Annotated in this window: 47 protein-coding genes and 3 tRNA genes (1 of these 50 only partly in view); 23 read left to right on the plus strand and 27 right to left on the minus strand. The window is 69.3% G+C overall.

All coding sequences use genetic code 11. From position 1 onward, the window contains the following. Positions 1-40: 40 nt before the first annotated feature. A complete protein-coding gene (locus ACFVRO_RS01265; protein WP_386948390.1) occupies positions 41-703 on the plus strand; it encodes a TMEM175 family protein in 663 nt (220 codons plus the stop codon). A gap of 87 nt (positions 704-790) precedes the next feature. Then, positions 791-1,282 (plus strand): inorganic diphosphatase, encoded by a 492-nt coding sequence (locus ACFVRO_RS01270; RefSeq protein ID WP_060926386.1) that lies wholly within the window; start codon positions 791-793, stop codon positions 1,280-1,282. Between the two features lie 95 nt (positions 1,283-1,377). Here the strand turns inward: ACFVRO_RS01270 and ACFVRO_RS01275 are convergent, their stop codons facing one another. Further along, positions 1,378-2,733 carry a M23 family metallopeptidase gene (locus ACFVRO_RS01275; protein WP_386948392.1) on the minus strand — a complete coding sequence of 452 codons (1,356 nt, stop codon included), beginning with the start codon at positions 2,731-2,733 and terminating at the stop codon, positions 1,378-1,380. A 229-nt stretch (positions 2,734-2,962) separates the two neighbouring features. On the opposite strand from ACFVRO_RS01275, the gene ACFVRO_RS01280 reads away from it, so the two are divergent. The 3 genes from ACFVRO_RS01280 to ACFVRO_RS01290 all read left to right on the plus strand — a co-directional run bounded on the left by ACFVRO_RS01280 (position 2,963) and on the right by ACFVRO_RS01290 (position 3,279). Next, positions 2,963-3,035 (plus strand) — tRNA-Glu (locus tag ACFVRO_RS01280). A 28-nt stretch (positions 3,036-3,063) separates the two neighbouring features. Next, positions 3,064-3,137: transfer RNA gene (locus ACFVRO_RS01285), tRNA-Asp, on the plus strand. A 69-nt stretch (positions 3,138-3,206) separates the two neighbouring features. Then, positions 3,207-3,279, plus strand: a tRNA-Phe gene (locus ACFVRO_RS01290). 272 nt (positions 3,280-3,551) lie between these two features. Here ACFVRO_RS01290 and ACFVRO_RS01295 read toward each other — a convergent pair. From ACFVRO_RS01295 to pdhA, 5 genes are all read right to left on the minus strand, one after another. Then, positions 3,552-4,901, minus strand: a complete 1,350-nt coding sequence (locus tag ACFVRO_RS01295; protein ID WP_386948394.1) for a M23 family metallopeptidase — start codon at positions 4,899-4,901, stop codon at positions 3,552-3,554. A 171-nt stretch (positions 4,902-5,072) separates the two neighbouring features. Beyond that, complete coding sequence (locus tag ACFVRO_RS01300; RefSeq protein ID WP_386948397.1) at positions 5,073-5,495, minus strand: GNAT family N-acetyltransferase; 423 nt, start codon at positions 5,493-5,495, stop codon at positions 5,073-5,075. 30 nt (positions 5,496-5,525) lie between these two features. Then, on the minus strand, positions 5,526-6,809 hold the full coding sequence (locus ACFVRO_RS01305; RefSeq protein ID WP_386948398.1) for a dihydrolipoamide acetyltransferase family protein: 1,284 nt from the start codon (positions 6,807-6,809) through the stop codon (positions 5,526-5,528). A 20-nt stretch (positions 6,810-6,829) separates the two neighbouring features. Next, the gene (locus ACFVRO_RS01310) at positions 6,830-7,822 is read right to left on the minus strand and encodes an alpha-ketoacid dehydrogenase subunit beta (protein ID WP_386948400.1); all 993 of its coding nucleotides are present in this window, start codon (positions 7,820-7,822) and stop codon (positions 6,830-6,832) included. Further along, the gene (pdhA, locus tag ACFVRO_RS01315; RefSeq protein ID WP_386948402.1) at positions 7,819-8,889 is read right to left on the minus strand and encodes a pyruvate dehydrogenase (acetyl-transferring) E1 component subunit alpha; all 1,071 of its coding nucleotides are present in this window, start codon (positions 8,887-8,889) and stop codon (positions 7,819-7,821) included. The genes ACFVRO_RS01310 and pdhA overlap by 4 nt, the downstream gene beginning before the upstream one ends. Before the next feature lie 156 nt (positions 8,890-9,045). On the opposite strand from pdhA, the gene ACFVRO_RS01320 reads away from it, so the two are divergent. Further along, positions 9,046-9,642 carry a TetR/AcrR family transcriptional regulator gene (locus ACFVRO_RS01320; RefSeq protein WP_386948405.1) on the plus strand — a complete coding sequence of 199 codons (597 nt, stop codon included), beginning with the start codon at positions 9,046-9,048 and terminating at the stop codon, positions 9,640-9,642. A 7-nt stretch (positions 9,643-9,649) separates the two neighbouring features. Here ACFVRO_RS01320 and ACFVRO_RS01325 read toward each other — a convergent pair whose 3' ends face one another. Beyond that, positions 9,650-10,171: a GNAT family N-acetyltransferase gene (locus tag ACFVRO_RS01325; protein ID WP_386948408.1), complete on the minus strand. Its 522-nt coding sequence runs from the start codon at positions 10,169-10,171 to the stop codon at positions 9,650-9,652. 120 nt (positions 10,172-10,291) lie between these two features. Between ACFVRO_RS01325 and ACFVRO_RS01330 the strand changes: the two genes are divergently transcribed. Both ACFVRO_RS01330 and ACFVRO_RS01335 read left to right on the plus strand, forming a co-directional pair. Next, positions 10,292-10,744 (plus strand): GNAT family N-acetyltransferase, encoded by a 453-nt coding sequence (locus tag ACFVRO_RS01330; RefSeq protein WP_386948411.1) that lies wholly within the window; start codon positions 10,292-10,294, stop codon positions 10,742-10,744. 58 nt (positions 10,745-10,802) lie between these two features. Further along, entirely contained in the window at positions 10,803-11,720 is a 918-nt protein-coding gene (locus tag ACFVRO_RS01335) for an AEC family transporter (RefSeq protein WP_386948414.1), read from the plus strand. Here the strand turns inward: ACFVRO_RS01335 and ACFVRO_RS01340 are convergent. Then, positions 11,624-12,409, minus strand: a complete 786-nt coding sequence (locus ACFVRO_RS01340; RefSeq protein ID WP_386948417.1) for a DUF2071 domain-containing protein — start codon at positions 12,407-12,409, stop codon at positions 11,624-11,626. The two genes, ACFVRO_RS01335 and ACFVRO_RS01340, sit on opposite strands and share 97 nt — an antisense overlap. Next, positions 12,406-12,744: a metalloregulator ArsR/SmtB family transcription factor gene (locus tag ACFVRO_RS01345; protein ID WP_386948420.1), complete on the minus strand. Its 339-nt coding sequence runs from the start codon at positions 12,742-12,744 to the stop codon at positions 12,406-12,408. Before ACFVRO_RS01345 ends, ACFVRO_RS01340 begins: the two co-directional genes overlap by 4 nt. A gap of 69 nt (positions 12,745-12,813) precedes the next feature. On the opposite strand from ACFVRO_RS01345, the gene ACFVRO_RS01350 reads away from it, so the two are divergent. Together ACFVRO_RS01350 and ACFVRO_RS01355 are read left to right on the plus strand one after the other, a co-directional pair. Beyond that, a complete protein-coding gene (locus tag ACFVRO_RS01350) occupies positions 12,814-13,335 on the plus strand; it encodes a hypothetical protein (protein WP_386948423.1) in 522 nt (173 codons plus the stop codon). A 245-nt stretch (positions 13,336-13,580) separates the two neighbouring features. Then, entirely contained in the window at positions 13,581-15,035 is a 1,455-nt protein-coding gene (locus tag ACFVRO_RS01355) for a cell division initiation protein (protein ID WP_386948425.1), read from the plus strand. A 120-nt stretch (positions 15,036-15,155) separates the two neighbouring features. Here ACFVRO_RS01355 and ACFVRO_RS01360 read toward each other — a convergent pair whose 3' ends face one another. From ACFVRO_RS01360 to ACFVRO_RS01385, 6 genes are all read right to left on the minus strand, one after another. Beyond that, positions 15,156-15,752: a DUF998 domain-containing protein gene (locus tag ACFVRO_RS01360; protein WP_386948428.1), complete on the minus strand. Its 597-nt coding sequence runs from the start codon at positions 15,750-15,752 to the stop codon at positions 15,156-15,158. Next, positions 15,749-16,186, minus strand: coding sequence for a MarR family winged helix-turn-helix transcriptional regulator (locus ACFVRO_RS01365; protein WP_386948431.1), 438 nt, complete (start codon positions 16,184-16,186; stop codon positions 15,749-15,751). Before ACFVRO_RS01365 ends, ACFVRO_RS01360 begins: the two co-directional genes overlap by 4 nt. 101 nt (positions 16,187-16,287) lie before the next feature. After that, entirely contained in the window at positions 16,288-17,409 is a 1,122-nt protein-coding gene (locus ACFVRO_RS01370) for a fatty acid desaturase family protein (RefSeq protein WP_386951575.1), read from the minus strand. 106 nt (positions 17,410-17,515) lie between these two features. Continuing rightward, positions 17,516-17,800: a hypothetical protein gene (locus ACFVRO_RS01375; RefSeq protein WP_386948433.1), complete on the minus strand. Its 285-nt coding sequence runs from the start codon at positions 17,798-17,800 to the stop codon at positions 17,516-17,518. A 233-nt stretch (positions 17,801-18,033) separates the two neighbouring features. Beyond that, on the minus strand, positions 18,034-19,002 hold the full coding sequence (locus ACFVRO_RS01380; protein ID WP_386948436.1) for an intradiol ring-cleavage dioxygenase: 969 nt from the start codon (positions 19,000-19,002) through the stop codon (positions 18,034-18,036). A 90-nt stretch (positions 19,003-19,092) separates the two neighbouring features. After that, on the minus strand, positions 19,093-20,259 hold the full coding sequence (locus tag ACFVRO_RS01385; RefSeq protein ID WP_386948439.1) for a low temperature requirement protein A: 1,167 nt from the start codon (positions 20,257-20,259) through the stop codon (positions 19,093-19,095). A gap of 314 nt (positions 20,260-20,573) precedes the next feature. Here ACFVRO_RS01385 and ACFVRO_RS01390 point away from each other — a divergent pair, with 314 nt between their 5' ends. Genes ACFVRO_RS01390 through ACFVRO_RS01405 form a run of 4 tightly spaced genes read left to right on the plus strand, consistent with a single transcriptional unit; the run spans position 20,574 to position 25,423 of the window. After that, the gene (locus ACFVRO_RS01390; RefSeq protein WP_386948442.1) at positions 20,574-22,106 is read left to right on the plus strand and encodes a sugar transferase; all 1,533 of its coding nucleotides are present in this window, start codon (positions 20,574-20,576) and stop codon (positions 22,104-22,106) included. A gap of 5 nt (positions 22,107-22,111) precedes the next feature. After that, the gene (locus tag ACFVRO_RS01395; RefSeq protein WP_386948445.1) at positions 22,112-23,278 is read left to right on the plus strand and encodes a DUF1972 domain-containing protein; all 1,167 of its coding nucleotides are present in this window, start codon (positions 22,112-22,114) and stop codon (positions 23,276-23,278) included. Beyond that, positions 23,272-24,405, plus strand: coding sequence for a glycosyltransferase (locus ACFVRO_RS01400; RefSeq protein WP_386948448.1), 1,134 nt, complete (start codon positions 23,272-23,274; stop codon positions 24,403-24,405). The genes ACFVRO_RS01395 and ACFVRO_RS01400 overlap by 7 nt, the downstream gene beginning before the upstream one ends. 4 nt (positions 24,406-24,409) lie before the next feature. Beyond that, entirely contained in the window at positions 24,410-25,423 is a 1,014-nt protein-coding gene (locus ACFVRO_RS01405; protein ID WP_386948450.1) for an acyltransferase family protein, read from the plus strand. 21 nt (positions 25,424-25,444) lie between these two features. On the opposite strand, the gene ACFVRO_RS01410 is transcribed toward ACFVRO_RS01405, so the two are convergent. Further along, positions 25,445-28,645, minus strand: a complete 3,201-nt coding sequence (locus ACFVRO_RS01410) for a right-handed parallel beta-helix repeat-containing protein (RefSeq protein WP_386948453.1) — start codon at positions 28,643-28,645, stop codon at positions 25,445-25,447. A gap of 79 nt (positions 28,646-28,724) precedes the next feature. Then, positions 28,725-30,098 carry a polysaccharide biosynthesis tyrosine autokinase gene (locus tag ACFVRO_RS01415; protein WP_386948456.1) on the minus strand — a complete coding sequence of 458 codons (1,374 nt, stop codon included), beginning with the start codon at positions 30,096-30,098 and terminating at the stop codon, positions 28,725-28,727. Positions 30,099-30,357: 259 nt separating this feature from the next. Between ACFVRO_RS01415 and ACFVRO_RS01420 the strand changes: the two genes are divergently transcribed. The 3 genes from ACFVRO_RS01420 to ACFVRO_RS01430 are packed head-to-tail and all read left to right on the plus strand — an operon-like array spanning position 30,358 to position 34,108. Continuing rightward, a complete protein-coding gene (locus ACFVRO_RS01420) occupies positions 30,358-31,434 on the plus strand; it encodes a polysaccharide pyruvyl transferase family protein (RefSeq protein WP_386948459.1) in 1,077 nt (358 codons plus the stop codon). Beyond that, positions 31,431-32,642: a Coenzyme F420 hydrogenase/dehydrogenase, beta subunit C-terminal domain gene (locus tag ACFVRO_RS01425; RefSeq protein ID WP_386948462.1), complete on the plus strand. Its 1,212-nt coding sequence runs from the start codon at positions 31,431-31,433 to the stop codon at positions 32,640-32,642. Before ACFVRO_RS01420 ends, ACFVRO_RS01425 begins: the two co-directional genes overlap by 4 nt. Further along, positions 32,642-34,108, plus strand: coding sequence for a lipopolysaccharide biosynthesis protein (locus tag ACFVRO_RS01430; RefSeq protein ID WP_105673938.1), 1,467 nt, complete (start codon positions 32,642-32,644; stop codon positions 34,106-34,108). Before ACFVRO_RS01425 ends, ACFVRO_RS01430 begins: the two co-directional genes overlap by 1 nt. On the opposite strand, the gene ACFVRO_RS01435 is transcribed toward ACFVRO_RS01430, so the two are convergent. From ACFVRO_RS01435 to ACFVRO_RS01465, 7 genes are all read right to left on the minus strand, one after another. Beyond that, positions 34,036-35,334: a hypothetical protein gene (locus tag ACFVRO_RS01435; RefSeq protein ID WP_386948464.1), complete on the minus strand. Its 1,299-nt coding sequence runs from the start codon at positions 35,332-35,334 to the stop codon at positions 34,036-34,038. The two genes, ACFVRO_RS01430 and ACFVRO_RS01435, sit on opposite strands and share 73 nt — an antisense overlap. Before the next feature lie 60 nt (positions 35,335-35,394). Then, positions 35,395-40,071, minus strand: coding sequence for a PKD domain-containing protein (locus ACFVRO_RS01440; protein ID WP_386948466.1), 4,677 nt, complete (start codon positions 40,069-40,071; stop codon positions 35,395-35,397). A 331-nt stretch (positions 40,072-40,402) separates the two neighbouring features. Then, positions 40,403-45,073 carry a PKD domain-containing protein gene (locus ACFVRO_RS01445; RefSeq protein WP_386948467.1) on the minus strand — a complete coding sequence of 1,557 codons (4,671 nt, stop codon included), beginning with the start codon at positions 45,071-45,073 and terminating at the stop codon, positions 40,403-40,405. After that, positions 45,073-45,693, minus strand: a complete 621-nt coding sequence (locus ACFVRO_RS01450; RefSeq protein WP_386948470.1) for a hypothetical protein — start codon at positions 45,691-45,693, stop codon at positions 45,073-45,075. The genes ACFVRO_RS01445 and ACFVRO_RS01450 overlap by 1 nt, the downstream gene beginning before the upstream one ends. An 80-nt stretch (positions 45,694-45,773) precedes the next feature. After that, a complete protein-coding gene (locus tag ACFVRO_RS01455; RefSeq protein ID WP_386948472.1) occupies positions 45,774-46,412 on the minus strand; it encodes a hypothetical protein in 639 nt (212 codons plus the stop codon). Beyond that, positions 46,409-47,314: a glycosyltransferase family 2 protein gene (locus ACFVRO_RS01460; protein WP_386948475.1), complete on the minus strand. Its 906-nt coding sequence runs from the start codon at positions 47,312-47,314 to the stop codon at positions 46,409-46,411. Before ACFVRO_RS01460 ends, ACFVRO_RS01455 begins: the two co-directional genes overlap by 4 nt. A 5-nt stretch (positions 47,315-47,319) precedes the next feature. After that, positions 47,320-48,054, minus strand: a complete 735-nt coding sequence (locus ACFVRO_RS01465) for a CDP-alcohol phosphatidyltransferase family protein (RefSeq protein WP_386948478.1) — start codon at positions 48,052-48,054, stop codon at positions 47,320-47,322. Positions 48,055-48,235: 181 nt separating this feature from the next. Between ACFVRO_RS01465 and ACFVRO_RS01470 the strand changes: the two genes are divergently transcribed. Together ACFVRO_RS01470 and ACFVRO_RS01475 are read left to right on the plus strand one after the other, a co-directional pair. Beyond that, a complete protein-coding gene (locus ACFVRO_RS01470) occupies positions 48,236-49,189 on the plus strand; it encodes a glycosyltransferase (protein ID WP_386951577.1) in 954 nt (317 codons plus the stop codon). After that, positions 49,186-50,094, plus strand: a complete 909-nt coding sequence (locus ACFVRO_RS01475) for a glycosyltransferase family 2 protein (protein WP_386948481.1) — start codon at positions 49,186-49,188, stop codon at positions 50,092-50,094. The genes ACFVRO_RS01470 and ACFVRO_RS01475 overlap by 4 nt, the downstream gene beginning before the upstream one ends. Here the strand turns inward: ACFVRO_RS01475 and ACFVRO_RS01480 are convergent. After that, complete coding sequence (locus ACFVRO_RS01480) at positions 50,091-51,296, minus strand: glycosyltransferase (protein ID WP_386948482.1); 1,206 nt, start codon at positions 51,294-51,296, stop codon at positions 50,091-50,093. The genes ACFVRO_RS01475 and ACFVRO_RS01480 overlap by 4 nt on opposite strands. Before the next feature lie 201 nt (positions 51,297-51,497). Here ACFVRO_RS01480 and ACFVRO_RS01485 point away from each other — a divergent pair, with 201 nt between their 5' ends. Further along, positions 51,498-51,953: an adenylyltransferase/cytidyltransferase family protein gene (locus ACFVRO_RS01485; protein ID WP_105673915.1), complete on the plus strand. Its 456-nt coding sequence runs from the start codon at positions 51,498-51,500 to the stop codon at positions 51,951-51,953. Positions 51,954-52,043: 90 nt separating this feature from the next. On the opposite strand, the gene ACFVRO_RS01490 is transcribed toward ACFVRO_RS01485, so the two are convergent. Further along, positions 52,044-52,436, minus strand: coding sequence for an SIP domain-containing protein (locus tag ACFVRO_RS01490; RefSeq protein ID WP_386948485.1), 393 nt, complete (start codon positions 52,434-52,436; stop codon positions 52,044-52,046). 73 nt (positions 52,437-52,509) lie between these two features. On the opposite strand from ACFVRO_RS01490, the gene ACFVRO_RS01495 reads away from it, so the two are divergent. From ACFVRO_RS01495 to ACFVRO_RS01505, 3 genes are all read left to right on the plus strand, one after another. Beyond that, on the plus strand, positions 52,510-52,773 hold the full coding sequence (locus tag ACFVRO_RS01495) for a glutaredoxin domain-containing protein (RefSeq protein ID WP_105673911.1): 264 nt from the start codon (positions 52,510-52,512) through the stop codon (positions 52,771-52,773). Between the two features lie 82 nt (positions 52,774-52,855). After that, positions 52,856-54,232: an MFS transporter gene (locus tag ACFVRO_RS01500; protein WP_386948487.1), complete on the plus strand. Its 1,377-nt coding sequence runs from the start codon at positions 52,856-52,858 to the stop codon at positions 54,230-54,232. Positions 54,233-54,459: 227 nt separating this feature from the next. After that, the gene (locus ACFVRO_RS01505) at positions 54,460-56,490 is read left to right on the plus strand and encodes an aldehyde dehydrogenase family protein (RefSeq protein WP_386948490.1); all 2,031 of its coding nucleotides are present in this window, start codon (positions 54,460-54,462) and stop codon (positions 56,488-56,490) included. Between the two features lie 147 nt (positions 56,491-56,637). Here the strand turns inward: ACFVRO_RS01505 and pip are convergent, their stop codons facing one another. Then, positions 56,638-56,956: the 3' portion of a prolyl aminopeptidase gene (gene pip, locus ACFVRO_RS01510; RefSeq protein WP_344013914.1), read on the minus strand. Its footprint extends 668 nt past the window's final position; only the last 319 of its 987 coding nucleotides appear in the window; its start codon lies off the right edge, out of view — the gene reads right to left on this strand; the stop codon is at positions 56,638-56,640.

Consider the following 56,956-nt stretch of genomic DNA (forward strand, 5'->3'; position numbering starts at 1 on the left):
TCCGTCTCCGCACGGTATGCGCGCGGACTAGTCTGACGCCGTGGCAGATCACAGCGGCATGAGGACTTTCACGACCGAGCGGTTCAAGGCGTTCGTCGACGCGGTCGTCGCCATCGCGATGACGCTTCTCATCCTCCCCCTCATGGAATCGGTGTCGGAGGCGGCATCCGGGCACCTCGGCACGGCGGAGTTCCTGTCCGAGCACTCGGGGCAGCTGCTCAGCTTCGGGCTGAGCTTCCTCCTCATCGCGACGTTCTGGATGGGCCACCACCGGCAGTACCGCGACGTCGAGCTGATCACCGCGCCCCTGCTGTGGATCAACGTCGCCTGGATGGCGACGATCGTGTGGCTGCCCGTGCCCACCGCCATGATCGGCCAGATGGACACCGATCCGCTGCAGGCCGTGGTCTACATCGGAACGCTCATCATGACCCAGGTCACGACCCTCGCCGGCTGGATCTATCTGTCGCGCCACCCCGAGCTGACGACGGCGACGGCAGACACGCTGCGTGCGGGGGTGATCGGCGATGTCACGGCGATCATCCTGTTCGCGGGGGCGCTCCTGATCGCGGTGCTCGCCTCCCCCAACGGCTACGTGGGGCTGTTCCTGCTGCTCCTGAGCGATCCCGTGAGCCGTCTGCTGAGCCGCCTCTCGCGACGGCGCACTCCGCCGCCCTCCCCCGCGACGGGGACCGACGCCTAGACCCGGACGGGCCCCGACTCCGCGTGAGCGCGCGGCCCGAGTAGGCTGGTCCGCGGCATCCAACCGTCTTTTCTGAGGAGCACACGCATGGGCGCACACGACGCCGTCATCGAGATCCCGCGCGGCAGCCGCGTGAAGTACGAGGTCGACCACGAGACCGGGCGAGTGCACCTCGACCGCGTGCTCTACACGACCTTCGGGTACCCGGCCGACTACGGCTACTTCGACAACACCCTCGGCGAGGACGGCGACCCGCTCGACGTGCTCGTGCTCCTCGACCACGCGATCTACCCCGGCGTCGTCGTCGAGGTCCGCCCCGTCGCCGTGCTCAAGATGAGCGACGAGGCCGGTGGCGACGACAAGCTCGTGGCCGTGCTGTCGAAGGACCCCCGCTGGGCGCACATCCAGGACATCGGCGACATCGCCGAGTACACGAAGAAGGAGATCGCGCACTTCTTCGAGCACTACAAGGACCTCGAGCCCAACAAGTGGGTCAAGGTCGACGAGTGGGGCGACGCCGCCGAGGCGCAGCGCATCCTCGACGAGGCGATCGTCCGTTTCGGCGAGCAGGGCCACTGACCCTCGACGTCTTAACGAAGAGAAGACCCCCGGTTCCGCTCAGCGGCCGGGGGTCTTCTCTTCGTTCGGGAGGTCTGCGCCTGTGAGGCGGGTGTTCAGACCGAGATGCCGCGCTGGGCGAGGAAGTCGATCGGGTTGACCGTGCCGCCGTTGATGTACACCTCGAAGTGCAGGTGGCAGCCCGCCGAGTTGCCGGTGTTGCCTGCGTAGGCGATGACCTGTCCGGCGCTGACCTGCTGGCCGCGGCCGACGGCGAAGCCGCCCGGCTTGATGTGCGCGTAGCCGGTGCCGACGCCGTTGCCGTGCTGGATGCGGATGTAGTTGCCGTAACCGCCGTTGGGGCCGGCGAAGTCGACCGTCCCGGCGTGGGCCGCATAGATCGCCGCGCCACAGCCGTTGGCGATGTCGACGCCGCGGTGGAACGTCGAGCATCCCGTGCAGGGCGCAGGACGCGAGCCGTAGCCGGCACTGCGGTGGCCGCCGTGCGGGCGGACCCAACCGCCGGTTCCAGGGCTTCCCCCGGTACCACCGCCGCCGCCTCCGCCGCCCCCGCCGTTGTTGCCGGCGGCTGCAGCTGCGGCCTCCGCGGCTTCACGGCGCTTGCGCTCCTCCTCGGCGACGCGGACACCCTCCTGGTAGCCGGCGACGGTGGTCGCCGTCTGGTCCTTGAGGGCGGCCAGCTGAGCCTGCATCGTGGCGAGGTTGGCCGTCTGCTCGTCGAGCGCCGCCTGCGCGGCATCCGCTGCGGCCTGCGCCTCGAGCATCTTCTGCTCGGCGAGCTTCTGCAGGCGATCGCGCTCGTTGCGCGCGACCTCGGCCTGATCGCTCAGCGACTGCGCGGTGTTGCGCGCCTTCACGGCGGTCTCGTACACCGTCTGGGTGTAGCCGTAGACCTTGTCCATCGTGCCGAGGCGCGAGAGCAGATCGTCGGCGTTCGCGGCGGACCCTGCGAAGAAGAGCTCGAGAGACGTGTCGTCTCCGCCGTCGCGGTAGAGCTGGGTGGCGACCTGCGCGGCCTTGCGCTCGGCCTCGGTCGCGGTGGCCGCCTGCGTGTCGGCCTGAGTCTGCAGCTCGTCGGCCTTGGTGGCGGCGTCGAAGAACGCCTGCTGGGCGTCGTAGAACTCCTGGCCGGCCTTCTCGGCGGCGGCCTGGGTCTCGGCGACCTTCTGCGTCAGACCGTCGATGAGCCCCTGGATGCGGGTGACCTCCGCGGCCTTGGACGATTCGCTCGCCATGGCGCGCTGCACGTCGTCCCAGCTCGGATACGAGGCCGCATACGCAGCGGAGACGCCCGACGACACCCCGAACGCGCTGAGAGCGACGGCACTGAGCACGCCGATCCCGAGGGCGTTGCGACGGGTGATCGAGCCGTTCTTCCAGAAGGCACGGCTTTCGGCGGGCGTGGGTGCGCACCCGCAGTCGACGGATGCCGCTTCCGCAGCATCCGCCATAGATGGCTTGTCGTTCACACGGCCCCTTCCGCCGGTTTCACTCATGCCACACTAACAACAACTTTCACATCCGCAACAGGGTGTGGAGCAGGTTCGCGGGCATGGTGAACACCCCCCATCGTCCTCCCGAACACGCCCGGGCGGAAGCAGACTCGCCCTCGATTCGCGATTTGCCTGAAACATCCCTTATGCTTGAGCGTCGGCAAGGAAGTCCCCCGGGACAGACTTCGGCCCCATCGTTTAGCGGCCTAGGACGCCGCCCTTTCACGGCGGTAGCACGGGTTCGAATCCCGTTGGGGTCACTCATCCGATACAATTGAAAACAAGTATGGCCCTGTAGCGCAGTTGGTTAGCGTGCCGCCCTGTCACGGCGGAGGTCGCGGGTTCAAGTCCCGTCAGGGTCGCTCTGTGCGATTGGTCCTTTTCTCGGAGAGGGCCTTTCGTCTAGATGCGACAGGTTTCGCCGGTCGCACGGCTCTGTAGCTCAGTTGGTAGAGCGCACGACTGAAAATCGTGAGGTCACGGGATCGACGCCCGTCGGAGCCACACGGACCGTCGTTACAACGGTCCCAGAAACCCTCGCCTAGCTTCTACATGGCGGGGGTTTTGCTTTGCCCCGGTGAGAGCTGTGTCCCGTCCGAATCGGCTGCTCCGGCTCGCCGTCCGTGGAGCGTTCCGACCACCCCGGTCGTTGAGCGAGCGACGCGAGACGAAACGCCCCGGGGAACGTTGTGCCGGAGTCGTAAGGCACGGTGACCCCAGAACGAAGGACCCTTGCCCGACCACCGGACGGGCAAGGGTCCTTCGCGGTTCCCGCTCTAGACGGCGTACACGGTCGGGTAGCCACCGCCGATGTTCAACGCATCGATGGTGCCGCTCACGGCGACACCGGTCGATTGACGCACCCAGCCTCCGCCGCTGACCGAGGTGACGCAGACGCTCCACCCCTCGTTCGTGATCACGGTGGGGTAGCCGCCGCCCATGTCCACCGCCGTCAGACTGCCGCTGGTGCCGATGCCCGTCGACTGCAGCTGCCAGCCGGCGCCGGGCCAGATCAGGTGCACCACCCCGTTGAGAAGGGTGACGATCTGCAGCATCCCTCCGACGTTCACCGCCTTGAACTCGTCGCCGATGGGAATCCCGCTGTTCCCGATCTCCCAGCCGTTGTGCGTCGTGATGTGATGCATGTAGCCGCCGATGTTCGCGACGATCTGGACGTTGCCGCCTGGTAGGAGGACGGCAGAGATCTTGCCGGGGACAGTGAGCCCTGTCGAGGCCTTGTGCCACCCGGTGCCGTCCGCATAGATGTGGTACAGGACGGAGTTCTCGACTGCGAAGATGTGCGGGAACGACTGGCCGACGTTTAATGCCGAGATGCTGTACGCGTCGAGCGGGAGGCCGGAGTCCATCTGGGTCCACGCTCCTCCCATGACCCCGACGTACCTCAGGTGCCCGCCGAAGGATCCGTACAGGTCTCCCCAGCCGGATCCCATGTTCACCGCGGTGAACCTGTTCGACATGTTGTAGCCGACCGGGATCGCGGACCAGCTGCCACTGCGGACGGCGAACTCCTTCACCCCGGCGATGCTGACCGCCCCTGCTCCCGGCGGGTTGGGAGAGGGCGCTGGTCCGATGCCGTTGTTCAGGAAGGCCAGCGGGCTGACGTAGGAGCCATTCACCTTGATCTCGATGTGCAGGTGGACTCCCATACCGCTGGTGGGCCCCAACTGACTGTTCCCCATTCGGCCGATGAGTTGTCCCTGCAACACCGTCTGCGTGGGGCCCACTGCCGGTGGCCCATCGAGATGCGCGTAGAGGCTTGTCACGCCGTTTCCGTGGTCGATGATGACGTGGTGTCCCCATCCGTGCCCGTCTCCGGATGTCGAGTTCCAGTCCCCGCCGGCGACCCGGCCGCCAGCGATCGCGAGGATCGGCATGCCGCGATAACCCCAGGTGTCCAGGCCCATGTGTCGACGGGCACCGCCGTCGCGTGGTGCGTTGAACTGCCCTGCCGCCTCGGTAGATGCCTTGAAGGGGTCAGTGGGATAGATGTATCCGTTGGCGGCGGACGCCGCTGCGTTCGCGCGATCGCCTGTGAGCAGTTCGTGACCGAGCAGCGCGACGCCGGCGGCGAGCCCGCCAGCCGCGATGAGAGTGCGCCGCGACATCGCGTGAGTGGCGAACGCGGAGCCTGAAGATTCCTCTGTAGTGTCCATACGCACACCGTATGGATAAAACTCTCCTCTTCGCTGTCCCCTCTTCTACCTACAGACGGTCGGCTCGCAGATCGGTAGCTTGAGAAGGTTCATGGTCGAGAGCCCCTCGCACCTCCCACCGGCTCAGGGTCCGACCGGACGCCTCCCCGGCCTGACCATCGCCGTCGCATCGGGGGCGCCGAACCCGAACTTCTCGTAGAGGCCGTGCGCGTCGCCGGTGAAGAGAGTCCAGCGGAACTGTGCGCCGGGGCCGTCGTCGATCATGGTCTGCACGAGCAGCGCACCCGCGCCGTGGCCGCGCGCCGCAGGGTCGACGATCACGTCGGCCAGGTATGCGTCGTTGACGCCGTCGGACACGGCACGCGCGAAGCCGATCTGCGCTCCGGAGTCCGCGTCGTACACGCCGACCACCCGCCACGCGGCATCGAGCTGGGCATCGACATCGACCCTCGTGCGCCAGCGGTGCCAGTAGGCCTCGGTCGACAGCATCCGCCACACCCACTCACGGTCGATCCGCGCCGGGTCGGCGTCTGCGATGAGTTCCACCCCCTCAACCTCTCATAGGACGCGACCCGCTTACGCGAGCACGCGAAGAGGGCGCTCGAGGATTCCGGTCAGCGTCGCGAGGAACTGCGCGGCGAGCGCCCCGTCGATGATGCGATGATCGGCAGTGAGCGTCAGCCTGAGCATGCGTCTGGTGACGACCGATCCCTCATAGAGTGCGACTTCGTCACGAGCAGCGCCGACCGCGAGGATCGCCCCCTGCGGCGGATTGATGATCGCGTTGAACTGCTCGACGCCGTACATTCCGAGGTTGCTGACGGTGAATGTGCCGTCGGCCATTTCTGCTGCCGTGAGACGCCGAGTGCCTGCCTTCGCAACGAGTTCCCTCGCCGTTCTCGCGATCGTCGAAACCGCAGCGACGTCGGCGTCGCGGATGACGGGAACGACAAGCCCCGCCGGCGAGGCGACGGCGATGCCGATGTGCACCCGACTGTGCCGGAGCATCCGTCCGCGGCCTTCCGGGGAGTAGGACGAATTGACGTCGGGGTGGACGCGCAGCGCCTGAGCTACCGCGCGGACGAGCAGGTCGTTCACGCTCATCTTCTCCTCGAGAAGAGCTCCGTTGACCTCCTCCCGCATCGCGAGGAGCGCCGTCACGTCGACCGCAGCGGTCACGGAGAACGACGGCACAGTCGTCGCACTCACCGTCAGGCGGGCAGCGATCTGCTGGCGGATCCCATCGAACGGCACGGACTCGGATCCACGGGCGTCATCGGCTGGACGATGATCGCCGACGGAGTCCGGACGGGGCCGGGGCGGCTCTGCCGACGCCACGGCGGCGTCGAGGTCGGCTCGAACGATCCGCCCACCAGGGCCGGAGCCGACGATCCCCGCGAGGTCGACGCCGTTCTCCCTTGCGAGTCGGCGGACGAGGGGCGTCGCCGGCCGGCGGCCGCTCTCGTGCACGCCATCCGAGCCGGACACGTCCGTAGAGCCGAACTCTGCCGCAGCAACGACACCATCTGCGTCATCGGCCGCCGAGCTCCCGGCATCCCCTGATACCGGCGCAGGTTCCGACTCCGAATCCGAATCCGATTCCGCGGGACCAGACTCCACCGATGTGCCATTGTCCAGCCGTGCGATCGGCGTACCGATCGGCACGTTCTCCCCTTCCGCGACGAGGATCTCGACCAGGATGCCGGCATCGTAGGCCTCCTGCTCCATGAGCGCCTTGTCGGTCTCGATCTCGACGAGAATATCTCCGGGGGTGATCACGTCGCCGGGCTTCTTGAGCCACGTCGCGATGGCCCCCTCCGTCATCGTGTCCGACAGACGGGGCATGAGGATGTCGATCATCGTTGTTCCTCTCTCACTCTTCAGCGGCGCCGCGCGACGGCGTCAAGGGTCTCGCGGATCGCGTTCTTCGCGTCGTCCAGCGATGGAAGAGCCGCTGTCTCGAGCGACTTCGCGTAGGGCATGGGCACCTCCGCCATGGCGACACGGCGCACCGGAGCGTCGAGCCAGTCGAAGGCACCGTCGGAGATCGTCGCGGCGATCTCCGCTCCGATGCCGTAGGTGAGCCAGTCGTCTTCCAGTACGACCGCGCAGTTCGTGCGGCGCACGGACTCGATGATCGACTCGCGGTCCAGCGGACGAAGACTGCGCAGGTCGATCACCTCGACGTCGATTCCCTCCGCCGCGAGCTCATCTGCGGCCTGCAGTGCGACGACCGCCATTCGCGAGTACGCCACGACGGTGACATCGGCTCCACGACGAGCCACCTTCGCTTTTCCGATCTCTGCAGGCTCCAGGTCGTCGGGCACCTCTCCGACGGTGTTGTAGAGCGCGAGGTTCTCCAGCACCAGCACCGGATCATCGTCGCGGATCGCTGCCAGCATGAGTGCTTTGGCGTCCGCAGGAGTCGAGGGCGCGACGACCTTCATGCCGGGCACAAAGGCGTAGTACAGCTCGATGTTCTGCGAATGCGTGGCGCCCAGCTGCTGTCCGCCGCCACCGGGCGTGCGGATCACGAGGGGCACCCGCGCCTGGCCGCCGAACATGCCATAGATCTTCGCCGCGTGATTCACGATCTGGTCGAGGGCGAGCAGGGAGAAGTTGATCGTCATGATCTCGACGACCGGACGCAGCCCGAGCATCGCGGCGCCGACCGCCGCCCCCGTGAAGCCCTCTTCTGCGATCGGAGTGTCGCGCACCCGCTTCGGGCCGAACTCGTCCAGCATGCCTGCGGTGATCTTGTACGAGCCCTCGAATCGGCCGATCTCCTCTCCGATGAGGAAGACGCTCTGGTCACGGAGCATCTCTGCGCGGAGCGCATCATGCAGTGCCTGGCGATAGCTGATCACGCTCATGCGCGCCCTCCCTCGGCGAGGGATGCCGAAAGAGGAAGGGCCGCGGGGAAGAGCGCCTCCCCTGGCCGACGTCGAGAGTCGTTCGCCACCGGCGTCGCATAGGTGTAGTCGAACAGGGTCGACACGTCGGGGTGCGGACTCGCCTCGGCGAAGTCCGCCGCCGAGGCTGCAGCGGACAGGCTCACCCGGTCGATCTCGGCGATCAGATCCTCGGTGAGGACGCCGAGGTCCAGGAGCCGAACCGCGAAAGCGGCGATCGGGTCTGCATCGCGCAACGATGCCGCCTCCTCGCGGCTGCGATACCGAGCGGGGTCGACGACTGAGTGCCCCTTGAGTCTGCCCGACACGGTCTCCAGCAGATACGGCCGACCGCTCCGCGCACTCTCCAGAGCCGTGCGGGCCGCAGCCTCCACGGCGAGGGGATCGTTGCCGTCGACCCTGGCCGACGGCATCCGGTAGGAAGCGGCACGTCGGTGGAGCTCGGGTTCTGCAGACGACATCTCGACGGTCGTCCCCATGCCCAGGCCGTTGTTCACGATGACGTAGACGATGGGCAGCCCCCACAGTGCTGCGATGTTGAGGGACTCGTGGAAAGCGCCGATGTTGGTCGTCCCATCGCCCATCAAGCACACGACCGCTTCAGAACCACCGCGATAGTCGATCGCGAGGGCCGCCCCCGTCGCGAGCGGGATCTGCCCGCCGACGATTCCGTAGCCACCCATGAACCGGGCGTCGATGTCGAACATGTGCATGGATCCTCCCCACCCCTTGGACACGCCATCGGACCTCCCGTACAGCTCGGCCATCACCCGCTCGGGAGCGATTCCACGAGAGAGCGCGTACCCGTGTTCGCGATAGTTCGTGAAGACGTAGTCATCGCCCCGAAGAGCGCTCATGAGCCCGACGACAGTCGCCTCCTCACCCAGGTTCAGGTGGCAGTAGCCGCCGACCTTAGCCTCGGTGTAGGCCCGAGCGGCGCGCTCTTCGAAGCGTCGGATCGCCACCATCCGCCGATAGTGGCCCAACAGCGTCTCAGCGGTCGCGGCGTCAGCCGCCGCACGCGTCATCGTTGCTGTCCTCGCCGTTTTCGCCTTGGTCGGCGGCATAGGAGTCTCCTTCTCGCCCTGGGTCTCGTCGGGTGCCGATCGAATTAATGATACGAACTTAGTTTCATTATAGGATGAGAACCGGTTACGAGAGCGACACCCCCGGAGGAGCACACGATGCCAGCAACAGAAAAGCCCGCATCGGAGCCTGCCGCCCGGAAGCGGGGACGGCCGACCGAGTCCGAGCGACTGCAGCGCCGGGACGATATCCTCGATGCCGCCGTTCGACTACTGCTCGACGACGGTTTCGCCGGTGTCACCTTCGATGACATCCGCGAGGACGCACGCGTCACCAAGCGAACGATCTACGGGCATTTCGCGACCCGCACCGAAGTGTTCCTCGCCGCCGTGGAGCGGTTGAGAGAGCGGACGCTCTCACCCCTCGATGAGCGCGGCAGCATCCACGACCTCGCCACCGCGATCGTCGCGACGCTGCACTCAGATGAGGCGATAGGCCTGCACCGTCTCATGATCACGTCGTCCCGTGACTTTCCGGAGCTCAGCGCCCGCTTCTACGTCGACGGCCCCGAGCGCTACATCGCGGCGCTGCGCGCACGACTCGCACCCCATGACGTCACGCACGCCGAGGCGCTCTTCACGCTTCTTCTCGGCGAACCCCATCGACGACGACTGCTGGGTCTCGCCGCGGCGCCGTCAGCGGAGGAGGCCCGCACTCATGCGAGTCGGGCCCTCGAGCTGCTCTCCCTCGGCTGAATCCCGCTCAGCCGAGCCTCCGCCCGAGCAGTTGGCCTGGCCAGCCGTCTTCATCGAAGGTCGAGATGCGCTCGTATCCGCAGGACTCGTAGAACTCCACGAGCGCTCCCGTGCCTCCGCCGTAGCAGTCCACGCGGAGGCGATCCATTCCCGCGGCGCGCGCCTCGTCGTCGGCGAAGGCGAGTAGCCGCCTGCCGGTGCCTCGGGCCCGGGGATCCCTCGATGCGAGCAGCAGTCGCACGTACAGTTCGGGTTCCTCGGCGGCCGGCACGTAGTCCATCGCGTCGCCCAGGACCAGCACGCCGATGACACCCACATCGGGATGCTCGGCGATCCACGCCCCGGGCAGCGCACAGGCCTCGGTCACCCTGGCGATCTGCCGATCCTGCGTCGACCAGGGCTCCACGCCCCACTGCCCCTCGTTGCCGATGGAGACGAACCAGGCGATGATCTCGTCGAAGAGCCGCAGCACCTCGGGGACATCAGCGGGTGTGGCCCTGCGGATCGTCGCGGGCGGTGTCGTGTTCATCGTCATCCTGTCGGCAGCCTCTCGCCCGTGTCGTCGCATGCTCGTCCACCGTATCGGCGTCCCGAACCGATCCGAATGTCGCGCACCCGCAGTTTGGCGAGGACGGCACCGACTGGTTCGATGGCAGGCATGGGAGCGAACTGGACCTTCAGACCGAGCCTCACGACAGATGCGCCGTGGATGGCCGAGGTGCGGGCGGAGACGATGCGCCCCGACCTGGAACGTCTCGGCGTCTTGGACGAGAAGCGCGTGCGGACGCGGTTCCTCGATGCCTTCGCGCCAGCCCACACCCGCGTCATCGTCGTCGATGCTCAGGATGCCGGGCTCGTGGCCGTCCGCCCCGACGGAGACGAGCTGTGGATCGAGCACTTCTACCTCTCGCCGCGGTACCAGGGGCAGGGAATCGGTGGACAGGTCCTCCACCGCATCGTGGCGGAGGCCGGCGACAGAGCCGGAGATCTTCGGCTCGACGTGCTGCGCGGAAGCGCCGCGCAGCGCCTCTACGATCGCCACGGTTTCGTTCTGTACTCCGAGGACGGAGTCGACCTCTTCCTGAGGTTCACCCCGCAGTAGCGGACATCCGCGCGAACCGCCGCGCAGGCCCCTCCTCCGCCCTCGCTACGCTCGAAGCATGATCGATACGCTCACCGGCTTCGCCGTCGTCGGCGTCGCGATCGCGCTGGGGTACGTCATCGGGCGCATCGATCTGCTCGGACCCCATGCCCGGCACGTCCTCGGACGCCTCATCTTCTTCGTGCTCTCGCCGTTCCTGCTGTTCAGCGTGCTCGCCCACGCCGACGCCGGGATGCTGTTCTCCTCGCTCCTGCCCGTCTCGGCGATCGCGGCCGTCGCGGTGATCGTCGTCTACGTCCTGTTCGCGCGGCTCTGGTGGAAGCGTCCCATCGGCGAGACGGTCATCGGCGCCCTCTCGGCCGGGCAGGTCAACTCGAACAACATCGGCATCCCGCTGTCGATCTATCTGCTCGGAAGTGCGGCGTACCCCGCACCCGTGATCCTCATGCAGCTGCTGGTGTTCACGCCGATCTCGCTGACGATCCTCGACGCCGTGACGAGCGACACGGTCTCGATCCGCCGCACGCTGGTGCGCACCGCGACCAACCCGATCATCATCGGCTCCCTGCTCGGCACGCTCGTGTCGGTGCTCGGCATCCGCGTGCCCGACATCGTGATGGACCCCGCCCAGCTCATCGCCGACGCCGCGGTGCCCGTGCTGCTCATCAGCTACGGCATCTCCCTGCACGGACAGCGCGTGCTCGGCACCCGCGGACACCGCCGCGACGTCATCCTCGCCAGCATCCTGAAGCTGATCGCGATGCCCGTGGTCGCGTGGGGCGCCGCCCTGCTGTTCGGGCTCTCGTCGGAGCAGACGCTGATCGTCGTGGTGCTCGCCGCTCTACCGACCGCGCAGAACGTCTTCAACTACTCGCAGCGCTACGACGTGGGCGAGGCGATCTCGCGTGACACGGTCTTCCTGACCACCATCGGATGCCTGCCCGTGCTGGTGCTCATCATGGCGCTGCTGGGCTGAGGCGCGGAAAGCACGACGGGGAGGTCGCGCATCACGACCACACTGTCGAAGACCGCGGCGCCCTCGGGGAGCGCGTCGAAGAACGACGACCGCAGGCTGTGCAGCCGTGCGCCCTCCACGGCCCACTCGTCCGAGGCCAGGGCGACGGGCTCGACTTCGCGACCGTCATGGCGGTACGACCAGCCGATGCGTCCGGCGCGATAGAACTCCGACGCCTCGTCGACCGAGTCGAAGAAGCTGCTCGTCCACTCCCCGCCCACCTCCACGTCGGCGGCGATGCTGTGGGCGCCGGCGTCCATCGTCAGGGCGTAGCGGCCGCTCCCCTCGCGGGTCGTGAAACGCGCCCGGTGATGCACGCCGGGGAAGAGCCGCCCGCCGAACAGCACGGGATGCCACGCCGAGCTGTGCCGCTCGAAGATGAAGACTCCCTGTTCTGTCCCTTCCGGGCCGTCCCACTCGACGGCGATGCGGTGGGCGGCGTTCTCCGAACGGAGCCCCCAGCGCGGAGCGAACCATCGCGGCCGGATCGCCTCCAGCCCCAGCACGCACACTCCGGCGAGCGCGGAGCCGTCGACGAGCTGCGGGCGGAACCCTTCGGGGAGCAGCGACGCCGCGACATCGGGATCGACACGGTAGCTGATCAGGAGGCGCCGACGCAGCTGCGCCTGCACACCCCTCACGATGCTCATGCGGGGAGCCCGTCCTCCGCGGGAGCGGCGGTACGGCGCTTGCGCACCTCGCGCAGCACGATCTGCTCGGGGCACACCGCCGACAGGAAGTCCCCCACCGACGAGGCCAGCCGATCGGTGACGGCGGAGTAGAGGATGCGGTTGGCGTCGCGTCGCTCGGTGACGAGTCCGGCCTCGCGCAGCACGCGGAGATGCCGAGAGATCGTCGGCCCGCTCGCCGCGAACCTCGCCGCGATCTCGCCGGCCGCGAGCTCGCCGTCCTTGAGATCCTGCAGGATCTGCCGACGCGTCGGATGCGCCAGTGCCTCGAAGACGCTCGTCACCTCATCGCTCATGTTCGCAATCTAGCACTGCTGCTAAATAGGAGCAATGACGGACCTCCTCCGCTCCCGTAGATTTGTCGCGTGGACAGCACGCTCTTCTTCGCCATCGTGATCGTCGGGCTGGTGGTCCTGATGTTCTTCCTCCCCGGCTGGATCCGGCGATCCTCCCGCTCCGCAGGAGACCGCGCGGGGCACAAGGTCGCCACGTCGCAGACCGAGAGGCTCCTCGTCGAGCTGGGCACGCCCCTGGTGATCCACGCACCGGCGGCCGCAGCGCGCGAGATCGTCGACCGCGCCGTGCTGCAGCAGCCGCGCCGGTTCACGCCGCTCGACGGCGGCGCCTACGGCATCCGCTTCGTCGAACCGGACGACGCCGTCGTGCGCCTCGTCGACGATCCAGACGGCACACGGATGCAGATCGAGCAGACGCGCGAGCACCTGGGGATGCCGCAGAACCTCGAGTTCTGGCGCGACCTCCGCTCCCGCGTCGCCTCGGGCGCCGGGGCTCAGGACATCTCGGTCGCCGACGGCATCCGCGTCGCGTACTCGCGAGACGCCGGACAACCTGCCGTCTGGAGGATCGTCCGCGAGGAGCGCTCGTGAACGTCGGCGTCATCGGGCTCGGCCGCGCGCTGTTCGCCGATGCCGCAGCCACGGTCCCCGACGAGGACATGATCGCCGTGATCACGGCGATCGCGCGTCAGAACTGACTGCACAACTCACAGGCAGCGCGGCTAGGCTGGATGACAGCGCCATCGCAGGTCTTCGCGGTGCGCGTGCCCCTCCTCCTCAGGCCTGCGCGGCCCCACGACCGGTCTGCGCCACGGCCCCGCCAGAAAGGCCGACCCATGAGCGAAACTCCCGCCGACAACGACTTCTTCGACAAGCTGATCGAGGAGACTCCGAAGGACCAGTCCTCGACCGGCGGATTCACCGCCTCGTTCCGCGGCTACGACAAGGCCGAGGTCGACTCGGCCCTGAGCTCCCTGCGCAACCAGCTGCAGCAGTTGAAAGCCGACCTCGCCGACGCCGAGGCACGCCACGAAGACACCCTGGAGTCGGTGCGGTCCGAGGAGCGCTCCGCCCGCGAGGTGCTCGAGGCCGAGCTCACCGCCGCGAAGGCGCAGGCAGCGGACGCCGAGCAGCAGGTCTCCACCCTGACCAACGAACTCGTCGACGCGCCCCGCCCCGAGGGCAAGGACGCGCCCTCGCGCGAGCAGTTCGAGGCGATCCTGCGCGTGGCGGAGGAGCAGGCCAACGTCCTCATCCAGAACGCCGCCGTGCAGGCCGACCGTCTGATGGCCGCCGCCCGCGAGGAGGTCGCCGCGCAGCGCGCCGAGGCCGACGCCGACGCGACGCGTATCATCGCGCACGCCCAGCATGACGCCGACCAGATCCGTCTGAAGATCGACACCGAGTTCACGGCGCACGAGGCTCGCCTCGAGCGCGAGTCGGCGCACGCCGCCGAGAAGGTGCACCAGGCGTCGCAGGAGGCCACCGCCATCCGCACCGAGGCCGAGAAGGGCGCCGCCGCCCTTCGTTCGCTCGTCACGCGCGAGACCGAGCAGCTGCGTGCGGACGCCGAGCGCGAGGTGCGCGAGATGAACGCGCGCGTCCTCGAGTTCGAGGAGACGCTCACCCGCCGCCAGGACGACGCTCAGCAGGAGTTCCTCGTGCTGCACAACCAGGCCGTCGCGCACGCCGAGCGCATCACCACCGATGCGAACGAGCAGGTGTCCGCCTCTCTCGACCACGCCCAGCGGATCTCCGCGAAGGCCGATGACTACGAGCGCCTGATGCGCACGCAGGCATCCGCGATCGAAGCCGACGCACAGGTGCGCGCCCGTGACACGCTCGACCGCGCTCGGGTCAAGTCGCAGAAGATCGTCGACTCGGTCACCACGCACACGTCCACCGTGCTGCGGGACGCCGAGGACCACGCGCGTCAGCTGCGCTGGCAGCAGCAGCAGCTCGCCAGCTTCATGGCCGAGGTGCGCGAGATGATCCGTCCGGAGGGCGTGTTCAGCGACGAGTCTCCTGCGTCGGCCCCGAAGGCGGATGCCGCGGTGGCCGTCGCCGGTGCGACCGAGGTTGCCGCAGCGGCCGCCTCCGACGACGTCGAGATCGATGACGTCGACGACGAGGTCGAGACCTTCGAGGCCGAGATCATCGAGGCGGAGCCCGCCGACGTGTTCCTCGGCGACGAGGTCCTCGAGGACGAGCTGCTCGACGACGAGGCCGCCACCATCGACGGCAAGATCACCATCGACGTGGTCGACGCCGAGGAGTCGACCACCCGCTGATCGACGTCTTCGCCCAGAGGGGGTGCGAGCGGTCTTCCGCTCGCACCCCCTCTGGCGTTCCGCTCTCCGATCCGATCGCTGCCCGCTCCGCGGCGTGGACGAGACCGCCCCTGGGTCCCGTCAGCCGAGGAGCAGCATGATCGCGACGATCAGGTAGAACACGTTCACCGCGACGATGAACACCCGCTCGGCGATGCCGAAGGTCCGGGAGCGTAGCCACGGCAGCACGAGCGAGGCGATCAATGCCACGAGCGCCACCATCGTCACCACGCTGAGCACCGACAGCGTCACCGTCAGCCCACCGCCGACCGTGCTCTCCGCAAGCCTGACGAAGTTGCCCATGCACGAGTAGCTGATCGCGAACCACGCCACGGCGGCCAGCATGTGCAGGCGCCCGATCGTGGTCATCTCCTCGCCCTCGAGCGTGGTCGGCACGAACGGCAGGGCGACGAAGATCACCGCGAGAACGCCGAGCCAGGCGGCGACCCCGACTCGGTCACTCCACTCGGGGAGCCCGAACCAGACCGCCGCGGCGAGCGCGCCCCATCCGCCGGCGGTGGTCCAGGTCATGATCGAGCTGAGCGTGCGAGTGCGCCCGACCGCATAGTCGCTGACCGCGTGCTTCACGGGCGAGTAGTCGCTGCGCACGATGTGCAGCGCGACGAACATGCCGAGCCTGGCCGTCCAGAGGGCGGCGGCGAGTGCGGCGAAGATCATGAGGGCTCCTCGGTGGTCGCGGCACGCACCAGGCGCACCTCGTCATGCAGGGTGCGGATGACGCCTGCGAGGTGAAGGGGGTCGATGCCGATCGTGCGGGCGTTGCGATCGAGAGAGTCTCCGAGCAGTTCGGCGCATCTCTTCTGCAGCGCGTGCCCCGCGTCGGTCGCGCGCAGGCGGCGGATGTTGCCCGCCCCCTCGGGCGCGAAGTTCTCGACGAGTCCGTCGCGCAGCATGGCCCTTACCAGGCCGCTCGCAGCGGGCTCGCTGACGCCCAGACCTCTGGCGAGGTCACGTCCGGTGAGCCCCGGGTGCTCGCACACGATCACCAGGGCGACGTAGCGGCTGTAGCTCAGCCCTTCAGGCTTCAGCATCCGCTCCGCCCACCTGTCGAGCGTGCGGACCAGATCGTGCAGTTCGTAGGCGAGATCCATGATCAGTAACTTAATACCTTAAGTTACTGATCGCAAGCAGAGGATGCAGAAGGGGCGCGACCGGCCGAAGCCGATCGCGCCCCTGTCAGGCAGGACTCTCTCTATGCGCGCCCGAACTGGGCGACCGCGGGGCAGTCGAAGGGATCAGCACCGGCGGCCAGGCCCACGCGGTTCAGGTACTCGATGACGATCGCGTACGAGCGGCCGAGGCTGGTCTCCGTGTACGGCACGTCGTTCGCCGCGCAGTAGTCGCGCACGATCTCCCGAGCCTTGGACAGGTGCGGTCGCGGCATGTTCGGGAACAGGTGGTGCTCCACCTGGTAGTTGAGTCCGCCCATGAGCGTCGTCGCCCACCAGCCTCCGCGGATGTTGCGGGAGGTGCGGACCTGCTTCGTGAAGAAGTCCAGTCGAGCACTCGGGTCGATGATCGGCATGCCCTTGTGGTTCGGCGCGAAGGAGGCGCCCATGTACACGCCGAAGACGGCGAGCTGCACACCCATGAACGCGAACGCCATGCCGAGCGGCAGCATCAGGAACACCGGCACGAGGATGATCGCGAAGCGCAGGGCGATGATGCCCAGCTCGGTCCAGCGTCCCTTGACGTTCTTCTTGGTCATGAGGTGCTTGAGGCCGATGTAGTGCAGGTTCAGGCCCTCGAGCGTCAGCAGCGGGAAGAAGAGCCACCCCTGCTTGCGGGTGATCAGCTTGATGAGGCCGCGCGACTTCGCGGCATCCGTCTCCAGGAAGGAGATCGTGTCGACCTCGATGTCGGGGTCCTTGCCGACCTGGTTGGGGTTTCCGTGGTGCTTGGTGTGCTTGGAGTCCCACCAGGAGTAGCTCATGCCGATGCTGCCGGCGAGGATGCGGGCGAGCCGGAAGTTCGCTGGGCCCGTGCTGAGGATCTGGCGGTGCGCCGCCTCATGGGAGAGGAAGGCGATCTGCGTGAAGATGAGTCCGAGCGCGCCGGCGATCAGCAGCTGGAACCAGCTGTCGCCGAGCAGGATGAAGCCCGTGACGGCACCGCCGAGCGCGAGCAGGATGCCCGTGCCGACGAGGACGTAGAACCAGCGGGTGCGCTGGAGCAGCCCGGTCTCCCTGACGACCTGCGACACCTGCTTGTAGGCGTGCGCCATCGGCGGGAACTCCGCGTTGCCGGAGTACGTCTGCCGGATCGGTCCGAGCGTGGCGGTTGCGGCGGTCTTATCGACCTGTGTGATGGAGATGGTGCTCTCCTGTCGATCGGGAGCCCTTGAGCTATGGAAGCCAAGGGCGGATGCCGATCGCTACCCTCAGGCTAGACCTGTCCGCATACGCCGAACGGCATACGATTCAGGCCCTGGCGCGCCGCGGACGGCGCCGCAGCGCGCGAGGAAGGCTCAGGGGAAACGTCGACGCGCGATGCGCCGACTCCTGAGCCTCCTCCAGCGCCAGGAACGCGTCGTCGAGGGTCGTGAAGGAGCCGATCTCGGTGCCGCGGTTGTCGCGGACGAGATGGGCGGTGCCGTCGAACTCGACGAAGCCGGCGAATTCGCCGGCACGCGTCGCGACGTGCACATCGTCGTCGGCCTGCTTCCAGGTCAACGGGTCGAACGGGGGAAAGGTGGTGTTACTCATGGTGGTGCTCATTGCTTTGTGGCGGGCGCGCAGGCGCACCGCAGATTTCGTGAGATCGAGGGCAGACTGCGCACGCGTCGATGCATGCGGTCCGTAATGGCCCTGATCAATGGCGACGTGTCGGCCGAGAGGGGCGAATCACACACGTTGCATTCTCACTATAGCAGATCGACTCGCGCGCCGCTCGGCCCCCGACGGAGCACATCGCCGGGGGCCGCTCTCGTCGCAGGTTCTCAGTGCGCGGGAGGCGTGCCGCCGGCACCACCGCCGGCTCCCCCACCCCCGGACGGCGCAGAGCCCGCCGTCGGCGTCGTCGTGGTGTCGACGCGGACGACGAGGGTCGCCGTGTACCCGCTCGACACATCTCCCGTCACGGTGGCCAGCTGCGAGGCGCCCGAGTCGTCTCCGAACACGTTGTCGCTCGCGAGAGTCACCTGTGCGAGGTTCTGCGCCGATCCGTCGTAGGCGGACTCCCGGTAGACCTCGGTGCTCGACGACGCGGGCATCGCCATCTGCGAGGTCGCGATGGCGTTCGCAGAGTCGTCGATCGAGCCGACATCGGGGTAGACCTCGAAGTGGATGTGCGGCCAGCGTCCCGAGTAGCAGCCGGGGTAGACGGACGTGAAGGAGACCTTCCCGTCGGCATCCGCCACCTGCACGCCGCGCAGGTACGTGACGTCCTCGAGTCCTTCCGAGTACATCGAGTACTCGCCCTGCGCCGTGCAATGCCAGGCGTAGACCGCGACGCCCTCGAAGGGCTTGTCGCCGTTCGCCATGTCGAGCACCTGGAACTCGAACGTCAGCGGAACGCCCTCCGCGGTGGCCGAACCGTCGATCGAGGTCCTGATGTCCTGCCGCACGATGCCGGACTCCTCCAGAACATCGGGGCCGTTCGAGCCGTCGCCGGGGTACGGCCCCGCCGTCTCGTCGGGGATCTCCCCACTCGACGTCCCGGTCGTCGCCGAGTCGCCTCCGGTCCCGGTCGTCGCGGTGGTCGAGCTCGACACGGCCGGGGCGCACGCCGCGAGCACGACCGCGCCCACGCCGATCCCTGCGAGGCCGAGCACGCCGCGGCGGCTGATCAGAGTGCGGATGTCGAACGGCGCCCCCTGATCGACGACCTCCTCGTCTGGATGATCGAGCAGGCGCCCTTCGTAGGCGGGGCCGTTCGGGGTCGGTGTCGGCTCGGGGATACGGCTCATGATCTGGCTCCTCTCGTGCGCACGGCTGGTGTGCAGTCACCAGGTTCGCGGAGGAGTCGAGCAGGACCCTTTGCCTCTTCTATGCGAAATCTATGAACGCGCGACGGGAGGCCGGAGCACGAGGGTGACCACGATCCCCACCATGACGACGGCGGTGATGGCGACCGACGTGGGGAGCACCGCGTCGATCAGCACCAGCGCGGCGCCGATCGGGACGACCGTGTTGACGACACGATCGGCGTTGTCGCGGATGGCGACCCACCACACGCCGAGCAGGAAGACCGCGATCGGGATGGACACCGTGAGCGAGGCGGCGATCGCCGACAGGTGGCTCTCGTGGGTGAGCACGCCGAGCTGCACCTCGATACCCGCCGAGAACGCCGCGGCCGCGGCGAAGACGAAGTAATGGGTGTACCCGTACCGCAGGGAGCTCCGGAAGGACGTGATGGCGCGGTGGTGAGGCGGCCAGAAGTAGATCCACCACAGGGATGCCGTCACCACGAGCGTCAGCACCGAGATGCCGATCAGCGGCCCGAGGGCGTCGACCTCGTCGATCGCCGTGATGATCGCGTTCGCGGAGGCGAGCAGGCTCTCGCCGAGCACGATGAGGGTGAACAGTCCGTAGCGCTCGGTGATGTGGTGCGGGTGCCACGGCGTCTGATGCCGGTACTCGGCGAAGACGGGGACGCAGATCTCGATGAGGGCGAAGGCGATGAAGGCGATGAGCTGCAGCGGCCCGCTCGGGATGAGCAGGAAGAGGATCCAGAGGACCTGCACCGCCCCGATCCCCACCGCGTACCGGACGGTGGCGGTGCGCAGCGGCCCCTCGCTCGATCGGCTGGCGCGCAGCCACTGCGCGATCATCGCGAACCGCATCACGATGTAGCCGATCACGGGGACGGTGAAGTTGCCGGCGAAGGCCTGCGGGATGCCGGCGGCCAGGATCAGCACGCCGCCCATCTGGACGATCGTCGTGACGCGGTACAGCCAGTCGTCGGTGTCGAACGAGGTGGCGAACCACGTGAAGTTCATCCACGCCCACCAGATCGCGAAGAACACCATCGCGTAGGAGGTGATGCCGTGCGCGAACTCGCCGTGGGCGAGAGCCTCGTGGAGCTGGAACGACGCCCCGCTCACGGCGACGACGAACACGAGATCGAAGAAGAGCTCCAGCGAGCTGGCGGCGCGATGCGGCTGGGCCGGGTCTCGCGGAAGCATCCGGCTGAGGCGGAATCGCGGTGCGGAGGTGGCGGTCACCGGGTCAGAATAGCGGGCTGAATTCGCACCATAGCGCGTGTTCTGGAATATCGGTTCATCCACTCGTGTGAAATACCTTCCCTCCGCCACCTCCATCCGCTAGAGTGATGTGGTCTGCAGTTCCTGCTGCATGCGAACCCGTGTGGGACGGTGTTCGCGAATCGTGACGTGGGGTCACGATGATCCAGCAGGCCCGAGGGGTCGGGTTGCAGACGCAATGCCGCGAGCGTGGGGTTCGCGGTCTGGGGAACTACTGGGGAAACTATGTCGCACTGGGGATTTCTGCGTACATTCAAGGCTCACGAGGCCTCGGCATGACGTCCGTCGAAGATGCTGTGAGCATCACTCGTACGGGTTCCGTCTTCCTGCCGGTCGCCGCTCCGCGGGCCACCAAGGCGGTCTCACGCACGGTGGTCACACCGCGCGCTTCCGCCACACTCGAGCGACGCCGCCAGTGGGAGCGTCGCTACCGGATGCGACTGCGGATCACGGATGCGGCTGTCATCCTGTTCGCGGTCGGTGTCACAGCAGCGATCCAGCTGATGACCGGCGCCGCGGGGGAAGAGGCCCTGCGTGACGGCATCCTTCTGGGTACGCTCTGGTATCTGACGCTCAGCGTGCTGCACACTCGGGATGCAGCCCTGTTCCGCGCCAGCGCCACCGAGTACCGCGGCGTCGCGAACGCCAGCGGTCTCGCATTCGGGATCATCGCGATGATCGGCGTGCTGCTCGCGTGGCAGCACATGCAGCTCGTCCTGCTCGTCGGACTTCCGGTCGGGCTGCTCGCGCTGCTGATCACGCGTTGGGCGTGGCGCCACTGGCTGGTCGCACAGCGCGTGCACGGCCGGTTCGCCTCGCGCACGCTGGTCGTCGGCAACAGGGACGACGTCGAGTACGTCGTGCGCACCCTGCACCCGATCGGCGCCTCCGGCTACCAGGTCGTCGGTGCCACACTCCTCGACGGCAACGCGCGTGACGTCGAGGTCGACGGGACCCTGTTCCCCGTACTCGGCAACGTGAACACGGTCGCGACCGTGGCCGCAGAGCTCGGGGCCGACACGATCATCGTGGCGAGCCGTCCCGACGGAGACCCCGAGTTCGTCAAGCAGTTGAGCTGGCAGCTGGAGGGCACGGCCTCAGAGCTCGTGCTCTCCAGCCGCCTGACGGACGTCGCGGGCCCCCGCATCTCCTTCGCCCCCGTCGAGGGGCTGCCCCTGATCCAGGTGCAGATCCCGAGCTACGAGGGCGGCCGCCACGTGCTCAAGCGCGCTCTCGACGTCACGGTCGCGACTCTCGCGCTGATCCCGATCGGGCTCGTGTCTCTCGTGCTCGTGCCGCTGATCAAGCTCGACTCTCCCGGACCCGCGCTGTTCTTCCAGGAGCGCGTCGGCCGCGACGGCCGTCGCTTCAAGATCGTGAAGTTCCGCTCCATGAAGACGGATGCCGAGCAGCAGCTCGCCGCTCTCAAGGCGCGGAACGAAGGCGCCGGCCTGCTCTTCAAGATGAAGGACGACCCCCGGGTCACCCGCGTCGGCAAGATCCTGCGCAAGCTGTCGCTCGACGAGCTTCCGCAGTTCTGGAACGTGCTCGTCGGCGACATGAGCGTCGTCGGCCCGCGTCCCCCGCTGCCCAGCGAGGTCACCGCGTACGACGGCACGGTCTTCCGCCGCCTCTACATCAAGCCCGGCATCACCGGCCTCTGGCAGGTCTCCGGACGCAGCGACCTGTCGTGGGACGAGAGCGTCCGCCTCGACCTGCGCTACGTCGAGAACTGGTCCGTGATGAACGACCTGCAGATCATGTGGCGCACCGCCAAGGTCATGGTGCAGCCGAGCGGGGCATACTGAGACGCATGAGCAAGGGGAACGCCCTCACCATTGCGATGGTGGGGACACGAGGGGTGCCCGCAGCATACGGCGGATTCGAGACCGCGGTCGAGGAGGTCGGCAGACGACTCGCCGACCGCGGTCACGACGTCGTCGTGTACACGCGCGGCTCGGCGAGCCGTGAGAAGGAGTATCTCGGGATGCGGGTGGTTCACCTCCCCGCCGTCCCGGTGAAGCAGGTCGAGACGCTCAGCCACACCGGGCTGTCGACGCTGCACCTGATGTTCCGACGCCGGCCCGACGCCGCGTTCGTCTTCAACGCGGCGAACTCGCCCTTCCTCCCCTTCCTGCGGCTGCGTCGCGTGCCGACCGCGCTGCACATGGACGGGCTGGAGTGGCGGCGCTCGAAGTGGGGGCCGCGCGGCAAGGCGTATTACCGGTGGGCCGAGCAGTTCGGCGTCCGCAAGGGCGACGCTCTCATCGCCGATGCCCCGGGCATCGCCGACTACTACGCTCACCAGTTCCAGGTCCCGACGGAGATGATCCGCTACGGGGCGCCGATCCTCGACGAGGTCGCCGAGGGGCGCGTCGAGGAGCTGGGTCTGAAGCCCGGGGGCTATCACCTCATCGTGGCGCGCTTCGAGCCCGAGAACCACGTGCTCGAGATCGTCGAGGGCTACCGCCGCAGCACCGCGACGCTTCCGCTCGTCGTCGTCGGCTCCGCGCCGTACAGCAGCGAGTACACGCAGAGGATCCAGCAGGCCGCGGCGGGCGATGATCGCATCCGCCTGGTCGGCGGCGTGTACGACCAGGAGCTGCTCGACGCCCTCTACTTCCACGCTCTCACCTACGACCACGGCCACTCGGTCGGAGGCACGAACCCCTCCCTGCTGCGCGCCATGGGCGCCGGCACCGCGGTCATCGCCTTCGACGTGCCCTTCAACCGCGAGGTCCTCGACGGAGACGGGTGGTTCTTCTCCACCCCGGCCGACGCCGCGGCCGCCTTCGAAGAGGCCGAAGCCGACATCCAGGCCACGCGCGAGTCCGGTGAACGCGCCAAGGAGCGGGCTCGGGTCGCGTTCCGCTGGGACGACGTCGCCGACGCCTACGAAGACCTCGCGCGCAGGATCGCGGCAGGGCAGAGCGTGCACCGCGTCGCGCGGCGAGCACGCCGTCGGGCGGAGGAATGGTGACCGCGAAGAGGACCGTGCTCGTCGCCCACCCCGGCGCCGAGATGTTCGGCTCCGACCGGATGCTCCTCGAGAGCGTGATCGGGTTCGTCGAGTCGGGGGCGCGTGTCGTCGTCGCCCTGCCCAGCCGTGGGCTGCTCGACGTCGCACTCCGCGAGGCGGGCGCCGAGGTGGTCATCATCCCCATGCTCGTGCTGCGCAAGGTCCTGCTCACGCCCAAGGGGCTCCCGCGACTGTTCCGCGACATGTTCCGCGGGCTCGGCGCGGCGTGGCGACTCATCGGGAGCATCCGCCCCGACGCCGTCTACGTCTCGACCATCATCATCCCGCAGTGGCCGATCATCGCGCGGCTGCGTCGCACCCGCTCCGTGAGTCACGTGCACGAGGCGGAGGCGTCGGGCAACCGCATCGTGAACGCGCTGCTGTATCTGCCGCACCTGGCCTCTCAGCGCACACTCGTCAACAGCCGTTTCAGTCTCGACACCATCCGACAGGCCCTTCCTGCCCTCGCCCGGCGTGCGGCGGTCGTCTACAACGGAGTGAGCTCCCCCGACGATCCCACCCCGGCGCGAAAGACGGTCGACGGGGCGCTGCGCGTCCTCTACGTCGGACGTCTCTCGCCGCGTAAGGGCCCCGACCTCATCGTGGATGCGGCGTCGGTGCTCCGCTCTCGGGGCGTCGACGCCTCCGTCACCCTGCTCGGAGCCGTCTTCGACGGATACGAGTGGTACGAGCAGCAACTGCGCGAGCAGGCCGAGAGCACGGGAGTCGATGTGGACTTCGCGGGCTTCCACCCCGATGTGTGGCCGTTCCTCGCCGACGCCGACGTGCTCATCGTGCCCTCGCGCGTCGACGAGCCGTTCGGCAACACGGCGGTCGAGGGCATCCTCGCGCTGCGTCCGGTGATCGCCAGCGACAGCAGCGGCCTTCGCGAAGCGGCCGGTGGGTACCCGACCGCGCAGCTCGTCGTCCCCGACGACGCCGGGGCGATCGCCGACGCACTGATCCGCGTCCGCGACGAGTGGGAGCGAATGGTGGACGAGACGCCGGAGTCCCGCGCGGAGGCGCTGCGCCGCCACGCACCGGCGATCTACCGCTCGGCCGTCGCCGACGCTGTCATCGCCGACTGAACCGATGACGTCGCAGCCGCAGACTCGCGAGTCGACCCGCGTCCGCATCGGCTGGATGGATGCCGTGCGGGGCACCGCCATCCTCCTGCTGCTGATCTGGCACGCCAGCGCCGTCCCTGTGCTCTACGGCCAGGAGATGCCCGAGCTCGTCCGCACGGTGAACGAGTTCTTCCTCCCGTACCGGATGCCGACCCTCATGTTCCTGTCGGGGATGCTCCTGCCGAGGTCGATCAGCAAGCCCGCGGGGAAGTACTTCGCAGGGAAGTTCGCGATGGTCCTGTGGCCCTACCTGGTCTGGGTCACGATCGCCATGGTGACATTCCTCGACGAGGGCGCGCCGTGGTGGCACTGGCGCGCCTGGTACGCCACCTCGTACCTGTGGTTCCTGTTCTTCATCGCCGTCTATTACCTGGCGGCCCCGGCGCTGCGCCGCCTGCCGGCATGGGCGCCGGTGGCGGTCGCCGCCGTGGCGGGCCTCCTCCTGCCGCAGGGCAGCACCGAGCAGCGGCTGGCCTACTTCGCGGTCTTCTTCTTCGCCGGCAACTGGCTCGCCCAGCATCCCGATGCGCTGAAGCTCGTCACGCATCGCTGGGCGGCCCTGATCGCGGCGGTGCCCGTCGTGCTCTTCGGAGTGGCCTCGTGCATCTGGCCCGAACAGCTGCAGTACGCCGTCTGGGGCGCGCCCGCCAGCATCGCGGGCACGGTGCTGCTGGCGGCGATCTTCTCGCACCTCACCCGCGGCGGGGAGGGCGTGCGCCTGCTGCAGTTCCTCGGGCGCTCCTCGATCGTCTACTACGTCAGCCACTTCCCGGTCATGGCGGTCCTGTCGATCTGGCTGGCCGGATCGATCGACGGGATGCTGCTCGCGCTGATCAACCTCGTCGCCGCCGCCGCGATCGGCACGGTGCTCGCCGTCTTAAAGAAGCGGGCCCCGATCCGCTGGCTCTTCGAGGCCCCACGACCGCTCCGTCACGCGATCGAGCGGCTGATCACCAGGATCAGCCGCTCGACACGATGAGTTCGGCGCGGAGCGCCCGGGTCAGCGCGGCTGAGCCCCGAGCAGCTTCGCCCCCGACGGCAGGCGCGTCTCCGCGGCGATCGCCGTGGGGATCGTCTGCGCGATCGACGTAACCGCCGGCGCCGCAGCGGCCAATGCAGCCGGAGCCGCAGGGACCACCAGCTGATACTCGTCGTCGACGACGGATCCTCCTTCGACGAGCATCGAGTGCGTGTCCTGCCCGGTGGCCGTGCTGAACGCCTTCAGCGTGTTGGTCACCGCGGGATCACCCGCGGATCCCCGCGACCAGATGCCGAACCACACGGGGGCGGTGACGGCGGGTCGGGAGTAGAGGTTGCCGTCGCTGCGAGCCACGAGCTGACCTCCGGTGAACTCCTTCGAACGGTCCTCGACGCAGATCAGGCAGTTGCCTCCGGCATCCCCCACCACGTTGTTGACGATCACGGTGTTGCGTGTGATCCACGGCACCGTCGGGTCGGGGTTCGGCTGCCGCGGGTCGTGACCCGCGGCGCTCGTGTCGGATGCGCGGCGCTTGTCCTGGATGATCGCGATGTTGCGCTGATTGCCGACCGCGGTGTTGTTCCAGATCTGGACGTTGCCGGTGTCGATGATGTAGATGCCGTTCAACGCGTTATCGGACACGATGTTGTCGGCGATGACCGCCTTCTCCGAGAGCTCGAAAACCAGCCCGTTGCCGGTGTTGCCCACGACGTCGTTGCCCGTGAAGGTGATGTCGTAGACGGACTCGTCGAACCAGGGGCCCTGACCGAGGTTGTCGAGGAACGCACTGTCCTTCACCTCGATGTCGCGGGACCTCGTGACCTTGAACGCCCCCGACACCGGCGCCCGGTTGAACTGCTGAGCGTTGTTCCCCACCGACAGCAGGTGGTTCACCCGCAGCCCGTCTGCGGTCGATGCGCCCGCACCGAGCAGACCGTTGCCGAGCACGGAGACGCGGGTGAAGGTCGATCGCGGAGACCAGGTGTAGAGGCCGGTGGTCGAGTTGTCGCGGATCGTGACATCGGAGACCGTGACATCGGCGGCCGCGATGACGACCGTTCCCATCTGGGGCACGCTGGTCGCATAGCGCCTGACGCCGATGCCGCGGAGGACCGTGCCCGCCGAGCGGATCGACAGCGCCTGCGTCAGCGTGCTGGCCTCGACGGGCTTGCCCGACGGGTCCGTTCCCATGATCAGCTGCGAGCTGGCCTTGTCGACGTAGAACGTGCCGGCCTTCACCTGCGCACGCGTCGCGACCTCGGTGAGCTGCACCCCGCCGACCCAGAGCTGGTCGGGATGCGCCGCCATCGGGTACTGCGGGTTCACGAACTGCCACCCCGCCGACGTGCCGTCCGGAGCGCCCTTGGTGTAGGTCGGGCTCGCGTCGAGCCTGACGGTCCAGCCGTCCTTGACCCAGACGCCGCCCTCGGCACGCCAGCCGGTCACGGCCTCGGCGCCGTCGAGCCAGACCTCGTCACCCGGGGCCGGCTGGATCGTCACGCGCTTCTGCGGCGGGACGAGCACCTCTTCGTGGTACGAGCCCTTGTGCACGACGATCGTGCCGCCGCTGGGCACCTTGCGCAGCGCCGCGGTGATGGTCTGCATCGGCTGCGACGCCGTGCCGCTGTTGGCGTCGGACCCCGTGCGGGCCACGTGCACCGCGGTCGCAGGCGCGGAGAAGGAGAAGGATCCGGGGGCTGCCGCACCGGCGTCACCCCGCGGGAAGGGCCCGTCGGGGTTCGGGTTCGTCGGAACCTCGGGCTCCGTGGGCTCCGTCGGCTCGGTAGGCTGCTCGGTACCGGCCTTGGCCGCGCGCACGGCGATCGACTCGATCGCGACCTGCGGAGTGCTGCCGCCGCTCGCCGAGTACAGCGCGATGCCGATGCGGCCGCCGTCCTTGACGCGCGCTGCCGAGGCGTCCGTCGCCGACACGTTCCACGCTGCGGGCTCGGCACCGGCCACCGGCCATGCCTTGCCCGAGAGGGTGACGGTCGCGGTGCCGGTCGTCTGGAAGGCGATCCGCAGCTCATCGCCGGCCGCCACCTTGCCCTCGAGACGGGCGGAGGCGAGCACCTCGGCGCTGACGAGCTTCTGCAGCCGGACCAGCTGCAGCTCGGAGCTTCCGTCGGGCATGACCCGCAGGCGGACGGCGTAGGAGGAGTCACCCACGACGCGGTTCGCCACGCTCAGGTAGATTCCCGAGCCCGCGGTCGGCAGGGCGCGGATGCCGATGTCGGCGGTGACGCGAGAGTCGGCGGCGACCGCGGCCGCAAGGGTCGCGGTGGACGAACGCCCGGCCGCAGGGCTGGAGATGACTCCGGCATCGCCATCGACGCTGAGGACGGCCGCGCCGGACGCGGTCCACGCCCCGCCCAGATCAGCCGAGCCCCATCCGGTGCCGTTCGTGCGATCGAACTGGTCGCAGGCGAGGTCGCCGTCGGCGCAGCCCTTGCTCGTGCCCGTATCGGGGAGGGCGCCAGGGGTCGCCGTGACGTCCTGGATCAGGACGGGCGCCACCGCGCCCCCGGTGGAGGCGTACTCGCTCCACGCGAGTCCGCCCGCGGCAGTGATGCGGGTCGCCGAGGAGTCGGACGCCTTCACCTGCCAGTCGGGGCGGGTCTCCCCCGTCGCCCAGGCGCGCGCCCGAAGCTGGACGGGGTTCGTGCCGACGGCGACGACCTCGACCGAGAAGCCGCTGCCCACCGCGTCGCCCAGGGCGATCGTCTTGCCCGACAGCACGGTCGCCGTGAACCCGGAGAACGACACGAGCTCGAGCTCGGTGCGCCCGTCGCCGAGGAGGCGCAGCCGGGCCGCATACGAGCGATCGCCGGAGTCGCGCACGTGGGTGCTCAGGTACACGCCGCTCGACGCGGGGAGCTCCGGCACGGATGCCGTCGTCACCAGGTCGACGTCGGCGGCGGTCGTCGCGTTCCAGCGGACCATCCCGGTGCGCCCGGCCGCCGGGGCCGCCAGTGAGGCTGCTCCCTCGGACACGCTCGTGACGGAGGAGGCGGATGCCGTGTAGGCGCCGCCCGCGGGTGCGGTGCCCCAGCCGGAGGCCGAGGTGCGGTCCATGGTGTCGGTGAGGATCGTCCCCGTTGTCGCCGCGTCAGCGCGGGACGTGCCCGTCAGCATCGCGGCGAGCGCGGTGATGACGACGAGGAAGGCGAGGATGCCGTGCGATGCGCGCGCACGACGGAGTCTGGATGGGATGGAAGTCACGTATGAACCGTTCTGTATGCAACAAGACACACCCGTCGCTAACGACAGATGCCCCCATCCGCAGAACAGGGTAGCAGGACTAGCTTGAAGACTTCTCCTGCGCGTAATACGTGGTGCGGCTGCGCGGGAGGCGCACCTTGTTCAGGACGATGCCGATGATGGGCGCGCCCGACCCTTCGAGCGTGCGGATCGTCGCCGCCAGCTGGGGCCTGCTGGTCTTCGATGCGTCGACCACGATGACGACGCCGTCCACGAGAGGCGCGACGAGGTTCGTGTCGGCCACCGTGAGCGCCGGAGGGGAGTCGATCACCACGACATCGTGCCCCTCGCTGGCGGCGCCGAGGACCTCGGCGAACGCGTGGGAGGTGAGCACGGATGCCGAGTTCGGGGGCACCTCGCCGGAGAGCAGCAGATCGGGTCCGCCCTCGCGCCACGGGATCACCGCTTCGCTGAGCTCGGCGGAGCCGAGGACGACCGATGTGAGCCCGACGGCGGCGTCGAGCCCGAAGATCTCGCCGATGCGCGGGCGTCGGAGATCGGCGTCGATCAGCAGGGTGTTCTCGCCGAGATCGGCGAGGGTGAGGGCGAGGTTCGCCGAGAAGGTCGACTTGCCCTCGGCGGGGGACGCCGACGTGATCAGGAGTCGGCGCGACTGCCCGTCGATGTTGGCGAACGCCAGCGACGCCTGCACCCGCCGGAAGTCCTCCGCGATGTGGCTGCGCGGCTCGCGCACCACGATCAGCCCGGCATCCGTCCCCCGCTTGGTGCGGGTGATCGAGCCGAGATAGGGCAGGTCCGTCACGCGGGCGAGCGCCGCCTCGTTGCGCACGCGGGTGTCGGCGATCGTCGCGATGAAGGCGGAGAGGATGCCGAGGACGAGACCGAGGACGGCGGCGAGCCCGGCATCCTTGCTCTTGTTGGGCAGCGACTGGAACTGCGGGACCACCGCCTCGTCGATGACGGACGGGATGATCGTCGGCTTCTGGTCGACGCCCTTGGCCACGATCGTCTTCACCGCGCTGGACAGCTCCTCGGAGATCGCGTTGGCGATGTCGGTCGCGCGCTGGGCGCCGGTCGACGTCACCTGCACGCTGAGGATCGTGGTGTCCTGTGGGATCGTGATCGCGATGCTGCGGACGAGCTCCTTGGGCGTGATGTCGAGCCCGAGCTCGTCGATGACCGGGGCGAGCACACGCGACGACGTCGCGAGCTGCGCGAAGGAGAGCATCTGCGACTGGGTGTAGGTCGAGCCCTGGTTGAGATCGGTGCCCGTCGTGCCCTGGTTCATCGCGAAGTACAGCGTCGCCGTCGACTGGTACTGCGGCGTCGTCGTCGCCGAGATGCCGTACCCGACGGCTCCCCCGATGATGGCCATGCCGATGATGACGTACCAGAACTTGCGAATCGCAGACCATGCGCTGGCGAGCGACCAACCCGTCGCGTCAGCTTTCATCCGTGCCCCTCCAGTGCCGGCAAGCGTCGCCTCCCCATGTGACGACGTCGCCGAGCGAACGCGGCGCGTTCTCATGGTAGCCGACCGCCTGCGCGAACCCTGAGGATACGGGGCTCGTGATGCTAGGATGAGCCTGCTCAGCCGTATCCTCGTACGGCGCGCTGAGCATTCATCTGGGGAGATGTGCGGTCGTCATGACCGCGTCTGAAGGGCAGCGGCCCGATCGCGAACGGGGCGCGTCGGGGTCGAGGGGGTTTACGTGCGCGTTCTCATCGCATGGGCGAACGATTCCAGCGTCAATCTGGGAGTCCGCGCGCTCGCGCGCGGGTCCGAGGATCTGGTCAGATCGGTCTGGCCCGACGCGGAGTTCACCTATCTCAACTACGGGCGGCGGCAGCCCGAGGTTCCGTGGAGTCCGCGCGCCCTGGTGCGCGAGCGGGTCACGGGGCGCCTCGGCATGCAGCGCTGGCTCCGCGGCTTCGACCTCGTGTGGGACACCCGCTCGGGCGACAGCTTCGCCGACATCTACGGCCTCACCCGGCACACGACGATGTCGCTGCTGCACGAGTTCGCTGCCCAGGCCGGCGTCCCGTCGGTCATGGCGCCGCAGACCATCGGCCCGTTCCACACCCGCCGCGGCCGCGCTCTCGCCCGCCGCAACCTGCGCCGCAGCCGCCTGGTCTTCGCCCGCGACATCGTCAGCGCGAACGCTTCCGCCCAGCTGGGGCGCCCCGTCGCCGCGGTCACGAGCGATCTCGTGTTCGGCATCGACCAGCCGACGCCGTCGGAGACGAAGCGCGACGTGCTGCTGAACGTGTCCGGCCTGCTGTGGAACGACAACCCGCACGTCGACGCCCCGCACTATCGCGACGCCATCCGCCGCATCATCGACGAGCTGCTGGCGGCCGGCCGATCGGTCACGATCTTCCCGCACGTGCTCGACTCGCAGAGCCACGACAACGACGTGCCGGTGAGCCGCGAGCTCGCCGCCGAGTACGACGGACGGGTCGACCTCGTCGTGCCCGCCGACCTCGAGGACGCGCGGTCGATCATCGCGGCGAGCGAGCTCGTCATCGGTGCCCGCATGCACGCCTGCCTCAACGCGCTCTCCACCGGCACACCGGCGATCGCGATGGCCTACTCGCGCAAGTTCGCACCGCTGATGGATGCCGTCGGCTGGACCCGCGTCGTCTCGATCACCGAGAACGGCGACTGGGCGGGCGAGGTGCTCGCACACGCCGCGGCCCCCGATCTGCGCAGCGGCGCAGAAGAGGCCCGCGACAGGGGTCGCGCCCTGCTCGAGCCCCTGGTGGCCGGCCTGAAGCAGTCGCTGTGACCGCGCTGCAGGAGCGCATCGCCGATGTGCTGACCCGCGACGCGTGCTCGGGGTGCGGCCTGTGCCCGCGACTCGATCCCGGCGTCAGCATGCGCCTCGACGACCGCGGCTACCTGCGCCCGACGTACGAGGCGGAGTCGGCGCCGATCGACGGAGCGGCCGAGGTGTTCGACCGCTCATGCCCCGGCATGCGCATCACCGCTCCCGCCGCCCCTGATGGAGCCGAGCACGATGCCCTGCTCGGTCCGAACGTCGGCCTCTGGCAGGCCTGGGCGACAGACGACGACATCCGGCGCGCCGGCAGCAGCGGCGGCGCGCTCACGGCGCTGCACGCCTGGCTGCTCGACACCGGCCGGGCCGCCCGCATCACCGGAGCCGCCGCGGAGCGCACCTCCCCGCGGCGCACGGTGCCCGTGACGATCACGACGCGCGAGCAGGCCCTCGCCGCCGCGGGCTCCCGCTACGCCCCCGTCGGCGCCCTGGAGAACCCCGACGTGTTCCGCACCGACAGCGCGGTCGCGGCGAAGCCCTGCGAGGTGGCGGCGCTGCGCGCCGCGGCGCCGCAGCTCGTCGACGGAGAGGCGCCGCTGCTGCTGTCGTTCTTCTGCGCCGGCACCCCGAGCCAGAAGGCCACCGAGTCGCTGCTCACCGAGCTCGGCATCTCCCCCGAGCAGCCCGTCGATGCGCTGCGCTATCGCGGCAACGGCTGGCCCGGCCGCTTCACCGCTCGCAGCGGCGATCTCGAGGTCTCCGCCGACTACGACGAGTCCTGGGGCAGAGTTCTCGGGCCCACCACGCAGTGGCGCTGCAAGATCTGCCCCGACGGCGTCGGACAGGCCGCCGATATCGTGTGCGCCGACTCCTGGGAGACCGACGAACGGGGATACCCGACCTTCGCCGAGGGAGACGGCATCAGCGCCCTCGTCGCCCGCACGCCGCGCGGACGGGACGTGATCCTCGCCGCCGTCGACGCCGGAGTCATCGCCGTGCGTCCGCTCCCCGGCGCGCACCTGCGCGACGCCCAGCCTCTGCAGACAGCCCGTCGGCAGTTCCTCTTCGCCCGCCTGCTCGGCTCGCGCCTCGCCGGTCGACGCCCTCCGCGCTACCGCGGCTTCGACCTGATCCGCCTGACCGCCGCGCGGCCCCGCGAGGCGATCCGGGTGCTGCGCGGGACGTTCCGCCGGGTGCGCGCGGCCCAGAGGTACTGATGGCCTCGTCCCTCGCGCACTCCGCAGCCCGCGGCGCCTACTTCACCCTCGCCGCGCAGGCCGCGAGGATCATCCTGCAGCTGCTGTCCGTCGTGGTGCTGGCGAGGATCCTCTCTCCGCACGACTACGGCCTGCTGGCGATCGTCCTGGTCGTCGTCGGCCTCGGCGAGATCTTCCGCGACTTCGGCCTCACCTCGGCATCCATCCAGGCGCCCGAGCTGTCCACCGGCCAGCGCGACAACCTGTTCTGGATCAACGCGGCGATCGGCGTGGTGCTCACCGCGATCATGTTCTCGCTGTCGTGGGCGATCGGCGCCGTGACCGGCGAGCCCGAGCTCGTGGGCATCTCGCAGTGGCTGTCGCTGACGTTCCTGCTGAACGGACTCGCCACGCAGCACAGGGCCAACCTGATGCGCGATCTCAAGCTGCGTCCCCTCGCCGTCATCGACGTCGCGTCGTCGGCCATCGCCCTCGCGGTCGCGATCGTCGCAGCGGTCGCCGGCATGGGCTACTGGTCCCTGGTGATCCAGCAGCTCGTCACCGGCATCATCCTGCTCGTCGGCGTCGTCGCGGCCGGCCGCTGGCTGCCGCGTCCGTACTCGCGATCGCATCCGGTCAAGCAGCTGGTGAACTTCGGATGGACGCTGGTCGCGACCAACCTGATCGGCTACGCCGCGCGTCAGATCGACACGGTCATGATCAGCTTCCGGTTCGGCACGGCCCCTCTGGGTCTCTACAACCGCGCCTTCCAGCTGATCATGACGCCTCTGACGCAGGTGCGCTCCCCGCTGCAGTCGGTGGCCCTGCCGGTGCTGTCGCGCGTGCAGCAGGACCAGCCGCGCTTCGAGACCTATGTGACGGCCGCGCAGCTCGCACTGGGCTTCCTGTTCGGCATCCCGGTGGCGATCGTCGCCGGCCTCGCCGAGCCTGCCGTCGACATCATGCTCGGCAGCCGGTGGGCGGAGGCCGCCCCGATGCTGCGCATGTTCGCGATCGCCGGCATCCTGACCACCGTCTCGTTCGTGGGGTACTGGGTGTACCTCGCGCGCGGCCTTGGTGCCGACCTGCTCCGCTACACGATCGTCACCGCCCTCATCAAGGTGGTGTGCATCGTGATCGGCTCGTTCTTCGGCGTCCTCGGCGTCGCCATCGCCTTCGCCGTGCATCCCGCGATCGCGTGGCCCATCTCGCTCGCCTGGCTCTCCCGGATCACGCCGATGCCGCGACGGCAGCTGTACCAGGGCGCCGGGCGCATCATCGCCGTCTCGCTGGCCGCCGGACTCGCCGCCTGGGGCGCCGCGCAGGCCCTCACGGCGACGAACGCCTGGGTGCAGCTCGGAGTGGGTCTCGTGGCCGGTCTCGCGATCTCCGCGGCCGCCCTCGCGATCCCTGTCTACCGTCGCGACGCGAAGACGCTGTCCTCGTTCGTGCGGCTCATGCTGAAGAGGGACGGCAGCGCGGCCTGATCATCGGCCGCATCGGCATCCCTCCCCTGCTGAGCCCACGCGACGGCGAGGCCGGCGAGGAACCACAGGTACGCGCCTGCCTGCGTGATGAGCGCGACGGCGAAGATCGCGGGCAGCTGGGAGGCCACGGCGATCGACGGCGGCGACGCCTTGCCGGGGCGGAGGATGTACGCCGCGGCGAACACGAGCGCGGCGATCAGGAGCAGTGACGGGATCCACCCGAACCGCAGTGCGAACACGAGGAACGCGTTGTCGACCGACTTCGCGTAGGCGCCGAGATACTCGCCTCCGACGGTGAGTCCGCTCCAGTCGCCCGCGCTGCCGAACAGCTGCACCTGCGACACGAGCGAGAACAGTCCGGAACGGTAGTCGGCGCTGCCGCCCGCCTCATCGCCCGCCTCGAGGAAGATCTCCCCGACGAAGGGGATGATGATGATCGCGGCGACCACTCCGAGAGCCGCCACCGACCAGCGCATCGCGCGATCGAGCCCGGGGAGCAGCAGCACCGAGAGCACGACGGTGAAGGCGAGGGTCAGCATGCCGATGCGGCTGATGGTCGTGACCGTCGCCGCAGTGACGATGCCGAGCGCGACCAGCCGGACCGCGACCGGCCATCGGGCGGCGACGATGAAGGCGGACGACATCGCGAAGGCCGCGCCCATCGCGATCGAATGGCCCCAGGCGCCCTCGACTCGCAGCCGATCGGCACGGATCTGCAGGCCACCCCAGCTGGCGTAGAGGTCAGCCCCCATCGCGGGAAGCGACACGAAGATGTTCGTGCCGGTGGCGAACTCGATGAGCCCGAGCACGGCCGCCACCGTCACGACGGTGGCGAGCACCGCAGTGACGAACGAGCGCTTCACGCGCGACAGCACCAGTCGACCCCAGATGTACGGCAGCACCCACTCGAGCAGAGCGATCACGGTGGCCGAGAGTCCGGTCATCTTGAGGGCGAACTGCGTCGCCGCCATCAGCGTGAACATCCCCATGATGAGGTCTATCCCGTTGAGGCGGATGTCGGAGATGTTGGTCAGCACCGCGACGAGGGTGAGCAGGGTGATCGCCGACCAGAAGAAGCCGACGTTGACGCCGATCCACACGGGCACGAAGAAGAGGACGAGAGCCCAGACCACGAAGGTGAGACGCGGGCTGGCCCGGAACAGCAGGATGCCGATCACGCCCACGCCAGCGGCGATCGCCGCGAGCAGGAGGGTGCTCCCGTTCACGACGATCGCCGCATCAGCTGTTCGGACATCAGCACGAGCCTATGGCACGTGCCCTGGGATTCACCCGTTGTCCGTGACCCGGAAACCGTCGACCCTCAGGACTGCCGGACCGGTGGCGGAGCTCACGCGGTTCGCGTGCACCCCGACCGCTCCGGCGGCGTCGATCCCGGTGGTGTCGACGAACGAGGTCTGCCAGGCGGCGGGCTCGGCGGTGCCCTGCTTCCAGAGCTTGGCCGAGATCGTCGTCGAGGCCCCGCCGGACACGTCGACCTTCAGGGTGAAGGCGTCGCCCGCACCGCGCGTGATCCCCGGCACCTGGTACGTCGAGAGCACCGCGGACCCCTGCTGGATCACGATCCACACGGTGCCGTTGGCGTTCAGCCACGCGCGCACGAGGTAGTTGTCCGTGGCGCTCGATCGTGCGATCAGGCCGGCGTACGCCTGCCCCGTCGCCGGTGCGGCATCGGCGCTGAAGTCCATCGACATCGTGACGTTCTTCGCCGACACCGTGTTGAGCAGCATGTTGCGCGTGCTGCCGGCGCCGAGCGTGAGCACGCCCGCTCCGTCGACGGATGCTGCGGACGCCGCACCCCCGGAGAGCGTCCACGCGCCACCCAGGTCGGCGGTGCCCCAGCCCGCGGTCGCCGTCCTGCCGAAGTCGTCGCTCGCGACGACCGCTCCGGGCTGCGGACCGACGGGCGGGTCGGTGGCGACGACCTGGTGGGTGACGGTGCCGGTGGCGCCGTCGTCATCCGTGACCGTCAGCGTCACGGTGTACGTGCCCGCCGCGGCGTAGGTGTGCGTCGCCGTCGCACCCGTGCCTGCGGCCGTGCCATCTCCCCAGTTCCAGGAGTACCCGGCGACCGTTCCGTCGCTGTCCGTCGACGTCGATCCGTCCACCGCGACACCGAGGTTCGTCACCGTGCTCGTGAACGCCGCCGTCGGAGCCACGTTCGGCAGCGGACCGACCGGGGCCTTGAGGTCGGTGACCCGCAGCGCGTCGAACGAGAACGCCGCGGTCGAGGTGGCGCTGCCGGCGCGGTTCGCGTGAACGCTCGTCCATCCGCTGCCCTGCAGTCCCGCCGTGGCGTCGGTCGTGGAGAGCTGCCAGTCGGCGGGCTCCGCGGTGCCGTCCTTCCAGGTCTTCACCTGGATGGTCGTCGGCGATGCGCCCGAGACCTTGACCGAGAGGCGGAACACGTCTCCCGCCGCCCACGTGGTCGTCAGCGCCTTGGACACCAGGACGGTGCTGTCGCGCTGGATCACCAGCCACAGCTTTCCGTCGTTGCGCATCCACACACGGGTGAGGTACTCCGAGGTCGCCGACTTGCGGGCGCTCACCCCCACATAGGAGTTGCCGGTGGCAGGGCCCTGATCGGCGGAGTACGTCAGCGTCGTGAGCGTGTCGGCGAGCGACGTGCCCTGCAGGGCCACGTTGCGCGTCTGCCCCGCCGCCAGCGTCAGCTTTCCCGCGCCGCCGGACACGGATGCCGCCGACGCGGCTCCGTTCATCACGGTGTAGGCGCCGCCGAGCTCGGCAGACCCCCATCCGGACGATGCCGTGCGCTCGAAATCGTCACGGATCGCGAAGGCCTGGTCCGCCACCGTGACGGTGCGCGTGGTCGTGGCGGTCGCACCCACACTGTCGGTCAGCGTGAGGGTGATCGTGAGGTCGCCGGCCGACGCATAGACGTGCGAGGCGGTGGCTCCGCTGCCCGCGGGGCTGCCGTCTCCCCAGTTCCACGAGTACGCCAGCGTCGCGGCATCCGATGCCGTGGACGCCGACCCGTCGACCGAGACGGTCAGCGCGTTGGCGGCGGCCGTGAAGCTCGCCACCGGCGCCGCATGGGTCACGATGACGTTCGCGGTCTTCGTCGCCTGCCCGCCGCGGTCGTCGGTCACGGTCAGCGTGACCGCGTACGTGCCCGGTGCTGCATAGGCGTGCGAGGCGGTGACGCCCGAGCCGGCCGCGGTGCCGTCGCCCCAGTTCCAGGAGTACGACGCGATCGTGCCGTCGGGGTCAGCCGACGTCGCGCCGTTCACCGAGGCCGTGAGGCCCGATGCCGTCGAGGTGAAGTCCGCCGTCGGCAGCACGTTGGGCCCGGTGACGGCGACCTGGTGCGTGACGGTACCCGTGAGGCCACGGCTGTCCGTGACGCTCAGCACGACGTCGTAGGTGCCGGAGGCCCCGTAGACGTGAGTCGGGGTCGCGCCGGTTCCGTTGTGGCCGTCGCCGAAGTCCCACGCGTAGCCCGTGACCGTCTGTCCTGCGTCGACCGTGCTGGCCGTCGCGTCGAACGCCACAGACAGGGTCGTCGGCGTGGAGGTGAACGCGGCGGTCGGTGCGTGGATGCCGGCGCCCACCGCGTAGTGGGCGGCGACCTGCGCGGCGCTCAGCGCCGTCGGGTAGACCGCGAACTCGTCGACCGTGCCGTTGAACTCCCAGCGTCCGGGAGCATCGGGCCAGCCGCCCATGCTGTCTCCGCCCACGCGCCAGTAGCCGTCGTAGCCCTGCGCATCGGTGACCGAGGCGTCCTGCGCGATGAGGGCACCGTCGACGTAGAGCTTCATTCCGTCATCGCCGAGGGACGTCACCGCGTGGTGCCATTGACCGTCGTTGTACGAGGCGCTCGACGACACCGTGCGCACCCCGCCCGGGTAGACGCCGAATGTCAGTCGTCCGTTGTTCTGCATGTACAGATGCCGGTCGTAGTTCCCGGAGAAGCCGGTCTGCTGGTTGCCGAAGCCGACGATCTTGCCGCCGTCGGTGGTGGTGGTCTTGAACCACACCTCGGTGGAGAAGACGTTCGGCCCGCTGACCGAGGACCCGGACGAGACGAGGCCGGATGTCGTGCCGTCGAGCTTCGACGCCGACGTCCCGGTGGTCCCCTCGACAGCTCCCGGCGACGTGACGCTCACCCCGCTGCTGAACAGCGGGTCGGCTCCCCCGGCCCAGTCCGTGGTGGTGGTTCCCAGCGGGTAGTAGAGCTGTGCGCCGTCATCGAGCACAGCGTTGGCGTAGTCGGAGGCCGATCCGCTCGTCGCGGTGGCCGTGACCGGTTGACTGGTGGCGGCGTTGCCGTTCGCGTCGACCGCTCTCACGGTATAGGTGTACGTGGATCCCGGAGCGACCGTCTTGTCGCTCAACGAGAGCTGCGTCTTGTTCCACCACCCCGACGACACGACCTTCTGGTCGAGCACGCCGGCCGTGCCCGTGCGCAGGAGCTGGTAGGTCAGGTCGCGGTCGTCACGGTCCCAGTTGACCGGAATGGACACGCGGATGCGGCCAGGAGATGCGGTCGCCGCCGTCGGGGCACCCCAGCTCGCGCCGGTGAGACGCGGTCCCTGCTTCGCGCCGCCCGAGGGCGTCGTCGAGAACCGCACGATGCCCTGGTAGCGCTGGCCGTTGACGCTCGTGAACTCGCCGGCGACGGAGATGTAATCCCCCACACCGGTGATGGAGAGACCGGCCTGACCGAGTCCGGACGCCGTGCCGACCGTGAAGTCGGGGTACCAGGCGTATCCGGACGGGGAGGGCGTGCCGCTCCAGTCCTTGTAGATGGAGCCGACGGAGACCGAGCGGCTCAGGGTCCCCTCCGCCGTCGTGGTGAAGGCCTCCATGTAGCGGTACTGACGCACCGGCTGCTCGGGCCACAGGTTCACGGTCTCGCACTGGTGCATGTGACTCGTCGCGTAGACGACCTTGCCGGTGGAGTAGACGCCGTAGTGGTCGCCGTGGCAGTCGGCCACCCAGCGGATCGCCCCGCTGCCGGCATCCGCGGCGAAGACGCCCTCGAGGTTGCCGGTGTTGACGTCGGAGAAGACCCAGCCGGTGCCGTAGACGCCCGTGGCATCGGTGGACAGGGCGAAGATGCCCGCCTTTCCGGATGCCGCGCCGTTGATGACCGTGCTGTTCGCCTGCCACCCGGTGTTCACGACACCGGAGACGGGGTCGATGGCCGAGAGCCCGCGCTGCGAGGCGAGTCCGTTGACCATGGAGAAGCGGCCGCCCGCGATGATCTGCGAGCCGTCGGGGTCGGTGACGAGCGCGTCGACCTGCAGATCAGACGTCGGAGCCCAGCTCCGCAGAGCGCCGTTCGAGGTCGCGAAGGCGGCGAAGTTCTTGCGGGCGGTCCCGTTGGCCTGAGTGAAGTTGCCTGCCACATAGACGGAGTCGCCGAGCAGTGTGATGCCGAACACGCCGACCCCGCCGACGGAGGGGGTGAAGCCGGAGATCAGCTGACCGGTCTGGGCGTCGAGGGCGGCGAAGTTGAAGCGCGCGGTGCCGTTCACCTGGGTGAAGGAGCCGCCGATGTAGATGCGCGACCCGTCTGTCGAGTGCGCGATCGACTTGATCACGCCGTTGACCGACGGCGCGAAGGGCAGGAGATTGCCGGTCGTGATGTCGTAGGCGAGGATGTTGCTGCGCGGAGTCAGGTTCGTGCCGGGAGCGGCGAGCGCGGCCCGTGCGTTCGAGAAGCTGCCCGCCGCGTACACGGTGTTGCCGACCGTGGTCTGCGCCCACACGTAGCCGGAGTCGATCTGCACCGTCGGCAGCGCGTCGGCCGTCGCCACGTCGGCAGTTCGCTGGAGGAACGGCGCCTTGGCGGTGGGGACGGCTGCGGATGCCGTGACGGGAGCGATCAGCGCTGCGCTGAAGGCGAGGACGATGCCGACGAATGCGGCGAACACCGCGCGCCAGCGCGCGGTCCTACGACGTGCGACCAGAGTGCTCATCAGGCGACCTTTCCGAATATGACTGCCACGGGCTCCCCGACGGCATGGCTGACGGAGGCTGTGGCCGGAAGGCCAGACGCAGTGAATTCGAACAGCGCCGAATTCCCTGTTCGGCGCGTGCACCGATGACGGTTCACGTGATCCCCAGTTTCCCCAGTATTACGACCACTCCCCTAAGCGGTCGCATTGGTATATTACCCCGTCGCCCTCATCCCCGTCGAGGGGTATTTCTGCAGATTTCCACCGATTTCACGCAAGAAAGCGGCCGCCCCTCGCAGAGAAATGTCTCGGCGAGAGGCGACCGCCTGTCGACTCCTCGTCTGCGGCCGGATCAGCCGTTGTCGAGAACCCGGAAGTTGTCGACGGAGATGACGGTCGGAGCGGTGGCGGAGCTGACACGGTTGCCGTGCACTCCGACGGCGCCAGCCGCGTCGATACCGGTGGTGTCGACGAACGAGGTCTGCCAGTTCGCCGGCTCCTCGGTGCCCTGACGCCACAGCTTCGCCGAGATCGTCGTGGATGCTCCGCCGGATACGTCGACCTTGAGGGTGAACGAATCTCCGGCGCCGCGGGTGATTCCCGGGACCACGTAAGTGGACAGCACAGCGGACCCCTGCTGGATCACGATCGACACGGTCCCGTTCGCGTTCAGCCAGGCGCGCACGAGATAGTTGTCCGTGGCGCTCGACCGGGCGATAAGGCCGACATATGCGGACCCGGTGGACGGAGCCGCATCGGCGCTGAAATCAGCCGACATCGTGACATTCTTCGCGGACACCGAATTCAGCAGCATATTGCGCGTTCCGCCCGCCGCGAGGGTGAGCTTTCCGACGCCGTCTGCGACGGATGCGGCCGATGCCGCGCCGCCCGTGAGGGTCCACGCACCGCCGACGTCCGACGGGCCCCAGCCCGAGGTCGCCGTGCGGGCGAACACATCGCGAGCGATCGCCGGGTCCACGACGGGCGGGTCGGTGGCGACGACCTGGTGGGTGACGGTGCCGGTGGCGCCGTCGTCATCCGTGACCGTCAGCGTCACGTCGTACGTGCCCGCCGCGGCGTAGGTGTGCGTCGCCGTCGCACCCGTGCCTGCGGCGGTGCCGTCTCCCCAGTTCCAGGAGTACCCGGCGACCGTGCCGTCGCTGTCCGTCGACGTCGATCCGTCGACCGCGACACCGAGATTCGTCACCGTGCTCGTGAACGCCGCCGTCGGAGCCACATTCGGCAGCGGGGCCTTGAGGTCGGTGACCCGCAGCGAGTCGAACGAGAAGACCGCGGTCGACGTCGCCGTGGACCCACGGGATGCGTGCACGCTCGTCCAGCCGGTCCCCTGCAGGTCGGCGGTCGAGTCGGTCACGGTGAGCTGCCAGTCGGCGGGCTCGATCGCGCCGTCCTTCCAGGTCTTCACCTGGATGGTCGTCGGCGACGCACCGCTGACGTTCACCGCGAGACGGAACACGTCTCCGGCGGCCCACGTCGTGGTGAGCGCCTGCGTGGCGATCACGGTGCTGCCGCGCTGGACGGTGAGCCAGAGCTTGCCGTCGGTCCGCATCCAGACGCGGGCCAGGTACTCGTTCGTCGCGGACTTGCGTGCGCTCACGCCGACGTAGGATCCGCCGGTGGACGGCGCCTGGTCGATCGAGTACGACAGCGACGTCAGCGTGTCGGCGAGCGACGTGCCCTGCAGGGCCACGTTGCGCGTCTGACCGGTGGCGAGCGTCAGCAGTCCTCGACCGCCCGCGACGGATGCCGCGGCCGCCGCCCCGTTCATCACGGTGTACGCGCCGCCGGTCTCCGCCGAACCCCAGCCGGATGCCGCGGTGCGCTCGAAGTCGTCGCGGATCGCGAACGGCTTGTCGGCGACGGTCGCCGTGCGGGTGGTCGTCGCTGTCGCGCCGAGGCTGTCGGTCACCGTCAGGGTGATCGTGTAGTTGCCGGCCGCCGCGTAGTGGTGCGACGCGGTCGCTCCGCTGCCCGCGGCCGAGCCGTCGCCCCAGTTCCAGGAGTAGCTGAGCGTCGCGGCATCCGACGCGGTCGAGGCCGAGGCGTTGACGTTCACGTCGAGCACGTTCGGGCTCGCCTCGAACGACGCGACCGGAGCGGCGTGCGTCACGACGACGTCGCCCGTCTTGGTCGCCTGACCGCCGCGGTCATCCGTCACCGTGAGCGTCACGGTGTAGGTTCCCGCCGCCCCGTAGGCATGCGTGGCCGTGGCTCCGGCACCAGCGGGCGTTCCGTCGCCCCAGTTCCAGGAGTACCCGGCGATCGTGCCGTCGGAGTCGGCGGACGGCAGGCCGTTCACCGATGCGGTGAGTCCGGAGACCGTGGAGGTGAAGTCCGCCGTCGGCAGGACGTTCGGCGCGAGGGCCGTGACCTGCTGGGTGGACACCCCGATGATCCCGCGGCTGTCCGTGGCGGTGAGCGTGACGGTGTACGTGCCGGAGGCGGCGTACACGTGCGTGGGCGTCGCGCCGGTCGCGGTCTGTCCGTCGCCGAAGTTCCAGGAGTAGCCCGTGATGGTCTGTCCGGTGTCGGCGGTCGCGGTGCCGGTGAAGGCGACCGAGAGGTCGGTCGCGGCCGTGGTGAACGAGGCCGTCGGGGCCTTGAAGCCCATACCCGTCGCGTAGTGCTGCGCGACCTGCGCGGCCGTCAGCGCGTTCGGGTAGACCGCGAACTCGTCGATGCTGCCGGCGAAGGAGTTCGACGTCGGTGCGCTCGGCCATCCGCTCAGGTTGTCGTAGCCGACGCGCCAGTAGCCGACGTAGTTGTCCTGCGCGGCGACCACGGAGGTGTCCTGTGCCACGGCCTTGCCGTCGACGTAGAGCACCATGCCCGCCGGGCCCAGCGTCGAGACGACGTGGTGCCACTTATTGTCGTTGTACGACGTCGTGGTGGTCACGGTCTTGGTCGACCCCGGGTACACGCCGTAGATCAGGCGGCCGTTGTTCAGCATGTAGACGTTGCGGTCGTTGGTGCCGGAGCTGCCGGTCTGCGAGGTGCCGTAGCCGAAGATCTTGCCACCACGGGTGGTGTTCGTCTTGAACCAGGCCTCGGCGGCGTAGTTGTCGTCGCCCTTCGAGGAGGTCGCCGACGAGACGCGGCCCGACGTGGAGCCGCTGAAGCTGGAGGCGCTGGCGCCGGTCGTGCCCTGCACGGCTCCGGGCGACGTGTTGTTCACGCCGCTGCCCACGACCGGGTTCGCGCCGCCGGCCCAGTTGCCGCCGAGGCTGCCGAGCGGGTAGTACAGCTCGGCGCGGTCGTTGAGGACCAGGTTGGCGTAGTCGGAGCCCGTGCCGCCGGCGGCGGTCACCGAGACCGGCTGGCTGAGCGCGGAGTTGCCGTCGGCATCCACCGCCTTGACCGTGTAGGTGTAGTTGGTTCCGGGTGCGGCCGTGGTGTCGTTGAGGACGACCGCGCCGACCTGCCACCAGACCGACTGCGTGGTCACCTGATCGACCGGAGTGGCCGAGTCGGAACGGAGCAGCTGATAGGTGAGGTCGCGGTTGTCGCGATCCCAGTTCGTCGTGGTCGACACGCGCACGCGTCCGGACTGCGTCGACGTCGCCGTCGGCGTGGCCCAGTCGGTGCCGGACAGTCGCGGCCCCTGCTTGGCGCCGCCCGCGGGCTTGGAGGAGAAGCGCACGATGCCCTGGAACATCTTGTTGTTCACGCTCGTGAACTCTCCCGCGACGGCGACGTAGTCGCCGGCGCCCGTGATCGACAGGCCCGCCTGACCAAGACCCGATGCAGTGCCGACCGTGTAGTCGGGGGTCACCGCGTACGCGGAGGGGGAGGGCGTGCCGTTCCAGTCGGCGTAGGTCGTGCCCGCCGTGAGGCTGCGCGTGAGCGTGCCCTCGGCGGTGGCGGTGAAGGCGAGCATGTAGCGCCAGGTGCGCGTGCTCTGCTCGGGCCAGAGGTTGGCCGTCTCGCAGGCGTGCGTGTGGCTCGTGGTGTAGACGACCTTGCCGGTCGAGTACACGCCGTAGTTGTCGCCGTGGCAGTCGGCCACCCAGCGGATCGCTCCGGTGCCCGCCTCGGCAGCGAACGCGCCCTCGAGGTTTCCCGACGCGGCGTTCGCATAGACCCAGCCGGTGCCGTAGACACCGGACTGGTCGACGGACAGGCCGAAGATGCCGGTCTTGCCCGCGTAGCTCGAGCTCAGCGGTGCGCCGTTCTTCACGGTGTTCGGTGCGGCCCATCCGGTGTCGATGCCGCCGGTGGTCGGATCGAGAGCCACGAGCCCGCGCTGGGTCGCGTTGTTGATGAGGTAGAAGCGTCCGCCGGCGATCACGTGCTGCCCGCCGGGCTCCATGACGAGCGCGTCGACCTGCTGGTCGGAGGTCGGCGCCCAGTCGCGCAGCGCCCCGTTCGAGGTCGCGAAGGCCGCGAAGTTCTTGCGCGCCACCGTGTTCGCCTGCGTGAAGTTGCCCGCCACGTACACGGAGTCCGCGCTCACCGCGATGCCGTACACGCCGGCGCCGCCGACCGCGGGAGCGAAGCCCGGGATCAGCTGCCCGGTCTGGGCGTCGAGGGCCGCGAAGTTGTACCGCGCGGTGCCGTTGACCTGCGTGAACGAGCCGCCGATGTAGATGCGCGATCCGTCGGGAGACGCCGCGACGGCCTTGATCACGCCGTTCACCGCAGGAGCGAAGCCCTGCAGCTCACCCGTCGTGATGTCGTAGGCGAGGATGTTGCTGCGCGGGGTCAGGCTCGTGCCCGGAGCCGCGAGCGCGGCCCGCGCGTTCGTGAAGCTGCCGCCCGCGTAGACGATGTTGCCGATCGTGGCCTGCGCCCACACGTACCCCGAGTCGATCTGGACCGTCGGCAGCGGGTCGGAGGTGATCACGTCGTTTGTGCGCTCGAGCAGAGGCGCCTTCGCCGCCGGCACCGCCGCGGACGCGGCGTTCGGGACGGCGACGACAGCGGCCGCTGCGAGAGCGATGCCGACGCCGAGCGCCAGGGCCGCCCGCAGACGCGAGCGCGAGGTTCCAGCCTGTACAGCCATCAGGAGACCTTTCCGGTGAAGATCGCCACGGGCTCACCGGCGGCGTAGTTGACGGAGACGGCGACGTCGCGACCGGACGCGGAGCCGAGCATGAAGACATAGCGACCGGTGGCGGACTTCCCCGGTGCGAGTGCGCCGGTCAGCGGCGCGGGATCGCCCGCGGTCGTGCCGATGCCGGGCTCGCCGTCCTGCGCGTTGACGGTGACGACGGCGGAGTCGAGACTCTGCGCGGCATCCGTGCCGTTCTTCGCGGTGACGGTGACGACGACGGCGGTTCCGGAGACCTCGCCGGGCGTCTCCGCCTTGACGGTCACGGACTCGACCTTGTCGATCACGACGGAGATGCCGGTGTCGAAGGCGACGGTCTCGCCGACGGCGGCCTCCTGCGTCGGAAGCGGAGCCGCGGTCTGCGGGCCGTCCCCGGCGTCGGGACTCTCGGTCGCGCCGGGCGGCAGGATCTGCGTCGCGCTCGGCGACGGCGACGGCGACGGCGAAGCGCCGTCCGTCTCAGCGGGCGCACATGCGGCAAGGGTGAGCATCGCCGCGATGACGACGGCTCCCCCGACAGTTTTTGACAGCGTCGAATACCCCGTTCGACGCGTGCACCAATGAAGGCTCACGTTTTTTCCCCAGTTTTCCCCAGTGGCGGCTCCCCTAAGCCGCTCCCATGCGCGACTCCCTAAGTCGCACAACCCGAATCCTACTGGACGGGTGCCCTCCGTGTCGAGAGAAAAGGCAAAGTCGGATCCGTGGCCATCGCCCTGACCAGCTCTGCGACCGTCTTCTGCACCTGCTGGAGCGTCGCGGCGTGAGCACGACGACCGGCGCCGTGCCCGTCTGCGATGTCGAAGGGGTGAGCAGCGCGCCGCCACGGACGCGCCCGCTTCACCGGAACCTGCTGGAGCCCGCGCTGCGCATCGAGGTGCGCGGCGAAGTCGCGCACGAGGTCGTCGCCGACCGCGCCCGGTCTCGGTGCGAACCCCGGAGCGAGCCACAGGGCCTCGCGCAGCGTGAAGACCCGGCGCCGCGCACCCGGAACCAGCGACACGACCGCCGCACGGGAGCTCGTCGTCGCCGTCAGGATCAGATCCGCGTCCTCGATCTCCTCGGCGCCGAGCTGGAGCGACTGATGCCGTCGGGACCGCGCGAGCCAGGTCTCGTCCTCGCGCATCTCCGCCACGAGCCGACAGGCGGAGTGGGCCTGCAGAGCCTGCGCCCCTCGACTGGATACCCGCACCCCCGCGAGCGAGGCGCGCTGCGAGAACTCCTCGGCGAGGAGGAACTCCGCTGCGACCGAACGGCACACGTTCGCGTCGCAGACCGTGAGGATGCCGCTCATCGTCCCGTCACCTTCCCCCGGCTCACCCGGAAGCCGTCGCGGACCCCGCGCGCATAGGCGCGCCACGGAGCAGTGGACAGAAGCTGGCGCCGACCGCCCTGAAGGAGGATCCCGTACCCGACGCGCAGCGAGGAGCGCCGCCACCGGCGGATGCCGTCCTGATCGAGATGCTTGCGGGCGTACATCATCCGGTTGCGGATGTTGAAGTAGTAGTACGTCGGCGACTTCGCACGATCGGTGGTCTCGCCCTCGTGGGTGCCGCCCTCGTCGTGGACGACGACCGCGTCGGCCAGCACGAGCGCCCCGCCGGCATCGAGCACACGATGCGAGAGGTCGATGTCCTCCCAGTACAGGAAGTACTCCTCGTCGAATCCGTCGAGGTCCCGCCACACGTCGGCGGACAGCGCGAAGCACGCCCCGGTGGCCCACTCGCGTCGAGGGCGGCCCTCGTGCCTCGCCCTGGCCGCGCGCCCGGCGGTCGTGCCGTCATCGAGGTAGAGGTCGGCTCCCGCGAACCAGTTGGCGCCCGTTCCCGTGACGATGCGGGGAGACACGAGATCTCGGGTGCCGTGCGCGGCGTCGACGATCCGACGCAGGTCGTCGATCGCGACGCTCGCATCGGGGTTGAGAGGCACGATCACCTCGGCGCCGAGCTCGAGCGCCCGCGCCGCCCCGGCGTTGGTCCCGCCGCCGTAGCCGAGGTTCTCGTCGAGCAGCACGCACTCGGCGCCCAGCGCGTCGGCCACGGTGCGGACGGCCTCGCGCTCGGCCGCGGAGCTGAAGCTGTCGACGATGACCAGTCGCCCCTCCGGCGGCAGCGCGAGGCGGCCGAAGTTCTCGGCGATCAGCGCACTGGAACCGTAGTTGACCGTGACGACCGCGAACGCGGGTGCGGCAGCCATGCCGCTCAGCCGTCCTCGCGGTCGAGCGCGCTGATCTCACGGAACCACTTCACGGCGGCGAGCGCGAGGAACAGCGCGTTGATCAGGGCGAGCACGGCGTAGACGGCGAGGAAGCCGGTCGTCCATCCCCACAGGGCGAACACCAGGCACAGCAGCCCGAAGTCGGTGGGCAGCAGGATCATCGACCGCAGGAAGGTGCCGCCGCCGCGGGAGTGCGTCGACTGCACTCCCTTCTTCTGCTTCAGCAGGTCGTTGAGGAGCATCCCGAAGAACGTCACGACGTCGACCACCGAGAAGGCGAGCGGGATGAGCAGCCACGGTGTGCCGGCGAGCGGGGTGTGCAGCTGCAGAGCGAGCAGCACGACGAGGTGCAGCGAGGCGATCTTCAGCGCGTCGACGAAGTGGTCGAGCCACTCGCCCGCGAGGCTGCCGCCGCCGCGGAGCCGTGCGATCTGACCGTCGGCCGAGTCCCACGCGTAGCCGAGGGCGAGCAGCAGGGCGACGAGGATGCCGGTCCACCACGCCGCCGGGAGGAGGAGCAGGAGCGCGAGACCGGTGAACGTGTGCACGGCGCTGATGGCCGTGGCCTGGTTCGGCGTGATGCCCAGACGGAACGCGAAGGCGGCCAGCATCCGCCCGACCCTGCGGTTCACGTACACCGAGTAGCCGGGCGCCCCGCGGGCATGGCCCTTCTGCGCAGCTGCCAGCTGCCGGTATGCGGCAGCGAAGGATGCGGACATGTCGACTCCCCTATGTCACGACCCACGGGCACCCCACATGCCCGGGTCATTCCCGACCAGTGTAGAGCCCGACTGCTGGCACACTGGAACCATGGGGAACAAATCAGGGGGTTCTGCGCGCCCGATCAGGGTGATGCAGTCATTCGGGGCGCCGCGCCCCACATCCAATCCGTACGTGCACATGCTGGATGAGGCGCTGGCGTCGACGCCGGGCGTCGAGCACCTGCGCTTCGACCGCCGTCAGGCGCTGTTCGGCCGACTCGACGCCATCCAGTTCCACTGGCCCGAGACGCTGTTCGGCTCCGGGACGGGTGCGAAGGGCCTCGCCCGTCGGGCGTACGCGATCGCGCTGCGGGCCCGCATCTCGATGGGCCGGGTCGCCGTCATCCGCACCGTGCACAACGTCGAGCTCCCTGGCGACGTCTCCCCCTGGCAGCGCCGCTACCTCGAATGGGTGGAGCGTCGCACCGATCACCGCATCGTGCTCAACGAGCTGACGGAGCTGCCGGAGGGCGCGGAGTCCACCCTGATCCCGCACGGCCACTACCGCGACTGGTTCGCCGATGTCGAGAAGACGGATGCCGCTCCCGGAACCCTCGGATTCGTCGGCCTCGTGCGACGGTACAAGGGCGTCGAGGACCTGATCCGCGTCTTCACGGAGACGGCGGAGGCCGCCCCCGAGCTGCGGCTGCGCATCGCCGGCAACCCGACCAGCGCCGGCCTCGCCGACGAGGTGCGGGCGAGCGCGAAGGCCGACCGCCGCATCGAGCTCGACCTCCGCTACCTGTCGGAGCCCGACTTCGCCCGCGCCGTCATGAGTAGTTCCGGCATCGTGCTGCCCTACCGCTTCATGCACAACTCCGGCACCGTGCTCGCGGCGCTGTCCCTGAACCGCCCCGTGCTGGTGCCCCGCACCGCCGTCAACGAAGCCCTGTCGGCGGAGGTCGGCCCCGGCTGGATCACGATGTTCGACGAGGAGCTGGCGGCATCCGATCTCCTGGCGTTCGCCGACGCGATCCGCACCCTTCCCGCCGGCGAGCCCGACCTCTCGGCCCGTGACTGGGACCGGGCGGGCGTCGCCCATCGCGAGGCCTTCACGCGCGCGGTGGCGCACCGTCGCGGAGCGACACGATGACCGAGTCCGTGCTGATCGCCGTCCCGACGTACCGACGCGCTGCTCTGCTGCCCCCTCTGGTCGCGGCGATCCGCACGCAGACCGATGGGCTGCGCACGCGCATCCTGCTCGTCGATAACGACCCGGAGCGATCCGCCGAGGTCGTCGCCGGAGAGCTGGGCGTCGAGTACCTCTCGGAGACGACCCCCGGCATCGCCGCCGTCCGGCAGGCGGCCGTCGACGCGGCATCCGACGACGAGCTCACGGTCATGATCGACGACGACGTGTTCCCCGAGGACGGGTGGCTGCACGGCCTGGTCGACGTCTGGCGCGAGACCCGCGCCGCCGTGGTGATGGGCTACGTCCGCTACGTGTGGCCCGAGGGCACCGATCCGTGGATCGCCGCGGGCGGCTTCATGCGCCGCACGCGCTTCCCGAACGGCAAGCGGCTCGACTCCCTCGCCACGGGGAACGTGCTCGTCGACACCGCCCAGGTGCGGGCCCTCGGCGTGCGCTTCGACGTCTCGCTCGGCCTCATCGGCGGCGAGGACAACGTGTTCGGCCGCGCCGTCGTCGCGCGGGGTGGATCGATCGTGGCCTCCGCCGACTCCGTGGCCCGCGACGACATCGCGCTCGAGCGCACGACGCGCGAGTTCGTGCACCGCCGCGCGATCTCGCACGGGCAGGCCCGCGTGCGGCTGCTGATCCGGGAGGCGCCGGCGTGGAAGCGCCCGCTCCTGCACGTCGCGCACCTGGTCGGCGGAGCGGTGCGCTGGGTCGCCTTCACCGGCGGACGCGCGGTTTCTGCCCTGCGACGCGACACGGCGGCGAACGCCGTCTACCAGCGGCGCGCCTGGTTCGCGCAGGGACGGATGCTCGCCGCCCTCGGCATCGTGCGCGGCGAGTACGCCCGCCCGAAGAGCTAGAGCTCCCCCGGCCGCATCGCCTCGGCGTCGATCGCCCTGATGACCCTGAGCGCCGCGGTGTCGACGGGAGGCTCTCCCGTGGCATCCGCCTTCCGCCGCCGACGGGGCGCGTAGACGACGAGGGAGTGGAACAGGAATCGGGCGAAGAACGCGACGATCAGCGAGAGCGCCGTGGCGAGCACGCTGGAGATGTGCCAGCTCGAGGCCATCAGCGCCATTACCGGGATGCGCAGTGCCGCCTCGGCGTTGTTGAACGCGAACGACGAGGCGAAGCGGATGCCGAGGGCCCTGGCATCCGTGCGCATGTCGGCGAAGACGAAGCGCTCCTGCAGCAGGAAGTTGCCGATGATCGTGACCTCGGCGCCGATGATCGCCGCCCAGATGTCCGGCACTCCCGCCTCGACGAGCAGCCACATGATGCCGAGATTGGCGACGGCGCCGATGACGCCGATCATCGCGAACAGCGACATCTTCCCGAAGCGGAGCCTGGCCAGGTGGGCGATGAACGTGGCCCCCTGGCGGAGGCTCGCCTTGGATGTGCCGTGGCGCCGCTCGGCGAACTCCATCGGCACCTCGGCGATGCGCAGGTCGGTGCGCGCGAGGATCTCGAGGAGGATCTTGAACCCCTGCGGTCGGAGCGCGTCGAGGTCGAGCCTGTTGCGGTCCACCAGGAAGAAGCCGGTCATCGGGTCGGTGCTGCGCGCGAGGCGGATCGGGAACATCGCCCTGGTCAGCCAGGTCGCGGCGCGCGACACCCCGAATCTCACGGCCGTGCCGAGCCCGCTGGTGTCGCCTCCGCCGATGTAGCGCGACGCCGCGACGACGTCGGCGCCACCCTCGTCGTGGCGGTCGAGGAGCGAGGGCAGCAGCTCAGGCGGATGCTGCAGGTCGCCGTCCATGACGATGCAGAGGTCGGATGCCGCGGCCTTGAGCCCGACGACCACGGCGCCGCCGAGTCCGCCGGTGTTGTCTTCGCGGTGGATCACGCGGACGGGCAGGGGCGCGTCGGCCGCGACCCGCTCGACCTCGAGAGCGGTGTCGTCGGTGCTGTCGTCGACGAAGAGGATCTCGGCGTCACGCCCCGCGAGCGCGGCGGCGGTGCGTGCGACGAGCTCCGCGACGTTGTCGCGCTCGTTGTACGTCGGCACGATGACCGTGACCTCTGCCACCACCTGATCCCCCTCTTCGGATGCCGACTCCATCGTTTCACGGGTTGCTATGAGTTGAGAACGTCCTCTCTCACTTCATAAACAACCTTTCCATATTCGGCCCCGCGTGAGAAGGGTCAGAACCGGGGGCTCCCCGCTTCGCGCGAACTCCTGCTAGGCTGACCGGATGCGGCTGTGGGAGTCGCTGAGCGGATGGGGATCCGCTTCTGGGGAATCTACTGATCTGGGGAGATCATGGGGACGCGCATCGGCTATGCCGTTGGTGCCTTCGACCTGTTTCACGTCGGGCACCTGAACCTTCTTCGACACGCCAAGCAGCAGTGCGACATTCTGATCGCCGGCGTCGTGAGCGACGAGATGCTGCGCGAGGTGAAGGGCATCGAGCCCGTCATCCCGACGGCGGAGCGCGCGGAGATCGTTCGTCACATCTCGTTCGTCGACGACGTCTACGTCGAGACGACGCCGTCGAAGATGGACTCCTGGCGAGACGTGCACTTCACGCACTTCTTCAAGGGCGACGACTGGCGGGGCACCGAGAAGGGCCTGCGGCTCGAGCGGGAGTTCGCCGAGGTCGGAGTGGAGGTCGTGTACTTCCCGTACACCGCCCACACCTCGAGCTCCTCGCTGCGCCGCGCCCTCGATGCGATCACCGCCGGGGCCGCGCAGACGGCATCCGCCGTCGCGCGCTGAGACCGACCGCATCGATCCGGCCGAGCTGGGGCCGCCGGGTCGATGCGGTCGAGGGACGCGCCGCCGCCCTCCGGGGTCGGCGGCGCGTGGTCAGTTGGCGACGCCGAGCAGGCTCCGAGCCATGCGGGCCACCCGCGGAGGAGTGTGCGGGCCGAGCCAGACCGTCCACTGCGCCGGAGGCTCCGTGCAGGTCCACTCCACACACCAGGCGTGGACCGCGGCGGCGAGACGCTCCCCCTTGAGGTGCTGGCGGATGCCGTCGCCCCGCATCAGCCATCGCACCGACACCCCGTCGGGCACGTCGATGTGGCGGAGCTGGATGCGTGCGGCGGCCTCGAGCAGGACCACGCCCTGCGCGTCCCACGGCAGCCGGGCGCAGATGCCGGCGATGAACACGGCGTCCGCGGCATCCCCCGCGATGAGCACCGCGCCCTCGATGCTCTCCCAGTCCGGATCCTCGAGGTGCTCGCATGCGGTGCTCATCCCTAAAGCATAGGTAAGGCTACCCTTACTCGTCAACGACGCCGGGGGCATCCGTTCGTCGTACCCTGGATGTATGACCACTCCTGCAGCATCCGAGATCACGATGTTCGGCGCCGACTGGTGCCGCGACTGCATCCGCACCAAGAAGCAGCTCGACGAGCTCGGCATCGAGTACACCTACATCGACCTCGTCGCCGATCCCTCCGCGGCCGACGTCGCGAAGGAGATCTCGGGCCGCACGAACATCCCCGTCGTCGTCTACCCGGACTCCTCCCACCACGTCGAGCCGTCCAACGCCGACGTCGAGGCGAAGCTCCGCGAGCTCTCCCTGATCTGATCCCGATCAGCGTACGATCCTCGCCGACCCCGCAGGGCGACGGCGAGGATCGCGTCGCCGAGGCGACCGATACACTGGCGCGATGAGCACCGAGGCTCGCCCCGAACGAGCATCCGCCCGCCTGTCCGCCCGCACGATCGCGCTGTACTCGATCGGCTCCCTGGGGACCGGCGGTTACGCGACCCTGCCGGGTCTGGTGCTGACCTACTTCCTCACCGACAACCTCGGTGTCGCGGCACTGGCCGCGGGGCTCATCGTGACCGCGGCGAAGATCTGGGACGTGGTGATCGACCCGGTCATCGGGGCGGCATCCGACCGCCAGCTCGCCCGCACCGGCTCCCGCCGCGGATTCATGGTCACCGGCGCGCTCACGCTCCCCCTCTTCTTCGCACTCACCTTCGCGGTGCCGCCATCGTGGGGCCCTGTCGCCGGCGCCGTGTGCGTGCTCTTGGCGTTCCTCGCCACGGCTACGGCCTTCAGCCTGTTCCAGGTGCCGTACGTCGCGCTCCCCGCCGAGCTCACCGACAGCTACGACGAGCGCACGCGGCTGCTCGGCTGGCGCGTCATCGTCCTGACCGCGGCGATCCTGCTGTTCGGCGCAGGCGGCCCCGAGCTGCGCAAGGCCGGGTCCGACCAGGTCGTCGGATACCTCCTGATGGGCATCGCCGCCGGTCTCGCGATCGGCATCGGGATGTACGTGGCCGCGAAGACGGCGGATGCCGCGGCATCCCGTGCGCGCCCTGCGGCGAGCGCCGTGCCCGAGACGGCGAGCCTGCGCGACCACTACGCGTCGGGGTTCAGCGCCCTCCGCCGCAGCCAGCCCTTCCGGGCCCTGCTCGCGACGTTCCTCCTTCAGGCGCTCGCGACCGGCACGATGCTCGCCGGCGCCCAGTACGTGGCGACCTGGGTGCTGCGGTCGGAGGACGCCGTGACGCTGGTCTTCCTCGCGCTCGTCGGCCCCGCGCTGCTCGCGACGCCCGGATGGACCGCGATCGCACGTCGCGTCGGCAAGGAACGCGCGTTCGGCGTCGCGAGCGTGCTGTTCACCGTCGCGGCGGCGTCGATCACGCTCGCCGTGTGGGCGCCCGGACCGTGGATCTACGGTTCGGTGGCCGTGGCCGGAGTCGCCTACGCCGGGCTGCAGTCGCTGCCGATGGCCATGCTCCCCGACGTCATCTCGCACGACGAGCGCATCCACGGCGCCGGCCAGGCCGGCACGTTCACGGGAGTCTGGACCGCCGGCGAGACCGTCGGCTTCGCCCTGGGCGCCACCGTCGTGTCGCTCACGCTGGCCGCGACCGGCTACGTGTCGACGGTCGCCGGTGCGACGACGACCCAGCCGGATGCCGCGATCGCCGGCATCGTGCTGAGCTTCAGCATCCTCCCGGCGGTTCTCATGCTGGGAAGTCTCGCCGCACTGCGCCGCTACCGCCTCCGTCGCGCCGACATCGAGGGCTGATACCCGCTCGCGCAGGCTCCCCGTTCCCGCGGCTCTTCTCCCGCTCGCGCTGCTCCCCTCCCTCGCGCGGCTCTTCTCCCGCTCGCGCTGCTGATCGCTGCGCACGCGCCCGAAACTTCTGCAGCTCGTGCAGGTTCTCGCCGCGCGAAAGCCCAGGTCCACCACGTGAAACCGGGCCGAACCGGGCCCGGCGGCATAAGCTGGGGTCCTGCCTGAAGGAGACGCCGATGACTTCTGCGACATCGCCCAGCGCCGACGAGAGCGCGACGAGCACCCCTCGCCCTGCGAAGAAGGCCTCGTCGGGCACGAAAGCCCCGACGACCGCGCCCGCGACGCCGAAGAGCCCGGATGCTGCCCAGACCGCCAAGGCTCCGGCGTCTGCACGGCCGAAGACCGCGGCCGCGGCAGCGAAGAGCTCGGGTGCCACCAAGACCGCAAAGGCCGCAGCCGCAACGGCGAAGAGCCCGGATGCCGCCACCGGCACCGCAGCCGCAACCGCAGCGGCGAACAGCTCGGGCGCCACCGCATCCGCATCCGCCCTCCCCGCACTCGATGAGGGTGAGCGCACGCGGCTCGACTCCGCGATCGGCGACCTGCAGACCGGCGCCTCGATCTGGTCGGCGCTGACGCTGTCGCAGCGCGTCACTCTCCTGCGCGCGGTGCGGACGAGCGTCGCGGCGACCGCCGAGGACTGGGCCGACACCGCCGCGGCGTCCAAGGGGCTGGACGGACGGCATCCGCTCCGCGGCGAGGAGTGGCTGAGCGGCCCGTACAGCGTGCTCGGCGCCCTCGACGCCTACATCGAGACCCTCTCGCGTCTCGCCGTCGGCACCAACCCCCTCGACGGCGTGAAGATCGACCGTGCTCCGGGCGGACGCACCCGCGTGCACACCTTCCCGCTGACCGGCATCGACAGGTTCCTGCTGTCGGGGTTCACCGGAGAGGTCTGGCTGGAACCGGGCATCACACCGAACGGTGCGCGGGCCGCCGCGGGGCTCGCGCAGCGCACCCCGACCGCATCCGGTGGGGTCGGACTCGTGCTCGGCGCGGGCAACATCACCTCCATCCCCGTGCTCGACGTGCTCTACGAGCTGCTCGCCCACAACCGCACCGCGCTGCTGAAGGTCAACCCCACGCAGGACGCCCTCGTGCCCGTCTACAAACGCGCCTTCGCACCGCTCATCGAGCCGGGGTTCCTGCGCATCGTGCGCGGCGGACCGGCGGTCGGCGCCTACCTGACCGGTCACCCCGACCTCGTCCACGTGCATATCACGGGCTCTGCGGCGACGTTCGACGCGATCGTGTGGGGCACGGGCGCCGCGGCCGCCAGACGCCGCCGCGAGAACCGTCCGCAGCTGAAGAAGCCGATCACCGCCGAGCTGGGCGGAGTCTCGCCCATCATCGTCGTCCCCGGCGCGTGGTCGGACGACGACCTGCGCTACCAGGCGGAGCACGTCGCGACCATGCGTCTGCAGAACGGCGGACACAACTGCATCGCCGGTCAGGTCGTCATCCTGTCGTCCGACTGGGCGCAGGCCGACCGCTTCCGCGCCGAGCTGCGCCGCGCCTACGCGAACGCCCCGGAACGGCCGATCTGGTACCCCGGGTCACCCTCGAGGATGCAGCAGGCCACCGACGCGTACCCCGACGCCCTCGTGCTCGGCGACCGCCTGCTCGTCGAGATCGGCGACGGAGACGACCCCGACACCCTGCAGCACACCGAGTACTTCGCCCCTGTGCTCGGCGTCGTGACCGTCCCCGGCGAGGGCCAGTCCTTCCTCGACGCCGCGGTCTCGTACGCCAACGACGAGCTGCAGGGCACGCTCGGCGCGAACCTGCTGATCGACCCGGCGACGGAGAAGTCGCTCGGCAGCGGATTCGAGCGCGCGATCGCGAACCTCCGCTACGGCTCGATCGCCATCAACGGCTGGACGGCCTTCGGGTTCATCACCCCGACCCTCACGTGGGGCGCGTTCCCCGGCAGCACGATCGACGACGTGGGCAGCGGCATCGGCATCGTGCACAACGCCCTGCTGCTCGACGGCGTGGAGCGCTCGGTGATCCGCGGACCGTTCCGCCCGTTCCCCCGGTCGCTGCCCGTGGTGAACGGCGGCGGTCGGCTCACGATCCTCCCGAAGCCGCCGTGGTTCGTGTCGGCCCGCACCGGCGCCGAGGTGAGCGAGGGGCTGACCCGGTTCCGTGTGAACGGCAGCACCGCGGGTCTCGTGAAGACGCTGCTGAAGGCGCTGCGCGCGTAGCCCTGACCCCACCCCGTCTGTCTCGGTCGCTCCGCTCCCTGAACTCCCGGTCGTTGAGCGAGCGCAGCGAGACGAGACGTCCCGCCGACAGATCCGCTTCGTCTCGGTCGCTCCGCTCCCTCGCTCAACGGCCGAGAGGAAGCTGGCTCACCGACCGGCGGAGAATGACGCGGCGAAGCGGTCGGTCGCGGCCCTGAGCGCGCGCTGGATGCCGGGTTCGGATGCCGAGTGACCCGCGTCGTCGACCACGACGAAGTCCGCCTCCGGCCACGCCCTGTGCAGGTCCCACGCGGTCATCATCGGCGTGCACACGTCATGCCGCCCCTGCACGATCACGGTCGGAATGTGACGGATGCCGTCCACCCCGGCGATCAGCTGCCCCTCGTCCCACCAGCCGCGATGCACGAAGAAGTGGTTCTCGATCCGCGCGAACGCGGTGGCCCTGCGCGCATCGGACATCGCGGCG

It is taken from the genome of Microbacterium sp. NPDC057944 (assembly GCF_042887445.1).
GTDB lineage: Bacteria > Actinomycetota > Actinomycetes > Actinomycetales > Microbacteriaceae > Microbacterium > Microbacterium natoriense.

Bases quoted from the DNA above. Each gene is read 5' to 3' on its own strand.
- ACFVRO_RS01415 (WP_386948456.1), bottom strand. From the start codon at position 30,098: ATGAAAGCTGACGCGACGGGTTGGTCGCTCGCCAGCGCATGGTCTGCG.
- ACFVRO_RS01465 (WP_386948478.1), bottom strand. From the start codon at position 48,054: ATGTCCGCATCCTTCGCTGCCGCATACCGGCAGCTGGCAGCTGCGCAG.
- ACFVRO_RS01380 (WP_386948436.1), bottom strand. From the start codon at position 19,002: ATGAGCCGTATCCCCGAGCCGACACCGACCCCGAACGGCCCCGCCTAC.
- ACFVRO_RS01270 (WP_060926386.1), top strand. From the start codon at position 791: ATGGGCGCACACGACGCCGTCATCGAGATCCCGCGCGGCAGCCGCGTG.
- ACFVRO_RS01340 (WP_386948417.1), bottom strand. From the start codon at position 12,409: ATGAGCATCGTGAGGGGTGTGCAGGCGCAGCTGCGTCGGCGCCTCCTG.
- ACFVRO_RS01365 (WP_386948431.1), bottom strand. From the start codon at position 16,186: ATGGATCTCGCCTACGAACTGCACGATCTGGTCCGCACGCTCGACAGG.
- ACFVRO_RS01495 (WP_105673911.1), top strand. From the start codon at position 52,510: ATGACCACTCCTGCAGCATCCGAGATCACGATGTTCGGCGCCGACTGG.
- ACFVRO_RS01325 (WP_386948408.1), bottom strand. From the start codon at position 10,171: ATGAACACGACACCGCCCGCGACGATCCGCAGGGCCACACCCGCTGAT.
- ACFVRO_RS01275 (WP_386948392.1), bottom strand. From the start codon at position 2,733: ATGGCGGATGCTGCGGAAGCGGCATCCGTCGACTGCGGGTGCGCACCC.
- ACFVRO_RS01375 (WP_386948433.1), bottom strand. From the start codon at position 17,800: ATGAGTAACACCACCTTTCCCCCGTTCGACCCGTTGACCTGGAAGCAG.
- ACFVRO_RS01345 (WP_386948420.1), bottom strand. From the start codon at position 12,744: ATGAGCGATGAGGTGACGAGCGTCTTCGAGGCACTGGCGCATCCGACG.
- ACFVRO_RS01445 (WP_386948467.1), bottom strand. From the start codon at position 45,073: ATGGCTGTACAGGCTGGAACCTCGCGCTCGCGTCTGCGGGCGGCCCTG.
- ACFVRO_RS01320 (WP_386948405.1), top strand. From the start codon at position 9,046: ATGCCAGCAACAGAAAAGCCCGCATCGGAGCCTGCCGCCCGGAAGCGG.
- ACFVRO_RS01305 (WP_386948398.1), bottom strand. From the start codon at position 6,809: ATGATCGACATCCTCATGCCCCGTCTGTCGGACACGATGACGGAGGGG.
- ACFVRO_RS01460 (WP_386948475.1), bottom strand. From the start codon at position 47,314: ATGGCTGCCGCACCCGCGTTCGCGGTCGTCACGGTCAACTACGGTTCC.
- ACFVRO_RS01470 (WP_386951577.1), top strand. From the start codon at position 48,236: ATGCTGGATGAGGCGCTGGCGTCGACGCCGGGCGTCGAGCACCTGCGC.
- ACFVRO_RS01330 (WP_386948411.1), top strand. From the start codon at position 10,292: ATGGCAGGCATGGGAGCGAACTGGACCTTCAGACCGAGCCTCACGACA.
- ACFVRO_RS01430 (WP_105673938.1), top strand. From the start codon at position 32,642: ATGGCCTCGTCCCTCGCGCACTCCGCAGCCCGCGGCGCCTACTTCACC.
- pdhA (WP_386948402.1), bottom strand. From the start codon at position 8,889: ATGACGCGTGCGGCGGCTGACGCCGCGACCGCTGAGACGCTGTTGGGC.
- ACFVRO_RS01335 (WP_386948414.1), top strand. From the start codon at position 10,803: ATGATCGATACGCTCACCGGCTTCGCCGTCGTCGGCGTCGCGATCGCG.
- ACFVRO_RS01390 (WP_386948442.1), top strand. From the start codon at position 20,574: ATGACGTCCGTCGAAGATGCTGTGAGCATCACTCGTACGGGTTCCGTC.
- ACFVRO_RS01295 (WP_386948394.1), bottom strand. From the start codon at position 4,901: ATGTCGCGGCGCACTCTCATCGCGGCTGGCGGGCTCGCCGCCGGCGTC.
- ACFVRO_RS01355 (WP_386948425.1), top strand. From the start codon at position 13,581: ATGAGCGAAACTCCCGCCGACAACGACTTCTTCGACAAGCTGATCGAG.
- ACFVRO_RS01360 (WP_386948428.1), bottom strand. From the start codon at position 15,752: ATGATCTTCGCCGCACTCGCCGCCGCCCTCTGGACGGCCAGGCTCGGC.
- ACFVRO_RS01400 (WP_386948448.1), top strand. From the start codon at position 23,272: ATGGTGACCGCGAAGAGGACCGTGCTCGTCGCCCACCCCGGCGCCGAG.
- ACFVRO_RS01440 (WP_386948466.1), bottom strand. From the start codon at position 40,071: ATGAGCACTCTGGTCGCACGTCGTAGGACCGCGCGCTGGCGCGCGGTG.
- ACFVRO_RS01475 (WP_386948481.1), top strand. From the start codon at position 49,186: ATGACCGAGTCCGTGCTGATCGCCGTCCCGACGTACCGACGCGCTGCT.
- ACFVRO_RS01505 (WP_386948490.1), top strand. From the start codon at position 54,460: ATGACTTCTGCGACATCGCCCAGCGCCGACGAGAGCGCGACGAGCACC.
- ACFVRO_RS01395 (WP_386948445.1), top strand. From the start codon at position 22,112: ATGAGCAAGGGGAACGCCCTCACCATTGCGATGGTGGGGACACGAGGG.
- ACFVRO_RS01490 (WP_386948485.1), bottom strand. From the start codon at position 52,436: ATGAGCACCGCATGCGAGCACCTCGAGGATCCGGACTGGGAGAGCATC.
- ACFVRO_RS01310 (WP_386948400.1), bottom strand. From the start codon at position 7,822: ATGAGCGTGATCAGCTATCGCCAGGCACTGCATGATGCGCTCCGCGCA.
- ACFVRO_RS01500 (WP_386948487.1), top strand. From the start codon at position 52,856: ATGAGCACCGAGGCTCGCCCCGAACGAGCATCCGCCCGCCTGTCCGCC.
- ACFVRO_RS01405 (WP_386948450.1), top strand. From the start codon at position 24,410: ATGACGTCGCAGCCGCAGACTCGCGAGTCGACCCGCGTCCGCATCGGC.
- ACFVRO_RS01455 (WP_386948472.1), bottom strand. From the start codon at position 46,412: ATGAGCGGCATCCTCACGGTCTGCGACGCGAACGTGTGCCGTTCGGTC.
- ACFVRO_RS01485 (WP_105673915.1), top strand. From the start codon at position 51,498: ATGGGGACGCGCATCGGCTATGCCGTTGGTGCCTTCGACCTGTTTCAC.
- ACFVRO_RS01480 (WP_386948482.1), bottom strand. From the start codon at position 51,296: ATGGAGTCGGCATCCGAAGAGGGGGATCAGGTGGTGGCAGAGGTCACG.